Origin of the sequence: Roseiconus nitratireducens, from assembly GCF_008629675.1 — a bacterium.
In the GTDB taxonomy this organism is placed as follows: Bacteria; Planctomycetota; Planctomycetia; order Pirellulales; family Pirellulaceae; genus Stieleria; species Stieleria nitratireducens.
Genome location: NZ_VWOX01000022.1, coordinates 57,672 through 99,257, shown reverse-complemented (window position 1 = coordinate 99,257; position 41,586 = coordinate 57,672). Strand labels below are relative to the sequence as shown.

Sequence of the window (41,586 nt, the reverse complement as noted above, 5' to 3'; positions counted from 1 at the left end):
GCCCGACTGGACATAAACACTCGTGTCGCCGCTGCTGATCGCTTCCAGTTCCGACGTCATGTAGCCGCTCAACAGATTGATCCGCGAGTCGTTAATCTGGATGTCCCCGGGCTCGTCGCTCCGGGTCAGCAGATTCACGGTGGATGCGTCCACGACGATCTGCCCCTGATTGGTCCATTGGCCACCTAGGTCCAACGTCGAGTTGCCGGACAGCCCCAGATTGGCCGAATTCGTCCAGTTACCCGCTAAGCGCAGCGTCGCACCATCGATCGTGCGATCGGTTTCAATCGTGTAAGTCCCGGAGAGGTCCAGGGCGGTTCCCGAGGCAATCGATACATCACCGAGTGCTCCGGCCAGCCCGTTCAGGTCCAGGGTTCCGCGATCAAGCACCATCGAACCACGGTTGGACAGGCTACCGCCTCGCACGCGCAGCGTGTTTCCGCTGGACTGCGAAACAATCGTGCCCAGGACGGTCAACGGTCCGCCGGCACCAATGGTCGTGAAGTACGAATTGGAGGCGTTTCGAACGGTGATGTCCTGTCCGATGGTCAGGCTGCCGCCGGCGGACGGGTAGATACGAACGTCACCTTCATCGTCCGAGTTTCTGGCATTGTAAAGTTCGATGGTGCCCGTGCCGCGAAGGACCTGATTGCCGCCGGAAAAACTCAGCCCGGTGTTGTAGGTGTTACTGCTGCTGGTTGTGGTGCGTTCAATCCGCATGAAGCCGTTTAACGTCAACCCATTTTGAATCGTGACCAGTCCGCCCGTCTGAACCAAGGCATCGCCCTGGATGGTCACGCCGTCCAGCGTTCCATCATTGCCGGTGGCAAGCAGGCTTCGCCCGGCGGATCCAGGAAGGATCATCGCACCGCGAATCGTTCCACCGGCCAGTTGGACTTCCCCGCCGAATTCGATGGTCGTTGCGACATCCAGCACGCCTCCGTTGACTTTCAAAATCCCCGCACCGGAGAGCTTGTTGAGTTTGGCGCTGCCGCTGAAGTCCACGGTCGCGCCAGCACCGGTTGCCAAGTAGACATCATCTCCCTCTCGAGGCAGTTCGCCGGTGTCCCAGTTATCAGGATCGTTCCAATCCCCACCGTTCTGATTGATGAACACGGAATCCGCATCGAGAACCGTAAAGTCCAAGACAGCGTTGTCTCCGGTTCCCAACGGATTGCCCGCCGCATCGGTCACCGCGTCTTCTTGGATGAACAGTTGGTAGTCGCCGGGCACCAGCCGAGCAAAGGTCAGTTGCACCTCGCGGCTGTACTTGCGGACCTGGACATCGATGATCGGAAACACATTGCCGGTGGGCGAACTGACGATGTCGATCGGTTCGGCATCCGGTCCCACCAGACGAAAGTTGTCCGCGACCAGCGTGGACTCATCCATGGTCTCGTCGAAACCCAACCGCAGCGTCCGGAATCGCTTGCTTCGCAGCCCGCCTGGCTCCGGGTTGGAGACAACAAACACCGGCGCGGTGGTGTCGGGCACCACCTGGACCATCCCCGTGCTTTCGCCCTCGGCGGTTCCGCCGGCCAGCGGGGCCGGGACCGGATCGGTCGGCTGCAACACGAGCGTCTCGCTCAGACCGATGTTTCCTCCCGTATCGGTCGCGCGAACCTGCACTTCGATCGGCCCGTCAAAGTCTTCCAAGCGGGGTGCCCGGATCGAAAAATCCTCGAACGGGAACGAGACGTCGTTCCGAACGACTTCGCCGTTGACCAGCAATTCGACGCTGCGAACCTGACCGCGGCGGGCAAGCCGAAGTGCTTCGTTGTCCGGATCGATGGTTCCGTCGTCGACGTCAAACACGTCGACTTCAATCGGCAGGAACTTGCCTTCCTCGATTTGGATGCCCGGAGTGTCCGGATCGATGTCCAGCGATCCCGCGATCGAGACCGTGGGCGCGACACCGCCGCTGTCAAATGATTTGAAGTTCGCGACAATGATCCCGGCGTTCCCGGTTGCCGTGTAGGCGACCCCGGATGCGATCTCCACGGCCCTCGGGGTCTCGGGCAGAATGAACCGCGTCAGCAGCGCGTCGGGATCCAAGTATTTGATGTCCGGATCGGAAGCATCAATTTGAAAAGGCGCTGTCGTGTCGAACACGTCCAACACATTGGGAATCGGACCAATCGCGCCGCCGATTGAGATTCCCAGACCGGCGCCGTTGGACGCGATGTCAATCCCGCTACCGGTGATGGGAGTGTCGTAGGTAAAGCCCTGTGCCAGCAGCACCGGTGCCGTTGGATCGGAAACGTCGACCGTCATGTATCCACCGCGGCTCACTCCCGCCCCGGCAATCGTCGAGGCGTAGACGAATCCCCCGCCCGCGAAGATTTCGTTCGGCAGACTTGGAAGCTGCAGCGTCGCCAACGGTTGCAAGGTGAAATCGCTGGCGTCGACGACATGAAGCACGCGGGCACTGTCGGCGAAGTACAGCGTGGATCCTGCACGATCCATTGCAACCAATTCGGCGCTGGTAATCGCCAGGGTCTTATCCAGCAGATCGCCCGTCTTCAAGTCGTAGGCGAGAGCCTTTCCGGCGACCATCGTGTAGGCAACGCCTTCGATGACTTCGACTTCGCGGACATTGATATCCACTTTCTCGATCAGTTCCGGCATCATCGGGTCAGAAACGTCGACCAATTGAAGCCCGCCGGCACCGGTCGCCACCGCGGCGATCATCAGGTTGGAATCCACCGAAACATCAACGGCGTTCCCCAAATCGATTTGCCCCAGCACGATCGGGTTGTCGAATTGGGTCGCGTTCAGAATCGCCAGCCCCGCCCCGGTCGCCACGTAAGCGGTCTGGCCTTCGGGACTGAGAATCGATCCCTCGATCACCAACTCGTTCGCGGTTCCGCGAAGCGGAAGCGTGGAAACAACCCCGGTCGGGAAGGGACGATTGTCAAACGGATTCAGCCCCTGTTGCAATTCCGCCAGATCGCGAATGCCGTCGCTGTCGGTATCGGCGCGGTTGAACGCCGTCCCGACGATGCTCTCGATTTCGTCATTCAACCCGTCACCGTCGGTATCGATGACCGGGTCTTTGGAGATCACGGAGATCGGAGCGGTGATTTGCGCCCCGTTGCCCGGGGTTTGAAATTCGACACTTCCGTGTTGGCCGGTGACCAGGCCGTACACGGACAACCGGTAGTTGGCATTGGCCGAAATAATCTGACGATCGAAAATTCGATCCACCACATCGGTGACGCCCCGAATGACAAATCCGTTGTCCAGGTTTTCCAACTTGTAGTAGTGCCGGCCCGTTTGCACCGACAGTTCATCGGTCGCGCTACGACCGAACAGTCCGCCACGCTGTCCGACCACCACGTTGCCGCGCAAGATCACGCCGGGTTGGATCACGTGCCAACCGGGGGCCAGGATGCCAACGCCCGGATCGGATTCGACCGCCATCCCGTCCTCGCGGACCGTCCCGCTGCCCACCGCGACCCATTCACCGGCGTCGTGGTCATAAGAGAACAGCAGCGTCTTTTCCCCCGGTGCCAGGCCTTCGGTGTTGGGGAACGTGATCGGAGCCGGAACATCGAAGTTCTCCGCACCGGGGGCCTGAATCGACACGACCAGGTTCGCATCCAATCCGGGCGGCAAGGGTTCGGGCAATCGATCCGGCGGTACCGGGACGACGAAGCCCGTGGGCACCGGATTGCCTTCGCGATCGACCGCCGACCCCGGCGGAAGGTCCAACGAAAACAGTTCCAACATCTCCGGGTCCAGATCCGGGAACACGTCCTCGGCCAACTGCATCGTTTGGGGCTGAAACTTGAGCGACGTGGTCTCTACTGTCGAAAGCGCCTGCGGGGCATCGGCCGGAACGACGGGCAGAAAGATGTTGAACCCTTCGCCGTTCTTCGACAGCGGTATCGCCTGGCCGGGCACGGTTTTCAACGGCTTGGCAACGTACGTGTAGGCACCGTCTTCGGGGGCGTTGGTCGCTTGGGAACCATCGATGCGCACGAAGACTTCGGGCGCGGGCAAATTGTCCAGGTAGAAGAAGCCGGTGGCATCGGTGGTCGCCCGCAAATTGGGTGCCCCCTCGACCGTCAACGTTGCCCCGGCGACGGGAACCACGGTCGGCGAGGTGGACTGCGACGGCGACTTAGAGAGGTCGTGATCGATGAATTGTCCCCAGGCAACGAACAAAGACGTCAACCCGGCCGCGTTGGTGACCTCGGTCATTTGTGGGAACAACGCGTTGGAAACTTCACGCGGACCGGGGCGGTCGGCGTCCGCCAATTCGGAGATCCCATCTTCGTAATTGACGGTGAAGTTTTGCTGCAACGGTGCGCCGGCCCGTCCCAGACCGGGATTCAACGGATTGTTGCCCACGCCATCGATCCGGCGGTCTTCATCCGGCGATTCGCTGGCCGAAGATCCCGCCGGCATCGGCCCCATGGGCAGTGTGCCGTTGGACAGGACGTTGGCGGGCAGACTGGAGATGTCTGTATTTCGCACGACCAGGGCCGACAGCGTCGTGGCGCGAATGTCACTTAGCTCCTGATCGGTGAACCGCTGGTTTTCATACCAGAAACGATCTCCATCGCGAGCCCGACGGAATTGATCGGTGATGATCGCCGCAAACAGTTCACCAACCGTTCCGCCACTGACGTGGTCCTCCGCCAAACCTCCGACGAACAGGTCCACCTGATCGACCGAACCGTAGATGGTCTCCAGTGCTGCCGCGACCGTGACATCGGACGTGAGTTGTTCGAAACTCGAGATCGGGTCGAAACCGAAATCGACCCGCGCCTGGTTGTAGCCCGGCAGGCCCAGATCACGTCCCCGTTGAATGTTGATCGAAACCAGATCCAGCCCGCCGGCCCCGGGAGGGCCGAACAAGAAATTTCGCAGTGCATCGATTTCTTGCGTATCAACTTCGTTGGCTTGCTGGCCGATCAGCCCCAGAATGTAAGGCTCGATGCCGTCATCAAGCAGCGTCTGGGAGTTGAAGAAGCCGTTGACCAGAGGCAAAGCTCCGCCCGGCAAACTGCTGCCGTCCTCGTTCAGTCGCAGAATCTCGTCCGTCGACATCGAGTGTCCCAGACGGAAAGCGGCTCCGGAAAAGGCTGCGGAAATACTGGGGTCGACGTTCGAATCGTACCCTTCGTAGTTGCCCAGCGGATCGTCGCCCAACAATGCCGGCAAGAACTCGTTGTAGGTGATGTGCTGGATCACGCCCCCGACCCAGCGCCGCGCCGCCTGGTAGAGTTCCTCGCCTCGCAGATTCGGATTCGACACACGAAGTTGATCGGCGTAGCGATTGTGCTCGCGAACGAGCAACGTGTGCAACGAAGCGAGTCCGGGGTTTTCCGTGGCGCGAATGTCGCCGGCGGCGAACATCGTGCTGTCGTCGAACGGCCCCTGGTTGTCGACCTCCAGCGGCCCGTCGGGAAAGTTGGTCGGGTCGTTCAGTGGCAACAGGTCGCCCGAACCCACCTTCAGTTTTCCCGAACCGTCCATTGCCCGCAGCTGCGTCGCGCGTGCTTCGTCGGATCCGTACACCATGCTCGCGTCCAAGAAGCTGGTGATCAGGTTGACGTGCTGCCGAGGGTTATCCTGGCGATCACCGGTCGACCCGACGAACCGGGCCCGCGTGAACGGGATCGTCGCGGTGCCAGTGCCCATCGGGTCGAAATAGGGATCGCCCGTCGGAACCGCAATGGGCAGGACTTCGGCATCGACGGTGCGGTGGGCGTCAAGCACGTATCCGCTGACAGACGTCCCTTCAATCCCGGTCAGCGGCGAAGTCGTGAAATCCGCGTGGCCCACACCGCCCGGAACGCCGTCACCGTCGGCATCGACGGGCTGGCCGGCGCGCGTCATCAATTTGTCACCATCGACAACAATGCGAACCTCCGTTGATGCCGGCAGTGGTACGTCGGGAAAGAACGTCATGTACCGGGCGGTGCTGCTGACGCGCGCGGTGCCGGTCAAACGTTCTCCGTTGGCAATCAAGTAGAACGAATCCTGCGTGACGGTCGTCGGGTCGATCTCGGACTCGAATCGCACCGTGATTTCACGTCGCACGTTCACCATCGGTTCGCCGCTGTACGGGGCGAACTCCGTGATCATCACCGGCTCCGTCACTGTGAAGGTCGACGTATTGGGCAACACCAAGCGATTGCCCGCCTGATCGGTGATACCAGCGGAGACCTTCAACAGAAAGCGATTGCTGGGCAGAACCTCGCTCAGACGGATGCGGACTTTCGACGCGCTTATCCGCTCCGTGGACGCGATCGCGACGGACTGGCCGGCATCCGGACCGGAGTTGATGATCAGGCTGTAGGCATTGTCCAGCGAAGCGGCTTCGCTGACCGGTTCGCTGAAATCAACATCGAAATAGCTTCCCGTCCTGCCGTCTTGCCAAGACAGGTTGGCCGTGAACGCGGGACCGGTGGCGTCAAAGGTGAATTGGATCGCTGTCAGCGTCGAGACGTTCCCCTGGGCATCGGTCGCTTGCAGATAAAGCGTCTGTGCCTTCTGGTTCAGACTTCCTCCCGCCAACGTCGCCAACTGCGGCCGCGTCAGGGTGAAGTTGCCACTGGCGGGATCGAACGAGATCTTCTTGAAACTCCCAATGGCGGATGCGTCAAAACCGCCGCGAAGGATGACCCCCGCACGGTCGTCCGAAACCGTCCCGACGATGGTCGCATCGGACGTCACGCCGTCGGTCGGATCCGCGCCCGTGTCATTTGCCAGCCGCGCCGTGACCTGAGGCGGCACATCATCGACGGGAGACCGGCGGATGAACGGATAAGAACTCGTGGTCCGATTGCCTGCCGCGTCGATCGCCGTGACCGCCAACAGGTTCAAACCGCTGACCAGAACGACATTTTCAAATGCAAAGGTCCCGTCACTGGCCGCCGTCGTCACCGCGCCCGAGGTCCCCAGTTGCACGGAAGAACCGGAGTCGGCTTGTCCGACCAGACGCACCGTTCCCTGAGTGGTGATGCGGTCGCCCACTGGTTCACTGTCGGATCCGACATCCAAGTCCAACGTCGCCGCCGAGGGTGCGGAAGTGTCGACCTGGACCGTCAGCGGCGTCGACACTTCGCTGCGGTTGCCCGCCGCGTCCTCGGCTACCACGGTGATCTCGTGCGCCCCATCACTCAGAACGCCGGTTCCCAACACAACCGATCCCCCGAACGGGACCTGGACTTGAGGAACTCCGTCCACCAATAGTTGCAAGCCGTTTCCGGAATCGGTCGCCACAACAATTCGAGGCGCGTTGTTGGCGGTCAAATCGTCGTCGTCGCGAACTCCGGTGTCACTGATCGCCAGAAGATCCGGCATCGCCGGACGCGAGGGAGATTGCGTGTCCAACGTAAACAGGACCGTGAATGTCGACGAAACATTCCCATGCTCGTCTTCGGCGACCAGATTCAACTGGTGCTCGCCGTCATCCAACGCTCCCCCATACACCTGCTCCAGCGTTGGCACATCCAATATCAAGTTGCCATCCACATCGACCAACGTTGCTGCATCCAGCGCGACATAGTTTTGCTGATCCGCCTCGCCGAATGCCGCACGCAGAGCCACGATGGGACTGGCATCGGTGATCACACCGGCGATGCGTGGATCCGAGGTGATTCGGTCCTGATTGGTTTGGCCGCCCGGCGCCGTGTCGCGAAGCAATCCCGCGGTGATGACGGGCGGCATCGATTCCAGCACCGACTCCGATTCCGGCGTCAACGTCGTCGCCAGCGTCGGGCCGGCCTCGAATTGCCGCGCCAGTTCATTGACCACCTGCAGTGCGTCCCGGGGAGAAATGCTTCCATCGCCGCTGACGTCGTAGAACATGCCGTTCCAGTCTTCGGGATCCATCGGCGCAACGGTCCCGATATCGGTCTGACGTCCCAAGCGGTTGATCACTCCCAGCGCATCGATCGGAGTCACCCACCCGCTGTCGTTGACGTCGTATGGCAGCGTCGGGCTTTGGAAAGCAAGCGATCCGGAAGGCATCGGCCCGGCCTCTCCTTCCGCAACGGATGACGCCACCACGCCGGTCACTCGAGTCGAATACTCGTAAGGAGCAAACGTCATGTTGCGTAGCGTGAACAGTCGTGGGGTCGACAATTCACCGGGTCCAATTCCCGTCTCCGGAACGTCAATGTCAAAATAGGGTTCGCCGGCATCGCTGTACCCGTCCGGGTTGAATGCCATGATGTGAGGCGAAAGGTCGTACCAGTAAACGCGCATCGGACCGCGCAGCGTCGCGTCGGAGATATTCACCACGGAACCGACGAAAGAAATCGTGCGAAACCGCGGATTGACTTGGGGCAAGCTGTACTTCAGCGCCACGAGATCGCTGATGTCCGATGGGCCGGCAAGTTCCAGATTGAATACGCCGGTCGACTGCGCATTCGCATTTCCTGCTCCATCAAGCACTTCGCCGGCAACCAACGTGACGGTCACTTCCCCGCCACTGAGATTGCCGCTGTATCCGTAACGCACCAAACCGGGCGTCGTCGCGTCCGGCGTCGCCGTGTTGACCGTGACACCGCTGATCGTGATGTCCGAAGCGCCGAACGAAGTCTCGTCCAGAGACTCGTCATCCGACCACTGGATTTCCACGTAACCCGGATCGGCATTGATCGTTGATCCCGGAGTCGGCGAGACCAAGGCGCCCGTCGGAGCCGTCAGGTCCAAAATGTCAAACGTGAAGCTCTGCGACGCCGAAACGTTGGTGTTGCCCGCCAGGTCCGCCACTTCACCGGCAACCAAAGTCACCGTCACCGCACCTTCACCCAGCGAGCCGCTGTACGCGTACCGCACCAAACCGGGCGTCGTCGCGTCCGGCGTCGCCGTGCTAACCGTGACGCCGCTGATCGTGATGTCCGAAACGCCGAACGAAGTCGCATCCAGGGACTCATTATCCGACCACTGGATTTCCACGTAACCCGGATCGGTATTGATCGTTGATCCCGGAGTCGGCGAGACCAGAGCACCCGTCGGAGCCGTCAGGTCCGGAATGTCAAACGTGAAGCTCTCCGACGCCGCAACGTTGGTGTTGCCACCAAGGTCCGCCACTTCACCGGCAACCAAAGTCACCGTGACCGCGCCTTCCGCCAGGTCACCGCTGTACGCGTACCGCACCAAACCGGGTGTCGTCGCGTCCGGTGTCGCCGTGCTGACCGTGACCCCGCTGATTGTGATGTCCGAAGCGCCGAACGAAGTCTCGTCCAGAGACTCATTATCCGACCACTGGATTTCCACGTAACCCGGATCGGCATGGATCGTTGATCCCGGAGTCGGCGAGACCAGAGCACCCGTCGGAGCCGTCAGGTCCGGAATGTCAAACGTGAAGCTCTCCGACGCCGCAACGTTGGTGTTGCCACCAAGGTCCGCCACTTCACCGGCAACCAAAGTCACCGTGACCGCGCCTTCCGCCAGGTCACCGCTGTACGCGTACCGCACCAAACCGGGTGTCGTCGCGTCCGGTGTCGCCGTGCTGACCGTGACCCCGCTGATTGTGATGTCCGAAGCGCCGAACGAAGTCTCATCCAGAGACTCATTATCCGACCACTGGATTTCCACGTAACCGGGATCGGCATTGATCGTCGATCCCGGAACCGGCGAGACCAGGACGCCGGTCGGCGGAATCGCATCGGTTTCCAAAGTCGCCGTCGCCATCACCATCAGTTCAGCCATCGCGCCGCCGTCGTCGCGAACGCGAACCGTCACCGGGAACTCACCCGGCTGAGAAAAAGCGAACTTGGAGGAGATCAATGAACGTCCGTTTTCTTCCGTGATGCTGGCGTCGACGAAACCGTCACCCCAGTCGACCTGGGCGGTATGAACATCCGAGAGCCCTTGGTCAGAGAATCGGGCCAAGAGTTCAAACTCTTGATTGACGCCTCCTCGCGGTCCGACGGCGGTCAAAAATCGCGGCGTGGCATTCTCCACCTGAACCATGATTGTCGTTGCGGCCTGACCGCCGTCGTCGTCCACGGCGGTGACGGTCACCGTAAACAGGCCGTCATCCAGGTAGGTGTGTTGTCCAAAAATCGATGCGATCGTTGGCTTCCCATCGCCTCCCGGAGACGGCGCGACGGTCGCCGGCTGGACGGGTGTCCCATCACCCCAGTCGATCGTCGCCGTGAAGGTTTCGTCCGTCAGAGCGTCTTGATTGCGGAATCCGGGATCGGACAACGTCGCCAAATGAAAGCGAACTTCATTGCCTTCGACAAGCGACACGTCGTCGACGCCGCTCAACGTTGGAGCGACGTTGCCGATGTTTGCGGTTGACGATTCGGTCGTGACTTTGCCCGTCGCGTCCGTGACTCGCATTTGAACGGTGTACAGGCCGTTGTCGGCATACACGTGTCGGGCAAGGATCTCGCCCACGCCCAGTTGTTCATTGACCAACGCGACTTCCGAGGCACCGTCTCCCCAATCGATCACCACCGTGTGGGGATCGGTGTTGATCGGGTCCTCAAACCCGGCCGAAAGCGTGATCGCGTCACCCTCGTCCCCGCTCACATCGGGCAAATCGATTTCAACGGGCAGCCCTTCAACGCGAACCGTCACGGTCGCCTGAGCGTTGCTGTCGGGCGTCCCGTCATTGATCGTGTAGGAAAAGGTTTCCGTTCCCGCGAATCCGCTGGCCGGCGAGTACACCAAACGCTTGTCGTCTTCGATACGGAGTGTCCCCCCTTGAGATCCCGGGGTGACTGCGATGACGGTAAGGTTTTCCCCGACGTCGGGTGCGATCGAGTCATTCTTGAGCACGTCCAACACGATGGATTCGTCCCGGGCCGACAACGCGAAGGTGTCGTCGTTGGCGGTGGGAGGATCATTGACCGATGTGACGGTCACCGTCGCTTCGGCCGACTGTCGGGTTCCGCTGACCGTATCGACCACGGTGTAGCTGAACACCTCCTCGCCGAAGAAATCTTTGGCCGGGGTATAGTCCACGCTCTGCCCCGCAACGATCGCCAGCCGACCGCCAGCCGATCCCGCACTGACCGACACGATCTCGCCCGCCACCAGTTCATCGTTGGCCAGAACGTCGAAGTTGGTCACCGGGCTATCTTCCGCGACGGTGAACTGGTCATCGTTCGCTTGAACCTGCTCCGCTTGAGGAATCCCCACCGTCAAGATGCGGACGGTCGTGCCGGCATCACCATCATTGTTGACCAGCCGAAAACGGAGCGTCGCGACGGTGTCCGCTGGAATCTGGGAGACGTCGACCGTGACCGCAGCGGCGCCCGCTCCGGCCGGAGTCACCTGCACGTTGATGCCGCTTGACGCTGCCTGGCCGTCGGTCACGTTCAGCAACGAACTTCGCCCCGAGCCGTGGGGCGATACCAGGGAAAAGCCTTCGGCATCAAGCAGTTCTACTTCGAAGGCGTCATTGATCGCTCCTTCCGAAGTGGTGTCAAAATTCAAGTCCTCGTACTCGAAGGTCAGGGTTTCCGCACCAGCCGGAACGACAAAGGTTCGACTCAATGAAACGCTGAACGAGTCGCCTTCACTCAAAACGGCGGCCCCGTTGTCGACCGAGACGCTACCGGCCGCGGTCTCGCTTCCGCCGGTCTGCGCAACGGTCCAATTCTCCAGGTTCGCGGGGAATGGTTCGGCAACGGTGGTTGCCGTGGCGGCAGCGGGTGCAGGCTGCGGTGCATCGGCGTTTGCCTGATTGTTCGCGGTGCCGGTTCCCTCGTCTGCGTTTGTCGAGCTATCGGCGGAAGGCGGATCGGTCGTCGGACCCGTCGTCGATTCCCCTTCCGCACCACCGGCCGAAAGACCACCGCCACCACCCCCTCCGGCGCCGCCAGCACCGCGCGACGACGAGCTGATTCCCATTGCGGCGCCGTCTTGCGATGTCGCCTGAACCGTCAGCTTTGCCCCGGAACCTCCGGCCGGTTCCCCGCCCCCGATCACACTGGAAAAGGTCCCGAGGGTCGGCTGCTGGCCCGGCGTCGATTCGGCGCTCGAGTCCTGCGCCGGTAGCGTGCCCGTCGTCCCAACCAACCCGCCGCTTGAAAGGGCTGCATTGAGTGTGGGCGACAGCGCTTCGCCGCCCAAACCCAATCCAACCGCAAGCGGCTGGGCCTGCCATGGGCGGGCTTCCCCATCGAGCGGCTGCAACGACCTCCCTTGGTCCTGGTTTGTCGCACGGCTGGCAACTTCAGCTTCGCCGGTGCGTCGGGGGATTGCCGTCGTCGAGTCGGGGCTTTGGTCGCCCGTGACAGATCGCTGTGCCAACGAGTTGGAAAGTGCCGCGGCAGCCAGGGCGGCGCTCAAACCCTCAGCGGGTAGAGGCATCATCGACCCGGGGGCCGACCGAACCTCGAGCGTCTCGGCCATCCGCAACCGTTTGCGAATCTTGTCCAACTGCTTCTGGCGGATCGCTCTCGGATTCCTGCGTTGAATCCGCCCCGTCAAAGAGCCAAACGCACGCTGCCTGCGTGTTGCAACCATGGGTTCATTCCCAGTCAATCAGGTGTCGATCCCGGCGTCTTGGTCCGGATGTACCGATGAATCTCGCCCCGAAGGGGGCCAAGCATAGCACCCCCCAGGGGCGCATTCAATCATTTTTGGGGGTCCGACACCGTTCCCCAGGAAAGTGATTCTGTGTTCACATAATTCGGCCCTGAAACGTTGCATCCCCGTCGGGAACCAACTAACTTGCCCCCCGGGGCGGTGGCATCCATGCGTTCTGACGGGAATCAGAGATCGATGAAAAGCTCAGCCGAAATGAGAAGATTCACGGCCGTTTTGCTGGCAGCGTTGCTGACCGCAACACTCGCTCGGCCGGCCCAGGCGGGCGTGATGGGGATCATGAATGGAGATTTCGAGGCCGGAAGCGGTAATGTCTTTACGGGCTGGGACACATTCAGCCTCCCGCCATTCATCCAGTTCCTGCCCCCGGCTGCAGGGGTCGACACGAACCGCTTTGTGTTGTTCAACGATCAGTCGCCACTCGAGACAACGCAACTTGAGCAAACGATCGAGTTGACAAACCGATCGCAATCGCTGTCGTTCGATTTCCAGTTTCAGTCCTCGGGGCAAACGGGATTCTTCGATGCGCCGGATAGCTTCCAGGCCGGCCTCTATGACCTTGGGGGCAACCCACTTTTGACGAGTCCGCTTTTGCCGAATGTGGATCTTCCTACCTTTCTTTCGATAGACGACAACGGCAATTCGGCCTCCAATCCGGGCGTCCAGTTTTTCGACACCAATGTTCCGGGACTGAGAAGCGGTTGGACGCGAGTCACCGTGGACGTCAGCGCAATTGCGCCCCAAATGGCCATTCTTGAATTCAGCCTGTTCGCCGGAAACGACAGCTTAGTCGACTCATCGGCAAGCCTCGACAATGTCGTGCTGACGTCTCGAGCAGAAGTGATTCCGGAACCCAGTTCGATGACGATCTTCGCGTTGGCGATTCCCCTGCTCGCCGTGGGCCGACGCCGACGAACGCGAGCCAGCGTCTGACGCTGGAAGCGGCAGTCGACTCAGCATCGCCTCTTTGGGCTCGGGTAGGGCATGCTGTGCATGCCGGCGCACCGATCGATCACGATGCATGCGTTGGACGGGCGACTCTCTCAGCGTCGCCGCTTCGCGGCTGTGGTGTTTTGGTCAGCCGTTTCCGTCGGCTTGCGCCGACGGCAGGGGGCTGTCATCGCTTCGCGACTCGGGATCGTGCAGTTTTGTTCGCCCTCCTTTCCAAGGAGGGTCGAGCGCCGGCGAGGGAAGGATCGCCCCGTTTCTACCTGATCCATCATTCTGCAGCTGGGAAAGCGGAGAAAGCTTGCCTTTTCCGCACTCGAAAAACCGCACGACCCGCAAGCGGGAGCGTGGAGGTTGTTTTTGAGTGCTCGCACTAAGCGGCTTCGCGTTCTTGTTGGCCCGCAGACTCCAGGCGATTCTCTTCCAGGACGTTTTCCATCACGTTGGTGTAGCTGCGGATGTGAAGGTCTCGTTGCGGGAACGCGATCTCGATGCCTTCTTTGCGGAATGCCTTGTCGATCGTCGTGTGCAATTGGTGAATCACTTCCAGACGGTTATCCAATGTCGGCAAGAAGGTTCGCAGCACCAGGTTCAGCGAATTGTCGCCAAACCCTTCGAAAGTTGCCAGCGACGGCGGATCCTTCAGAATCGCGGGATGGTCGTTTGCCGCAGCCAACAACAACTCCCGGGCTCGTTCGGTGTCCGATCCGTAGGCCACTCCGATGTTGATCGTGATCCGGTTGATCTTGTCGGACAAGGTCCAGTTGAGCAGCCGGCCGGTGATGAACTCTTTGTTGGGAACGACGTACTCCTTGCGATCCCAGTTGGTGATCGACGTGGCGCGGATCCGGATGCGTGAAACCACTCCCGTCACGTCATCCACGGTCACAATGTCGCCGACGCGAATTGGGCGTTCCAGCAGGATGATCAGTCCGGCAACGAAGTTTGCAAACATCTCCTGCAACCCAAACGCCAGCCCGAAAGTCAACGCCGTTGCCAACCACTGGATCTGCGACCATTGCAATCCGATCGTCGAACAGGTGGCGATGATGCCGACCAGAACAATTGCATAACTGACCAGCGTCGTGATCGCGTAGCGCACCGAGGCATCCACCGGCAACTGCTGCAGCACCGACATCTCCAGCAAGCCTGGTCCGTTGCGGAACAGCACGAACGTCACGCAGGCGATCAGGACCGCCAGGGCCAGATCGGAATAGGTGACCACCGAAGGTGCGGGATCGTTGCTGGTCGCCGCCGGGCTCTCGGCCGGTTCGCCGGGAGTCGGCACCAACATCGGACTCGGCATGGCCGCTGTCTCCTCGCTGCTCGCCACGGCGGCTTGAGTCTCCCAGACCGGATACTTGTCCAACATCGCCAGTGCGGGCAGGACTTGGACCCAGATCAGCCAGAAGCCGACCATCGATGTCGCCAACAGCCCCGAGGTCACCAACCGCCGCGATTGAATGCTGTGCGTGGTGATGTCCGATTGCGAGTCTTCGGTCACGATTCCGGCCACCGGATGGCTGGACTCCTCCTCACCGGCCGCCCCGGCCGCAGCCGCCCGTTTGCGTGCCTGTTCCATGCTCAGGTAGCGGCGACGCAGCAGCAACATGCGCAACAGCAGCGACCGCGTGAGCACCAGAACACCGATGAAGACCAGCGTCGCATAGAAACGCCAAAACAGGATTTGCGCCGTGTAGTAGTATCCGGCAACGGCCAGGCAAGCCAGGGCCAGCGGAACGAACGCGGCAATCCAGGGCCAGAGCGGCTTGAGCCGATCGATCCAGCCGCCCTTGAGCAGCTGATACGATTCCGAAAAGGGTCCCGCCGGTCGCATCAATCGGAATCCCCAAACGGCGATCACGCACATTCCCAACAGGAAACTGGTGCGTTCCAGCGAGTCGTGGCCGTAGGTCGCTTGATGAGACGAAAGGACACCCGTCAGGAATGCAAACGGCAGGGCCAACATGGAATAGCCGTGGATTTGGCGGCGCATGCCGTGCATCGCTTTTGCCGACCAGCGGAAGTGGCAGACGCCCAAGCCGGTGGGACGGCAAACTTGTCGCCAGTACTCCAGCGTGACCCACAGCACGGCAAGGCACAGCAGCCCCTGCCCGATGGCTTCGCAAAAACCAGACTCGTCCGGCAGATGTTTCAGCCGCCAGCCGACAAAGCCCAGCAGGCCGGGCGCGGCGATCGATACCAGACCGGTCAGCAGCATCGTTCGCAGGGTCGGAGCCACGCTGCGGCAGTTGGCCTTCTGCGCCGTTTCCCCCAGCCGTGCGATTCGTCTCCGCAACGACGCCCCGCGAACCAGCACGATTGCCAACGGGATCAAGACAAGAAGGTAGAACGCGAAATGACGGCGGCAGTCGGCCAGCATCAACCGCGTCATTTCCGACCACCGAGTCGGATCGACCAGGCGTGTTTCGGCGGCGGTCAGGTCAAAGTCTTCCAACAACGCCCGGCCGCTGCGGATCCACAACACCCGTTCGTCGATGTAGTTGGCGTAGTTGCCGGCCAGTGCAATGACTTGACGATCCGTGGTGTCCAACTCCACCAGCGTGTCGAAGTACTGGCCACTGTTGCGGATCAGCGCGTCCAGGTATCCACTCTTGTGCGTCAACAGTTCTCGGGTCGCCGATTCCAACAGTTCCGAATCGTTGTTCCCTTGAAGGGCTGACTCGTGACTGATCTTCTCCACGAGGGCATCGATATCGCCCAACTCCTGGCGTTCGTCTTCATACTCGAACAGCAGGTACTGCATGTCGCTGATCACCGCCTGACGCTGCGCGACGGCGGTTTCTCGCTGGCTGACATCGGGTAGGGTGGTCCGCTGCTTTCGCAGGAGAGCACCGACCGAACTGGTCAGCCCGACCAGTTCCACCTTCTGGCGTGTCCCGTTGAACTGGCGATTGAGCTCGTCGTGCATTTCCGTGGCAAGCTTCAAATCTTTCTCGGTTTCGGCCAGCTTCTGTGAAATCTCCTTGGCCTTTTCCGCCAGCTCCTGGTTGCGATCGGCATAGCGTTGCAGCGCGGGATCTGCCGCAATCGCCTCTCGCCGCGCACGTCGAACCGACAATTCGGCAGCCGCCTGCCGCGCCGCCTTGATTCGCTCCTGCAACTGTTCAACGCTCTTTTCGGTCAACACGGTCTGACGCGCGGCCAGGTCCGCCTGCAAACGAATCAGCTCCGAAGCGTCTTCGGCATCGTACTTCGCCAGTTCGGCTTCCAACATGATCAGCTCTTTGTCCAACGCAATCCGATAGGCCTTCAGTTGCAGGCCGCGGGCGCTTGAGAGCAGTGGCGATTCGATGGCCGCGGCCGCGGTCAGCTGCGTTTCGATCGCGGCGCGTTTTTCCTGAATCGACACCAGCCGCTCACGGATTTCTTTCCGCCGCTGGGAACGTGTCTGCGGTTTGTCCTCGGCAACCTTGCGCGCTTTCTTCTGCGTGGTCAGCTGCAGTTCCAGTTTGGGAAGCAGTTGCTCCAGTTCCGGAAGTGTCAACGCGGAGTCCAGCGTCGGCTGCTGTGCGCCCAACTCCTGAAGCTTGGCCTTGACCTGTTCCAATCGGTCGTTGACCGACCCCGCCTCTTCGACGAACACGCGGTGACGCTTCTCCGCTTCCTGGGCCGCCTGCAGTTCTTTGACGGTCGAACGATACGCGTCGGTCGTCGCCGTCTTGTCTTCCTCGGTGACGTTGGGCGTCTGCTCCAATTCCCGAAGCAACTGTTCGATCCGCTCGACCGTCAACGACGGTTCCACCGCCGCCGTTTCCTCACCGCTGGGCAGCGGTTCGGATTGTCCGAACAGCGGGCTGGGAAGCAACACCAATGCGGCGACCAGGCTAAGCATCCGCAGCGGCCGGGTTTGATACGATTCTCGATTCAAAGTTCACCATCCTGGAGAAAATTGCGTCGCGTTGAAGCAGCCTCGACAGCCGGGGCGCCGGACTCCTTTTCCGACACCGGTGGATCTCATTTGCGGACGACGGATCATCGCGTCACGCGCAACATGCCACAGGGTGGACGCTAAGAAAATGAACCCGAAACCGCAACGCGAAATGGCTCATTCTGTCACGCTTGCCCCCGCGAGCATCTTGAGGCATTGTTAGCGACGCCAATGCAGTCATTCGTGTTTGAAAGTCGGTGTTGAGTGGCACGGGTGTCGACACAAGTCCATTCACCTTCCCGCGAGGAGGTTGTGCAGCTTTGCTTCACCCTCCCTCCGGGAGGGTGATTTTCAGAAAAGCATGTTGATAACTGGCTACGAAAACATCGAGCCCCCTTCATCGTGACCGGGTTGGCAATGAGACTAAGCACTGCCAGAAACCCGCTCCGGGTTGGCGAAGGCGGTCGAATGCTTCAGCTTCGGCGAAGCCAACGCCCCTTGCTAGCAATCGTTTGCCGTCCGTTCTTCTGTTCCCGTTTGCCATGCGAAACGCAGTACACCACCCGTCCGGTCCGCCAAACGGTTTGCTGGCATCACGAATGACGTTCGCCCTGGCGTCGATCGTGTGCCTGCTCGCATGGTCCAACGCCTCGGGCCAAGTCCCTGGCGGTCCGAACGTGACCTCGGCAACCGACTCGATCACCAAGCAGATCGAAGATGGAAAGCACCAGCTGGAATCGAACTCCGGTCTCGACGATGACAGCAAGGCCCGGCTGCAAGGTTTGTTTGAGAAAGCCGACGAAGCCGTCCAGGATGCCAATGCGAAGCGGAAGCAATCCGAAGGCTACCAACAACAAATCCAGACCGTTTCGGACGATCTGAAGGCGATCGAGACCGCGCTAGCCGACTTGAAACAGCCGCCGTCCGTTTCCGAAACGGCGTCGATCGAACAGATCACGCAACAACTGGCTCAGTCGACCAGCGAGTTGACCGCTGCGGAAAAGCGGGCCGCGGATTTGGCGGCCGAACCGGTCCGTCGTGAACGACGGCTGAGCGAAATTCCTGCCGAGCTGACCGACAACGAAGCGAAGCTGCAGCAAACACGAGAACAGCTAGGACAGCCGGCACCCGGCAACGAAACGCCCCTGGAGACCCGAGCCAGAAACACGCTGCTCAATGCGCGAGCGGCGCAGCTTCAACAGACGCTCGACAGCCTGCGCAATGAGCAGGCAACCTACCTGGCCACGGCCAGCCTGCTGCCGCGTCAGAAGACCCTGGCGGACGCGGAAGTGAAGGCCCTGCGGGGCAAAATCGATTTGCTGCGGCGGGAACTCTCCGAACGCCAATTGAGGCAGGCACGTGACGAAACGGACCAACTTCGACGGGCGGCGGCCGAGGCGCCAGACTTCTTGCAAAGTCTGACAACGTCAAATATTCAGCTTTCCGAACTTCATCAATCGATGATCCAGGACGCCGAAGAGGCTCAACGGACGTTGTCCGAGGTGAAGTCCCGTTTCGATGACCTCACTTCGGAACTGGAAACGGCATCCAAACGTGTCGATGCGGTGGGCCTGACCGAAGCACTGGGGCTGCTGTTTCGCGAGCGACAACAGGTCTACAACCAGCTGCGGGTCGAATTCCAGCCCCGTCCGGACTTGCAAGAACAGGTCCAGCAGTACCAGATCAAAGCGTTTCGTCTGGAAGATGAAGCTCGAAAGATCGACGAGATCTTGGCATCCAACGATCAAGTCGATCTTGACCGATCCTTGTCCGATATCGATTGGGGCAACGTGTCAAACGAGGAAGCACGGCTGCTCTTGCTGAAGTCGCGACGTGAACTGATCGAGCAGACCTTGAGGACGCAGAATCTGCTGGTCCAAACCATGATTTCCAGCGACACCCAGCGTCGGGAATTGCTGCAATCGATCGACGAGTATGACAGCTTCGTCAATCGCCACCTGTTTTGGACCCGCAGCGCGCCGCCGTTTTCGATCGGTGAGTTGGTCTACGTACCGGACGCGATCGCCTATTTGACGAGCGCAAGCAGTTGGCAACGACTGTTCGGGCACGTCCTGAGATCCCTTCAAACCTTCCCCATCCGCTGCGTCTTGCTGGCGGCGGCGTTGCTCGCTTTGTTGATGTTTCGCGGTCGGCTTCGGCGCGTGACGATTCGCGAGGGTCAACAAGCCCACCGATTCGACGCGACATTTCATTCGACCATCGTGGCCCTGGTGGCAACCGTGCTGGCGGCGGCCGTCTGGCCGGTACTGTTTTGGTCGGCCGCCTACGTGCTGGAGGCTCGCCCGTCGGCAGATTCACTCATTCGGGGACTCGGCAACGGACTCGAGCTGGTCGTGCCATTCATCGTGGCCATCGAATGGCTGAAAGAGATGTGCCGCAATGACGGCTTGGCAGAGTCGCATTTTGGTTGGGGCGAAGATGTCCGCAAGCTCTTGCGTCGCCACCTCCGCTGGTATCTGCCGATCGGAGCGTGTTGCTACGTGCTGATGCCCACTTTCCGTGCTTGCGCCGATACGGCGGTGGCGACGCTGGGCAGCCGCGTTTTCTGCGTGACACTTTTTCTGGCGACCGCGCTCTTCCATCATCGGCTCTTCCGCCAAGCGAGTCCGATCTACACGCAACTGGTGCGCAGCAATCCGGATTCGATGATCTACCGCAGCCGAAAGTGGCTGTGGTGGATCCTGGCCGCCAGCCCGCTGTTGCCGGCAATGATGGCGTTGTCCGGCTATCTGGACACGACATTCCGTCTTTCGCGATCCATGCAATCATCGCTGCTATTGGCGGTGGTCATCGTGCTGGTTTTTGGATTGATCTCGCGCTGGCTGACGCTCCGGCGACGCGATGTCGCCCGCCGCAAAGCCCACGAAGCCCGACAACGTCGGATCGCCGAATTGGAGCACGGCCCCGAGGAGACATTGGCTTCGGAAACGGGCATCGTCATCGAAGAAGAGGAGCCGACCGATCTGCCGACGCTGGATCATCATACCCGGCAAACCGCGTTCATCCTGGTCGGCATCGCGGCTTTGATTTGCTTGGCATTTATCTGGAGCGATGTGCTGCCGGCATTCGAGTATTTCGCCGGGAAAACGCTCTGGCCGGTGGGAACCGGAGAATCCATCGAGTATGTGACGTTGCTGGATATTTTGTCCAGCCTGGCCCTCGTGTTCGTGCTCGGAATCGCCATCCGCAATCTGCCGAGCACGCTGGAATACCTGGTCCTCAGCCGGACTTCGATGGACAACGGCGCACGCTATGCCATCACCACGCTTTTGCGATACGCCTTGGTCGTGGTGGGCGCGCTGGTTGTGCTCAATCTGCTCAGTGTGCCCTACCAGCAACTGGGCTGGTTGCTGGCCGCCATTTCCGTCGGACTCGGTTTCGGTCTGCAAGAGATCGTCGCGAACTTTGTTTCCGGAATCATCTTGTTGCTCGAACGTCCGGTGCGAGTCGGTGATATTGTGACCGTCGGCGACACGACGGGGATTGTCTCGCGCATTCAAATGCGCGCGACCACGGTGACCAACTGGGATCGCAAAGAGCTGATCATCCCCAACAAGGACTTGATTACCGGAACCATTTTGAACTGGTCTTTGACCAACATGATCAACCGTCTAACGATCGAGGTCGGTGTGGCCTACGGCAGCGACCCCGATCAGGTTCGTGACATCCTGCGGCGCACGGTCATGGCAAACCCCGAAGTCCTGGACGACCCCGCGCCGCTGATCAGTTTCGAGACGTTCGGGGACAGCTCCTTGAACTTCGCCGTCCGTCTGTACCTTCAAAAGCTTGACAACCGGATCGAGGTCACGCATCAGATCAACACGGCAATCGCCAAAGCGTTTGAAAAGGCCGGAATCGAGATTCCCTTCCCGCAGCGGGACCTGCACTTCAAGCTGGAAGAATTCCCCGCGATCGAAAAGGATCGGGCATTGGAATGAGGCCCCGATCCGCCCCCAAGTCACACCGGCGGATCCGTGCGAGTGACGCAGAATGCGTAAAGCGAACTGGCCAACATGCCTGCCAATGAGAACCCTGCAATCGTGGCGAACACCTGTTGATGGCCCGGTGGTCCCGGCGATCGATCCAGCAAAAACCCCATCAGCGGGCCCATGAAAACGTCGGGCAGGTATCCGATCGCCGAAACCAAACCGACCACCGTCCCCGTGTACCGCAGCGGGATGCGGCCCTCCCGCATGATCGCGAAGTAAAGCCCGCGCATGGCAAAGATGGCTGCGCTGGTCGCAACCAGGACCAGATAGAAAACCGTCCATTCCCCGCCCAGTTGCCCGCTGGCGATCAACGCACTGCCGACGGCAACGCACAGAAAACACAGGGTCGTCAATCGCGTGACCCGCCAGCGGTCAGCCACAATCCCTGCCGCCACGGCGGCCGGAGGGCGTATCCACATCGAAAGGTTCGATGTGTAGGCTGCGTCCACCTCGTCCATTCCCAACACCTCCCGCGCGTACAACGAAACGTCGTCCAAGCCTTTGTACGCCACGTACGCGCAAACGACGATCAGCGCCTGCAGCCAAACAACGGGGCGTGCAAGGACGTGCAGGGCATCGGTCGTCCGAAACATTTGCTCCGGCCCGCGACTCCCCGATTCCCGGTCGGGAATCGTGAACCAGACCAGACAGGCCACCAGGGCGGTGATCGCAACAAACAGCAGGATCACCTGTCGAAAGGCCGCCAGCCGTTCTGCGTCCGTGACGCCGTCGAGATCCGCCGGCATCAACGCGGCGAAGAGGGACACCGAGACGGTCGCCAACAGCGCCGCGACCAACCCCCGGCCACCGTCAAGCAAACCAAACGCGGTGCCTTCCCATGCCTCACCACCCCACTGTCGCGTCGCGCGAATCAGTGCCGACCAGAACAGCAGAATCGTACTGAGCCCCCAAAACGCGTACAGCCAACGAAGCGTTCCGGCCGGCGGAATTGCCGTCAGCACCAGACCGCCAGCGGCTGTCGCAAGCAAGGCCGTCGCCATCAATCGCCGCGCCGAGAAAAGATCGGCCAAGGGCCCGCTGGGCAGATACGCGATCATGGCCACAACACCGTAAGCCGAAAACGCCAAGCCCAACTGCAGGTTGGTGATTCCGAACACGCCCAAGAATGTCGGGCGAAAGATCCGTGGCAAAACGAACGGCAGGAAAAAGACGGCTTCGCCGGCGATGATCAAAGTCGCCAAGCTTAGCCAATGGCGGGCGGTGCGTTGACTCTCAGCAATTGGACTGACAACTTGATCGAGAGTGACGGAAGTGAGAACCGATCGCGAGCCCTAGCAATTGCCACGAGTTGGATCGACCACGGCTGCCAAGCCCGCTGCCGCGGCAGCCTGAGCAATGCTTCGCTGTCGTCATCCTAGCGCGGCGGCCAATCCGGCAGGTCAAATTTCTTCACGGTGTTGGCGGTGTGTTCCTGATAGTGGCGCTGCATCTGCACCAGCAACGCCTGAAGCGACGGCCAACGACTTCCCGGAGCTTTCTGCTGCACCTCGATTCCCTCCAGCAGGTACGCGAACCGACGGCAAAAGTTGCTGACCCGCTGCATCTGGCGAGCTTCTTCCGCCCCGTCCCACTTCGGATGGGCCGCCACGTAGTCGGGCGGCATCTGCTTGGGATTCAGATCCATCACCGGGACGGACGGATCAACCTGATGATAGATCTGTGAAAAGAACAACAGTTGCCGCCCCATCATGTGCTCGGCATTCCAACGCGGCGTGTGGGTACCGTTGGCGGGACGGAAATTCAGCTGCGCGGCAGTTAACGGCGCAAAAACCTGTTGCGACTGCTCACACGCTTGATCCATCGCGGCAAACAGTTCTGCCAATCTCTCCGGCATCTTCCAGGGATTCTCACCCAAAATCACCACCACCGGTTGTTCTCGCGAGCGCTCAAAATCCGAAACCGCAATCGTGTTGTGATCCTGGTTGACGATCAAGTCGGTTCGGAGCGTCCGCGCCGCGGACATCGCCAAGGTGGAAAGGTTTGATGGGATCACGACCATGGTGGGCCGCGTGGCGGCGAGCAACGAAGAAATCGACTCATCCGTTGGTTCCCGCCGCCCGTCCGTCATCAGCACGGCCACATCCACCTTGGCAAGCCGTCCCGATTCCGACCTCGAATCTTCCCGGCCGGTTTCCGGGACCGCGAACAGCACGTTCACACCATCGACACCCACCAACAAACGGTTGCTGACCGAGGAGATCGACTGAACGGTCAATCGATGCGGATCGTCCACGTCACCCTCCCCCGCGGCAACCCATCGAGGGTGTTCCTGGTTGGCAGCTCTGGTGAGCACATGATCCAACGTCTGCCGCACGGAAACCGTTTGATCCGTGACGGGGAAATGGTCGTCGGCCGCCTGTTCTGTGGCTTGCTGTTCTGTGCCAAGATGTTCTTTGGCGGTCTGACCATCAGCCGAATGGCGGTCCGATGTCACCAACAGCGAAAGTCCCCATTGCGTTTCCACACTGAAACGACCTTCCGGCCAACAGCGGATCGCCAGGGGGTCTCCCGGTTCGGCAAGCACTGCCGATGACAGAAGCGTCAGCAACGCCGCCTGCAGAGCGAATGAACGTGCGATGAGCATCACATCCCCGTGAGTGAAGGGCCTTGACCAAGTCGGCAACGGACCGCCGAAAACCCGACGCGTCCCCGCTCCACAGTCTATCGACTGAATCGTTTGAACGGTGAAAAACGATTCGCTCCTCGATCGCCCCTCGATCGCCCTTTGAAAGGGCCCACGGGAAAGCCCGCGGCTGGCCAAAACGTTTTGGGCCCCCGGCGCGTATCGCCGGGCGGTCAATCGCGTGCAGCCGGCTTCGCTTTCTTGCTCTTTTTCTTACCGGGCTTCGGTAGCACCTTGGCCGACCGGGCCCATTCCCGCCAGCGCTTTTGCAACTCGGCGGCCCGTTCCGGGTGGTCCTGGGCAAGATCATGTTGCTCGGTTCGATCGCCTTCCATGTCGAACAATTCCCACGTGCCGCCCATTCCTTGTCGTACCAGTTTGTGGTCCCCATCGCGAATGGCGGCGTTTCCTTCGTGTTCCCAGAAAAGCGTCCGATTGGGGAAAGTCCCTTCACCGGTCAACAACGGCTTCAAGCTCTGGCCCTGCATGGGAGTGATCATTCGTTGATCGATCTGGTCCGGATACTCGGCTTGCGCCAGATCCACACAAGTCGCCATCAGATCGATGACGTGCGTGGAAGTCCGGATCCAACCGTCTTTTCCGGTTTTCGGCTGGATCGCGGCGGGCCAATGGGCGATCAACGGTGTGGCAATCCCGCCTTCGTGGTTGTAGTGCTTGTATTTACGAAAGGGCGTGTTGTTCAAGTGCGCCCAGCATCGCCCGATGAACACGTTGGAGTGGGGATCACCCGGCGACTGACCGTCATAACGCCCGCTGACCCCCGCTTCCGCATTGCCGCCGTTGTCCGAAAGGAACAAGATCAGCGTGTCCTCCAGTTCTCCGCGGTTGCGAAGTGCGGAGACCAGTTTGCCGATGTTGTTGTCGATCTCCTCGATCATCGCCGCATAGATCGCCATCATGTCATCGTAACGACGCTGTTCGGATTGCGAGAGCGAATCCCAGGCGGGGATCTGTTCCGGGCGAGGTTCTAGTTGCCAGCGTGGGTCGATCAACCCGGAGTCGATCTGGCGTTGATATCGTTCGCGCCGAAGTGCGTCCCATCCGGCGAGATAACGACCGCGATACTTTGCGATCGTCTCTTCCGGTGCCATGCAAGGAAAGTGCGGCGCGACGTGCGCGAGGTACCAGAAAAACGGTTGGTCACGCTGACGTGCTTCGTCAATGAATCGGATGCCCTGCTCCGTCCACAGATCCGTTCCATACCAGGGCGGATCAAACTGCGGATCATCTCGAGCGACTTGCTGGCCGTTTTTAAATAGTTTCGTTCCGCCCTTTGAACCGGTCTGGTCGGAGAAATGCAAGCCTCCCGCCGGAAGATTCAGGCTGCGGTCGAACCCACGGCTCCACGGCGTCACGCCGTGTTCAAACCCGACGTGCCACTTTCCGGTCATCGCGGTGAAATAGCCGGCTTGGCGGAGGACTTCCGCGATGGTGACACAATGATCGTTCAATTGTCCACGGTATCCGGGCACACCCTGATCGGCCGTCATGTGCCCGATGCCCGCTTGATGCGAATACAATCCGGTCAGTAGGGAAGCCCGCGTGGGACAGCAACGTCCCGTGTTGTAGAACTGGGAAAATCGGACACCGCCGGCGGCGAGCGCGTCCAAATGGGGCGTGGGGATCTCACTGCCGTAGGGGCCGATATCCGAAAAGCCCATGTCGTCGACCATGATCAGAATGATGTTGGGACGCGAGGCGGCCCATGACCGGTCTCCGCCCAGCATCGCCCCTGCGACCATCACCCCCAGTAAGATTCTGCCCAGCATTCGCGTCGCCATGATTGTGATTGATTCGGTTCGAGAAGTGGCATGCCTGATCCAGCCATGCCGGCAGTGTAACCGAACCTTTGCTTGACAACTGCTTGGGCGGCCTCAGGCAAGCCGATGATCAGCGAAGCATTTTCTCCACACCATCCTCCATCGGCAGGCTGGATTCCCGATAGGCACGCAACAGGGTCGTCGGATCGACAATCCGCCAGGCCGGCAAACTGGAGGCGACGGCGGTCATGAACGTCCCTCCGCGGAGCGCCCACATCACGTACCCGATCGAGAACAGTCCGGCCGCGGTCTGCGCGGTGCCCACCAGGTAGCTGGACGGGTGGTCCGGTGAATTTCCGCGCCATTCGTCCCACAGGTGCCAAGCGATGGCTTCTTCCAGGTCGCGTTTGAGCAATCGCTCCAGCATCCGAACTTCGGGTGCCTCTTCGACGGAGGAGAAATCCATGGTGGACACGGTTCCGTACAAACTGTGGAACATGGTTTCCCCCATCGATTGGACCAGCGGCTGATTGCCGCGTCCCGCAAAAGCGCCGTCGGCCGCACCTCCGCCGCCGGGCAGCGTATTCGCAGTCGCTCCACTGCCGTCGGAACGTCCGCCGGAGGACTTCGAACGCTCGGAATTATCCTCACGCCCGCGTTCCAACTGGGACCGCTCGTTTTGGTCGGAAAGGGATTCGGTTGCCAACTGGGACTCGGAGGTTGATTCCATCGCGTTGCCGCCGGAACCGCTCGTCCCACCGCCGGGGAACAGAGTGCCGCCGCTGGACGGTTCAAGCGAACTACCTGAAGGCAACAATCCGCCACCGGTTCCGCCCTCGACGCCCGCATCGATGCCACTTCCAGAACTTCCGCCGCTACTTCCCCCGGCAGACGCACCGCCACCCGAACCTCCTCCGCCAACAACGGTGCTGCCGCTCGTACCACCGCTCGAACCGCCCGCGGTGCTTCCGGTGCCGCCTGCACCTGCCGAACCTCCCGTGGTCCCAGCCCCGCCGCCAGTACCGGCACCGGTGCTTCCGCCAGTGCCGCCGGACCCTGCAGAACCGCCGGTTGCTCCCGTTCCGCCTCCGTACGGCAACCCGATCGGATCCACGTTGATCACAACTTCGGCGACCTCGCTCACCAGGATTCCGTCGGTCACCTGATAGGAGAACGAGTCGCTCCCGTAATACCCGTTATCGGGCGTGTAGGTCAGCGTGCCTCCCGGCCCCAACGTCAACGTTCCATTGCTGGGCGGCGTGACGATGATCGTCGTGACTGCATCACCATCCACGTCCGTCCCGTTTGCCAGGATCCCGTCGGTCGCCAGATCGACACTGCCGCCGGCATTGACGGTGACCGTTTCATCGGTCGGTGTCGGAACTTCATTGACGTCCGCAACCGCAATTGTAAAGGACGCCGTCTCCGACTCTCCGCTGGTACTCGTTGCGCGAACGGTGATCTGATGGCTGGCGGAGGATTCAAAATCAATAGGGCCGTTGACCGTCACCACGCCGGTCGTCGCATCGATCGCGAACAAGCCTCCGCTGGAGTCATCCAACGAATACGTCACCACGTTATCGCCGTCGCTGTCGGTCGCCAACGCCGTGATCCCCACGGTCGTTCCGACGGGTGAATTCTCCATCACCCCGTCGGCGGCGGAATCCGTATCCGTGATCACCGACAACACGCCGGGCGGTTGATCGGCAACCGCGATCGTGAAGGACGCCGTCTCCGACTCTCCGCTGGTGCTGGTTGCGCGAACCGTGATCTGATGGCTGGCGGAAGATTCAAAATCAATAGGGCCGTTGACCGTCACCACGCCGGTCGTCGCATCGATCGCGAATAAGCCTCCGCTGGAGTCATCCAGCGAATACGTCACCACATTGTCACCGTCGCTGTCGGTCGCCAGCGCCGTGATCCCCACGGTCGTTCCGACGGGTGAATTCTCCATCACCCCGTCGGCGGCGGAATCCGTATCCGTGATCGCCGACAACACGCCGGGCGGTTGATCGGCAACCGCGATCGTGAAGGACGCCGTCTGGGACTGTCCGCTGGTGCTGGTTGCGCGAACCGTGATCTGATGGCTGGCGGAAGATTCATAGTCAATGGGGCCATTGACCGTCACGACGCCGGTCGTCGCGTCGATCGCGAACAAGCCACCGCTGGAGTCATCCAGCGAATACGTCACCACGTTGTCGCCGTCACTGTCGGTCGCCAGCGCCGTGATCCCGACCGTCGTTCCGACGGGTGAATTCTCCATCACCCCGTCGGCGGCAGAATCCGTATCCGTGATCGCCGACAACACGCCGGGCGGTTGATCGGCATCCACGACGGGAACTCCCACGCAAAACTCGGACGTATTCCCCGCCGAATCCGTCACCGTCAACGTGACAATCTCACCGGGCGCCAACACGACCGATGAAAGTGATCCAACCACCGAAAGGCTGCCGCCGGCGACGCCGCTGATGGACCCAAGGTATCGTTCCCCCTCAGCCGAACCACTTGAGGAATCGCCGACGTAAAAATCGACCGTGTAATTGCCGGCGGCCAACGTCGTCGTATCCAGTTCATAGGTAAAGGTTCCGTCATCGGAAATGGTCGCCTGGTTCAACACCGCCCAGTTTTGAATCTGGTTGCCGCCGCTATCAATGTCACCCGGATCGTTGGCGGTGTCACCGGTTTCGCCCAAGTCGATTCCACTGCCAGCATTGTCGTGGATCGAATTGCCTCGAATCGTGTTGCCAACACCGGCGGACGGATCAATCCGCACACCGGCTGCTGACGAGACAGCTTGCCCGCTGTAAGCAATCAGGTTGCCCTGCCCTGGCGCGACTCCACCGATCAGCGTTTCCCGAGCTCCCGCAGTCAAAAAAATGCCATGACCACCCACACCCCAGTCGGCATTTCCGCCGGCGTCCGTTCCGATGGTATTGCCGCGGACGATCGAGAAACTTGACACTCCGCTGAGGTGGATGCCGTCGCCGCCGGCACCGGCAATCTGGTTCCCGAGGATCTGGGTATCGTCGCCCCCGTTGAAGATCGCGATTCCATGGCCACCGACGCCCAGGTTTCGGGTTCCGTCGGCGGACACTCCGATCTGGTTTCCCGAAATGACATTTCCGTCGACATCAGGTCCATTGAATTCAATGGCATTCGCCAGGGAACCGGCAATGAGGTTCCCCTCATGCACCGCGGTGCCGCCGATCACGGTGGCGGTCACTTCGCCCTCCACATAGATGCCGCGATCGTTCGTTCCCCGCAGAGAATTTCCCGACACGTCTGTGCCGATGTAGTTTCCCATAATCAATGTTCCGGACACGTTGCCCTGCAGCACGATGCCGTCCGCGTTGCCAGAGAGGACGTTGCGGCCTTCGGCCGTGCCGGATCCCACCGTGACGTTGTTGCTGGCGATGCGAATGCCGGCTGCGCCGTTGCGTTCTGCATCTCCCGCATCGCCGCCGTCGCTGGTGAATTGGCCGATCCAGTTGCCGGTGATCGCAACCCCATCGGCACCTGCCGCGACGTTGATCGCATCCCCGGAAAAGTCTCGGATGACCAACCCCTGGATGACGGAACCGCCCGCGGTCGCGGAAAGTTCCAATCCGTTTCCGTACCCGTTTCCATCGATCACGATCGGCAAAAAGCTGCCCGCGATCCAACCGGTCTGGCTGGTCCCATCGATCACGACCGCGTCTGAAATCACGGGCAGCGCCGAAGCCAGCGAGATTGTGTGCGATCCGGAACCGTCGAGATCGAACAGAATCTCTTCCAGACCCGACGTGTGATTTGACGCTTCGATCGCTTCGCGCAGGGAGATCATCCCGTCCGCGCCTCGGTCGGCAAGCAATGCGGCGACCGAAGAGGTGTCACCGTCGATCACATCGGCGGCCGTATCCACCATCAGGATCGATCGGGTCGTGAATGTCTTTGCGAATACTCCCAGGCTGTCCTCCGCTCCACGACCGCTCCAAACGACCACCGCATCCGTTCCGCTGTAAGCAACTCCCGGAAGCTGCTGGTTGCCAGCCGTAAAGTCGTTGACCAACGTCTCGGTTCCGATCGTATTTCCGTAGCGATCAAATTGCTGCGCAAAGATGCCCGAGAGCGATCCGTCCTGACCGCCCTGGCTTTCCCAACTGATGATGAAGTCACCCTCGGCGTTCATTCCGATACTCATCGCGCCCTGGTCGCCCGACGTTTCGGTGTTCACCTGGAACTCGCTGCCCAGTGCATTGCCCTGCGAGTCGAACCGTCGAGCGAACACTCCGGTCCCGTCACCGTCGGCAGCGGAATCTTCCCAGGTGACGACGAAGGAGCCATCGTCGGCCATTGCGACTTCCGGAATCCATTGGTGGCCGGCCGTGTTGCTGTTGACCAGGAACTCACCGCCCAAGGTGTTTCCGGACGCGTCAAAGCGTTGACCGTAGATTCCCCAGGACGAGGATGCGTCCTGATCGAAGCTCTCCCAGACGATGATGAAGTTTCCATCGGCGTCCATGGCGACATCGGAGAACTGTTGAACGCCTTCCAATTCAGAATTCGCCACCAGTCGTCCGCTTGTCGCATTGCCCGCCGAATCGTAACGCTGGTACATCACGTCAGCGCCGCCGCTTTTCGTGTAGTCGGTCCAGGTGATCACAATGTCGCCACTATCACTGATCGCGATGGACGACGCGTCTTGTGATCCCGACGTGCTGTCATTGATCCGCACCGCCGAGCCTTGCATGTTGCCGTCGGCGTCAAACCGCTGCATGAAAATGTCGTAGTTGCCGCCCTGGTTGCTGCTCCAGGAAACCACGAAGTTGCCATCCGAGTCCATCGCCACGTGCGGCCAATCCTGGTCGATCGCTTGAACGCTGTTGACCAGGATTTCACCGGTTCGCGCCGTGCCATCGGCGTTGTAGACCCGTGCGTAAACGTCGTACCGCGAATTCTCACCCTGCCAAACGACGACATAGTTGCCGGCATCGTCCATCGCAACGTTTCCGCCGCCATACTCCGTGGTGAGTTGGTTTCCGGCGGTGGTTTCGTTGACGATCGATTCGCTGCCTTGTTCATTCAGCGTCAACAGGTCCCACCACTGATCCCGGGCGGTTGAACCGATAGCCACCTCGGTCTGAATCTGCCCCACGCTGAATTCCAGCTCCCAGTCTCCACCAAGCTCCTGATGCCCGGTTGCGTCATCACTTGCGGCGACGTCGCAACGGCAGAGTTCCGCCAGAGCCTGGACGAGGGTCTGGCCATTCGGCGTCCCGGCCAGATCACAACCGTAGATCAACAGGTCCCCACCGGAATCGATCGCATCGGCCCAACCAGCGATCTGACCCGCGTGTGCGGTCACCGAGTCCATGTTCAAGAACTCGCCGCCCAGCCAGATGCCGTCGCTGTCACCATGGCTAAGCAGGTGCACCGCGTCCACACCGGACAGGTCACTCAACGCCCTCGAAATCTGGTCGACGCCGTCGCCGTCGGCTGAAAGTTCAAAGATGACCCATTGCGTCTGCTCCCCGGCGCTGTCACGCAGGCCCCGGATCAGGGTTTCTGAATCGGCGACATCCGAATCGACGAACACCACCTCCAAGGACCGTGTCGGGTCCACGGCGAACGCTTCGCCATCAGCGTCCCAAAGCGTCGCGGCCTCGGGTTCATCGCTCGGCTGCAATACGGACTCCCCCGCGGCGTCCAGGGAGTCAAAGTCTGCCTGAAATGGATCCGCGATCTCTCCTTGGGCACCGGGGTCCAATCCCGAATCATCCAATCCTTCGGCACTCAATAGGATCCGGTCTTCCAGCGGAAAGAAATCGAACACCCTGGGTGAAGCGTGGTTGCGCACGAAATTGGTACCGAGTCGTGGAGTCGAAGGAGGCGGCCCAGCGGGGAATCCGGTGCGTGAAGAAACCGATTGCCACCAACTGAACGTTAGCCCGCGAATCGGCCTGGAGCGGGAAGTCCGTGACAAATGAACCCGATCCCCGGACTGGGCCGGTCCGCACAGCTCGACGCCTGGAAACGGTTATGCGGACTGAACCGGATTGGCGTCGGAAACAGGGTTCGGCGGGCCCCCTGGAGAGTCCCCGGTGGACATGGCGACGTTCGCCAGAGCCTGGAATGCCAGAGCCTGGACCGCACCGCTCCGCCGCCTTCCGTCGACGGTCGCTTCGTCGAACCGCGGTCGCTGGCACTGCGATGGCTGGCACTGCGGTGGCTGGAACTGCGGTGGCTGGAACAGTGCGCCGAAATGGCCCTACCGGGCGACGTTCAACGGGAATCCTTTCCGGTGGAAAGGAATCGTCCCTCGATGCAAGCCATCAGCTGCTCCAGATGCGTCTCCGCCACCCGGTAGTAGACGCGTCGCCCTTCTCGCTCGCTGGTCAAAAAACCGCACCTCTGCAGCAACCGTAGGTGTTCCGAGGCAACGTTGTCGGGAACCTCGCAATCTTCAGCCAGCTCGCCCACGGTGAAACGACCGTGCAACAGCAGCTGCACGATCCGCAGTCGCACCGGGTGGGCCAAAGCCTTCAGACATTCGGCGGCCTGCACAAACGCATCGACGTTGCCTCGGGGCTTGCCGGCATCCGTCGTCGGTCGTTTTGTTTTTTTTGCCATATCGCTTTCAAGAGATACCTGTCCGACACATCGTCGCATCGAGAGGGTTCCAGATCAATGCGGCTCGATTCAGGGAATGAGCCACGCCGGGTGGGCCGATCAGCGATATACTGCGGAAAATCGCTCTCGCGAATCTCCGTCGACGCCCAGCCGCCGGTATTTTTGGCACGAGATCCGCGGGAGAGACATTCAATGCAATGAAGCTCGCGAGACTCTGGTGATCGGAACGCATGAAACATCCCACCGACCATCCGATCAGATCAATCTCTGACGTGCGGCAGCAAACCATCTGCCAAATGGTGCTGGCCAGTGCTGCCGGGATCTACATGGTTTACTGGTTGCGACCGGTCCTGGTTCCCTTCGTGGTCGCCTGTTTCATCGTCAGCGGCGTCGGTCCGATTTTGAACCTGCTGGAGTCCCGGTTCGGGATTTCCCGGCTGATCGCCGCATTCCTGACGTTTCTGTTCGGCGTCGTGCTGATGGGTATCTTCGGCTTCACCATCTGGGCCTCGATGGTCGATTTGTCGGCCAATGCGGGTGACTACCGTCAGCGCGTCCGCGAATTGATTGTTGAAGCGGAAGATCGATTGCCGTTTGACCTGCTGACGGACGATTCCCCCATCACCTCACGGTTGCGTCCCTCACGCCCGTCGGATTCGCCCGAGGTGATCGAGGACAAGATCGAATCCAAGATCGAGCAAGCGACTCAGTTCATCGACGCCTTCGTTCGCGACGGGATCGCCATCCTGTCGCAGGCACTGCTCGGCCTGGTCTCCACCAGCGTCGTCGTGCTGATTTATGTGTTCTTCCTGCTGCTAGGAAAGCCGACGTTCACCGATACGGAAACGCTGCACGAAATCGATTCTCAGATTCGCGGCTACCTGTCCCTGAAGATCGTCATCTCAATTTTCACCGGTTTGATCTTTGGTCTGACGCTGTGGCTGTTTGGTGTCCCGATGGCGCTTTCGTTCGGTGTCCTGGCGTTTCTGCTGAACTTCATCCCGAACATCGGCCCGATCGTCGCCAGCCTGCTGCCGGTCCCATTGATCCTGTTGGACCCGTCGGCCGACATCGCCTGGATGATCGCCGTGATCCTGGCGATCTGCGCCATTCAAATGGCCAGCGGCAATCTGGTCGAGCCCAAGGTGATCGGGAACTCGTCGGACCTCCATCCCGTGACGGTCCTTCTAGCCCTGATGTTTTGGGGCATGCTCTGGGGCCTGATCGGGATGTTTCTGGCAACGCCCATCACGGCTGCGACGAAAATCGTGATGGAGCGATTCGACAAGACCAAACCCCTGGCCGACATCCTGGCCGGTCGTTGGGATGAACCTGAAGGGTGGAATGAGGCTGAAGGATGGGACGAGTCCAATCTGCCGCCGGTATCGGAAGCTTAAACGCTGGTCGCTATCGAATCTTTCGCACCGGACCGCTGACAAATCCGGGGTTTTGCTGAAGCGCCGTCGCGGTCGCCGCGCGACTGTCGCGACCGGTCACTTGAACCCATCGTGGTGAAGCCGGATTGCCCCGTGCGGGATACAACGTCACTTCCCACAGAGAAGTGATCCCGGATCGAATCAGATTCAGATTGTACTGTGCCATCGCAATTTCGTTGGACAGTTCCTGCTGCCGGTGCATCGCTGCCGCAGTCGCCTGCAATCGAAACGATTCGTCGTCACGTGACTCGTAGTCCTGGTGGGCCTCCAACCATTCATCCCAGCCGCCACGCAGCAAACGCAACTCCGACGGATCGAACAGCACAAACGGGATCACGTACTCGTTGCCATCCTGCAACTCCATCACCACGCCTTCGACCGAAAACGTTCGCGGCTGGCCTCGCTGCTTTAAAACCCACGCATCAAAACTTGCGGCATCCATGTTGGGGACATCTTCGATCTGCCCGACGGTTTGCCGGACGATGTCCTGATACACCGGGGGAAGATCGGTGAATTGTCGGTCATTGACAAACACACGGCCCCTTCGTCGTTGGATGATCATGTCACGTTTGGTGTAGTCCACGACATTGCCAACGATGGTGGTGTCACCTTTCAGCTTCCAGTTCTGTTTGTCGCCCAAGTTCGCCGAAGACGCTTTCTGCGCCTGCTCGGATTTCAGGTAGTCACGGTCGGAGTCCGAGAACACCTCGATGGGGAACATGCCCAGAGAACCATCGGGACGCCGCAGCACGACGTGTTCGTCGTTGAACGCGAACAATTCCGCTTGAATGTTGTAGACGCCGGTGGTGTCTTTCCAGGTCCTGACATCGGCGCGGGCCGCTCCGGACGCGGTGAGCAGAATCAGCAGAACGGTGAACACTTTCCTGGCCATGGTGAATGCTACTTGGATGAGAGTGTGAGAACCGGCGAGTTCCCTGGTCGAACCGACACATCGGCTCGCGCGCGAGAATCGTCGCATTCTAGCTGGCGTTCGGCGGCCGGGAGCGGGATACCGAACCATCACAATTCCGGTCGCCCCGCGACCGGCGTGAAGCCGGCGATTTGCGGCCGCGTGCAGCCCGATTCAGGCAAAACAGTCTGTTTCCGGTGTGATAAAATGCAACCATGAAAGAACAAATGTCCTTCTGCCGATTGTTGATATCTGCGCTGCTGGTTGCCGTACCGCACGCTTTTGCGACGGCTGATGCGCCGCCGACTGCCCAGCTGGACCACGCCATTGAGTATCTGGAACGCGGGGGAACCGAGTGGATCGAGCAACGGGACTGCGTTTCCTGCCACCAGGTTCCGGCGATGCTCTGGAGCCTTTCGGTCGCGGAAGAATCCGGATTGGAACTTGACACCGAAAGTCTGCGCCGCTGGTCCCAATGGTCCACCGACCCCGTCCATTTCGTCGCTGACGCCGGACCTGATTTCGATCCGCAAAAGACGATGCAGGGAAACATCGACACCATGTCTGCATTGTTGCTGGCGATCCCGCGGGAGAAGGACACTGACACGGAATCGAAAGACGACCAGTCCGGCAACCGCCGAACATGGCGTCGCAAATTCACCAAGGCATTGATTGCCGAACAGCGTCCCGATGGGTCATGGAATCCGTGCGGACAACTGCCGCTGCAAAAACGTCCCAAAGACGAAACGTCGCGGGTAACGACGTTATGGGTGACGCTCGCACTTGTGCGACATCAAGCCACGGATTTCGACCAGGAAGCCGCCATGCGGTTTATCGACTCTGGCGACCCGGCGAGATCCACCGAGTGGTATGCCGCGCGGCTGCTGCTTGCTTCTCAACAGCAAAGCGATAAGGTCACGGAGTACCGACGTCTGTTACTGGACAAGCAGAAACCGGACGGAGGATGGGGCTGGATCGTTGACCAAGACAGCGACGCGTTGGCAACCGGGTTGGCGCTTTACGCGCTGTCCGTCTCCCACACCGAGTCCAACGAGCGCGTGGCATCCGCGGTTGATCGCGGGCGCGAGTTTCTGATTCGAACCCAAACCCAGGATGGCAGCTGGAAAGTTCCCGGGACGAAGTCGGCATCCGCCAAACGGGCGACCGAAACGTCCAATTATTGGGGAACCGCATGGGCCATCATCGGGCTCCTTTCGGCCCAGAGGTAAGCCACCGAATGCGTCAAGGGCATGAAGAGGTCTGGCAGTAAACCTCTCCCAGCTCGCGATTGGACCAGCTCGCGATTGGACGTCGACCACCGCCCTTCGTCAGGTATGCCCGATGTCACGCATGCCCGAGCAACGTGCGGATACGGTCGTCCAATTCCTTCTGAGATGCGGCGAACGATGCCAGCCCCGCGTGCGTCATCAGGCTATCGATGGCCAGATCGCCCGACTGAATTCTGGCTGCCCAACGGTCGTGATTCGGAACCTTTCCGTCGCTGGCAATCTGATCTCGCTCCGCCTCGCTGAATGCTGGAAACAAGTCGCCGACCTCATGCTCGTAGGCCGATGAAACCAGTTCTTCCGCCGATCCGGGAGGATTCAAAATCATCTTCTGAACATAGTTCCGCTCCTGTTTGGTCACGTCCCACAGCTTCTCCAGACGCACCGATTCGGGATCGATTTTCGGATCCAGCGGCGTTGCATACAAATCATTCAGACGAGACTGCCATGGCTGGTCCAACACTTCTTGTGCCTGCTCTGCAATCTTCGGTGGCATGGTGATTACATCGACGCCGGCCAACTGCGGTAACTGCGACGCGTCGCGTAAACTGGCCGCAATCTGACGCGTCTTGGTCATCGGCAGGCCACGCGTGAACGTGTTGACCTCGTGCTGACTTGCGATCGTCGCCCGTTCGCCAACCAAATCTCCGGCACCCAATTCGTTGTCGCTGACATAGCTGTTCAGTCGACCCAGAAACACGTTCACATACGAAGGATTCGCCAATGCGGTCGCGACGTAGTTTTCACGGGCGCTGAACCCCAAAGTGCAATTGACCTCAATTCCCTCGGCACGCAACTTTCGAATCGCGATCAAACCTTCGGGCGTGAAGGGTATCTTGACCACGAAGAACTCGGGGCAGATGGCGTGGCAACGTCGTGCATACGCCAAACTCGCCTCGGTGTCGAATGCCACATCCGTGTGCAATTCCACACTGACGCGACAACGGAACCGTTGGACCAGACGCAACGCATGCCGAACATTCAGCACGAATGCCAACTCGCGTACGCGGACTTCATCCCCCAACGACGGCAGCACTTTGTCCGCTTGAGGCACATAGTCGGTATAAGTGTCCTTTTGCACCTCCTTGTTCAACAAGCTGTTGTTGGTCGTCAGGGCGGAGAAATTACTGCACCACAGTGGATCAATCGAATCCAAGTCCCCGCTGTCCAGCCAGAGTTCCGTTTCCAGCCCATTCACCTTGCTCCAAAACGGGTTGTCTTCAACCTGCTTCGGCGGCGAATCCAATTCGATCCCGGACTGGACAAATTCCAGGATGTCGGTGGATGCTTTCGAGTCTGGTGCGATCCATTCGAGTTTGGAGTCAGTTTCAATCATCGGGGATCCTCATTAGGTTTCGGCGTTGTTCGGTTGACGGGGCTTCCGAAGCGTGCCCGCTTCGCGAGGGTTGCGGTGCGTCATCAAGCTCGGGTTCGCTGCTGTGCCTCAATAACCGTCGGCATAAAAACCATCAGCAACCATCAGCAACCATCAGCACAGCGGTGCCGGTCAGACGGTCTGGCACCCGCGAAAAACGATCCGAAAGCCCATCAACAGGGGCTGCAACCGACGTTCCGGAATTCAGCTGCCGGAAACGAAACGTGCTGTCTGCACCCGGCACAGCATTCGACGGATGTCGCCACCCGATGAATGTCGCCTCGCTCACCAGAGCGTGGGACAGGCAGCCTCGACACCGGTTGGGGACGGTCGCTCCGTCCATTTCGCGATTGTTTGTTCGCGATGAACGAGCATTTCGCGGCGAAGGGGCGGTCCAGCTAAACGGCCAACGGTTCGCCCGAAGCCTTCCAGGCCGCCGCGCCGCCAGAATAGACGGCGACATTGAAGCCATCCCGCTGCAGGTCGTCACACGCGTCCAGCGCCGCTTGGCATCCTTCGCCCGCTCCGTAGACGACCACGCGACGTTGCTTGCTGCCCGTCAGTTGCAAGACGTGCTCGCTGAAGTCGGAAAGCGAGGCCGGCAAATTCACGGACTCCGGTATATGAGTCGCTTCAAATTGCGGTTCGTCAAGCACGTTGACCAAGACGAAGTCTTCTTGCCGCAACCACAGGTCCTTCAATTCTTCGGTGGTGAGCGTGTCCACAGCGACTGAACCTCCTTCAATGGACGATGCGGGAACATCCTTGATTCTATCGCAGATCGCACCGGTGATGACCAAAGAAATTTTTTCCGGCAATCGAGATCACGATCGGTTGGTTCGACTGTCCGGTGGGTGACACGACGTCGAGAGTCCGTCATGCCCTGAAGATCCGATCGGGTCTCGATGCTGCCCCGCTGTTCGACAATCAACCGAGTTGCTGTCTCATCCGTCGAGTCCCCATGGGGGGATCTTTCTGTCCCGCTCGGCGCCGCGATATCGCGACTCGATTGTGCACGTCCGCACATCGCTGATCGCTCTCCTCCCGCACGGAAGTGGCCAAACACCACCGGATCGGTCACGGCTACACTGTGATCCCTGCGGTCCCATTCCGCAGTCACACCGGTCGGAGTTTCCCCAGGAGTTTCACCAGCATGAATGCAGTTCGTCTTTTGATTCGCCGCCTGATGGTTTGCGACGCTTTCGCAGCGGTGGGGATACCCGGCCGATCAATGCTGGCATGCGTCCTCTTCTTGTACTCGGGCGTGTTGTCCCCAGGCATGGCGATCGCGCAACCGGCAACAACCGCAAACTCAAAAGCGTTCGAATCTTCACGCCCCAACGTGCTGATGATCCTGGCCGATGACCTGGGCTACGGCGACCTGGGGTGCTTCGGTCGCCAGGACATTCGCACACCGAACCTGGACCGCCTGGCCAGCGAAGGGGTGCGATTCACCGACCATTACGCCAACGGAGCCGAATGCACTCCGACGCGTGCGGCCTTCCTGACCGGTCGCTACCAGCAGCGAATCGGCGGGCTGGAATGCGCGATCGGAACCGGCAACGTCGGACGCTACGACGACGCGATTCGGTTACGGCAAACCAACGATTTGGGACTGCCGGTGGATGAACCAACGCTGATGAGCATGTTGCACGATGCCGGTTACCAGACCTGGCTGTGCGGGAAGTGGCATCTGGGATACGAGCCAAAGTTCGCTCCGCACCTGCACGGCTTCGACCACACGTTCTACTGCATCGGTGGCGGGATGGATTACTTTCATTTCCTGGACACGGTTGCCGGGTACAACCTGTTCCGCGAAGGACAACCCGTTTCGGCCGATGGCTATTTCACCGATCTGATGACCGACGATGCGATCAAGCTGATTCAGAATCGCAATGATTCCCCTTTCTTTCTTTACCTGGCTTACACCTGCCCGCACGCCCCTTTCCAGGGCCCCGATGATCGTCAGGTCGATCCGCTGCCGTTGGATTCGCCCCTGTGGAATCAGGGCGACGCTCCGCCGGATGTCTACGTGAAGATGATCGAGCACATGGACCGCCGCATCGGCGATGTGCTGAAAACCTTGGAACAACAGACTCTCGCTTCCAACACGTTGGTGATCTTTGCCGGTGACAACGGAGGAACCCGCAGTGCCCGCAACGCGCCGCTGTCCGGTTTCAAGGGCTCCACCTTTGAAGGCGGAATCCGCGTTCCGGGAATGATCCGCTGGACCGGGAAAATCCCGGCCGGGCTGACGTGCGAAACGCCATGCTTGACGCTGGACTTTACCAAATCGATCATCCAACTGGCCGGTGCCAAGCCGTCGCCCGAAAAGCCGTTGGAAGGAATTGACATCGTCCAGCATGTTCTGGACGGCTGTCCGCCGATCGATCGAACTTTGTATTGGCGGAAACAACGCGGGACGCAGGTCTGGAAAGCCGTCCGCGAGGGAACGCTGAAGTACGTTGCGGAGGACCGCCCGGAGAATCAGCAGGAATCCCTGTTTGATCTTTCCGCCGACATTGCCGAGCAACAGGATCTGAAGTCCGAGCGGCCGGAAGACTTTCAGCGGTTGCGAGGCAAGTACCTGTCATGGGAGCAGGAAGTTCGTCGCAACCGCCGGGGCCGCCCCGATCCGTTGGGCGCCACTTCAAGGTAGAACTGTTCGCGCGAAATCGGGACACGCCGGGGCGAATCGCGATCCATCCACCGTCTGGCGACGGTGGCTACAGGGCGATCCATCCACCGTCTGGCGACGGTGGCTACAGGGTGGGCCATCATTCACCGTCTGGCGACGGGGAGGGCGTGTGGCGACGACTGGCTGCGTGGCCGGCACTTCCGAACGGCGAACGCCGCCGGATCAGTACCTCTCCAGCCACAGCACCTGGTAGGGCTGCAACTCGATTTCCGTCGCCGCCGGGAACAGATCGCCGGTCAGCACGTCTTTGAAAATCTGGCTGATGCCGGCCGTGCGCAGGTGATTGCCGTCGATCGCCTGCACCTGTTCGGAGAAATTGGCGACGATCAACAACCGGCTTCCCGAATTGCTGCGCGTGAAGCACAACAGGTGAGGGTTCTTGGGCGGGAACAGTTTCATTTCCTGCCCGGAGAGGGCATGAATGGACTTCCGCACGCTGATCATTTTCTGTTGGGACCGAAAGATCCGACGGCGAATGGACCGTTCGTGCAATCGCTCTTCTTCGTCCAACGATTCGCGGAGGTCTTCCAGGAATTCCCAGCGCATCTTGGGACGGTGCACCCACCGCGTATCCCCGGCCTTGGCAGGATCACGAACGAAATCGTAATCGTTCAGCATGCCCCACTCTTCACCCAGGTACAGCAGCGGGATGCCGCCGATCGAAAGGGCCACGCTTTGCAGCAGCAACATCCGGCGGATGGCGAGTTCAATTTCGTAGTCGTCGTCCAATTGGATGCCACGTTCCAGGCCAGCCAGGGACGCCAGCGTGCCGGCGATCCGCATGTCTCCGGTTTCCAGATTTTCCTGGAACGGGATTCCACGGGCGAACGAGCCTTCGAACTGACCGGTGTAGAAACGGTTCAGAAAACTGCGGTGGTCGTACGCGTTGATTCCGACGCGGGCGGCATCCTCATCGTCAAACGTCCATCCGATGTCGTCGTGGCAGCGAAGGTAATTCACCCAGGCTGTCTGCGGAGGCAACTCATGATATCGGCTCAGCGACTGATTCAGCAGGGTCGTCTTGCGGGTCGCCAGCGACTCCCACAACAACGCCATCAGCGTGGGGTTGTACGAGATCTGGCATTCACGCGACGACACGTATTCCAGCACGTCCTTTGGGTGCACGATCGCTTCCGATTTGAAAATCAAACCGGGAGCACCGATCCGCGCCAGCCGATTGAAGGCTTGGATGATCTCGTGGGCCTGCGGAAGGTTCTCGCAGGAGGTCCCCATCTGCTTCCAGATGAACGCGACCGCGTCCAGCCGCAAGATATCCACGCCCATGTTGGCGATGAAGAACATCTCCTCGGCCATGGCGCGAAAGACGGCCGGGTTGCAGTAGTTCAGGTCCCATTGAAAGCTGTTGAATGTGGTCCAGACCCACGCCTGCATGCCATCATGCCAGGTGAAGCTTCCCCGCCGGACCGTTGGAAAGATCTCACGCAACGTTCGCTGGTACTGAT

16 protein-coding genes (1 of these 16 cut by a window edge) are annotated in these 41,586 nt (G+C 60.3%); 5 read left to right on the top strand and 11 right to left on the bottom strand.

From position 1 onward, the window contains the following. Positions 1–12,453, bottom strand: a 12,453-nt coding sequence (locus tag FYK55_RS25580) for a peroxidase family protein (protein ID WP_201743809.1), incomplete at its 3' end; no start/stop codon positions are given. 276 nt (positions 12,454–12,729) lie between these two features. On the opposite strand from FYK55_RS25580, the gene FYK55_RS25575 reads away from it, so the two are divergent. Next, entirely contained in the window at positions 12,730–13,467 is a 738-nt protein-coding gene (locus FYK55_RS25575; RefSeq protein WP_150079473.1) for a PEP-CTERM sorting domain-containing protein, read from the top strand. Between the two features lie 388 nt (positions 13,468–13,855). On the opposite strand, the gene FYK55_RS25570 is transcribed toward FYK55_RS25575, so the two are convergent. Then, positions 13,856–17,374: a mechanosensitive ion channel domain-containing protein gene (locus tag FYK55_RS25570; protein ID WP_150079472.1), complete on the bottom strand. Its 3,519-nt coding sequence runs from the start codon at positions 17,372–17,374 to the stop codon at positions 13,856–13,858. Positions 17,375–17,916: 542 nt separating this feature from the next. Here FYK55_RS25570 and FYK55_RS25565 point away from each other — a divergent pair. Continuing rightward, on the top strand, positions 17,917–21,333 hold the full coding sequence (locus tag FYK55_RS25565) for a mechanosensitive ion channel domain-containing protein (protein ID WP_150079471.1): 3,417 nt from the start codon (positions 17,917–17,919) through the stop codon (positions 21,331–21,333). 20 nt (positions 21,334–21,353) lie between these two features. Here the strand turns inward: FYK55_RS25565 and FYK55_RS25560 are convergent, their stop codons facing one another. The 5 genes from FYK55_RS25560 to FYK55_RS25540 form a co-directional block, all read right to left on the bottom strand. Then, positions 21,354–22,586, bottom strand: a complete 1,233-nt coding sequence (locus FYK55_RS25560; RefSeq protein WP_235908977.1) for an MFS transporter — start codon at positions 22,584–22,586, stop codon at positions 21,354–21,356. Between the two features lie 173 nt (positions 22,587–22,759). Beyond that, positions 22,760–23,989, bottom strand: a complete 1,230-nt coding sequence (locus FYK55_RS25555) for a DinB family protein (RefSeq protein WP_150079470.1) — start codon at positions 23,987–23,989, stop codon at positions 22,760–22,762. 212 nt (positions 23,990–24,201) lie between these two features. Further along, positions 24,202–25,791 carry an arylsulfatase gene (locus FYK55_RS25550; protein WP_315854087.1) on the bottom strand — a complete coding sequence of 530 codons (1,590 nt, stop codon included), beginning with the start codon at positions 25,789–25,791 and terminating at the stop codon, positions 24,202–24,204. Between the two features lie 148 nt (positions 25,792–25,939). Further along, the gene (locus tag FYK55_RS25545; protein ID WP_150079468.1) at positions 25,940–31,621 is read right to left on the bottom strand and encodes a DUF4347 domain-containing protein; all 5,682 of its coding nucleotides are present in this window, start codon (positions 31,619–31,621) and stop codon (positions 25,940–25,942) included. A 449-nt stretch (positions 31,622–32,070) separates the two neighbouring features. Next, positions 32,071–32,418, bottom strand: coding sequence for an ArsR/SmtB family transcription factor (locus FYK55_RS25540; protein WP_150079467.1), 348 nt, complete (start codon positions 32,416–32,418; stop codon positions 32,071–32,073). Positions 32,419–32,648: 230 nt separating this feature from the next. Here FYK55_RS25540 and FYK55_RS25535 point away from each other — a divergent pair, with 230 nt between their 5' ends. Continuing rightward, on the top strand, positions 32,649–33,815 hold the full coding sequence (locus tag FYK55_RS25535) for an AI-2E family transporter (protein ID WP_201743808.1): 1,167 nt from the start codon (positions 32,649–32,651) through the stop codon (positions 33,813–33,815). Positions 33,816–33,825: 10 nt separating this feature from the next. Here the strand turns inward: FYK55_RS25535 and FYK55_RS25530 are convergent, their stop codons facing one another. Then, positions 33,826–34,746 (bottom strand): SHD1 domain-containing protein, encoded by a 921-nt coding sequence (locus FYK55_RS25530; protein ID WP_161604748.1) that lies wholly within the window; start codon positions 34,744–34,746, stop codon positions 33,826–33,828. Positions 34,747–34,979: 233 nt separating this feature from the next. On the opposite strand from FYK55_RS25530, the gene FYK55_RS25525 reads away from it, so the two are divergent. Beyond that, positions 34,980–35,993 (top strand): prenyltransferase/squalene oxidase repeat-containing protein, encoded by a 1,014-nt coding sequence (locus FYK55_RS25525; RefSeq protein ID WP_150079465.1) that lies wholly within the window; start codon positions 34,980–34,982, stop codon positions 35,991–35,993. Between the two features lie 115 nt (positions 35,994–36,108). Here the strand turns inward: FYK55_RS25525 and FYK55_RS25520 are convergent, their stop codons facing one another. Next, positions 36,109–37,386 carry a transaldolase family protein gene (locus FYK55_RS25520; protein WP_150079464.1) on the bottom strand — a complete coding sequence of 426 codons (1,278 nt, stop codon included), beginning with the start codon at positions 37,384–37,386 and terminating at the stop codon, positions 36,109–36,111. Between the two features lie 437 nt (positions 37,387–37,823). Then, a complete protein-coding gene (locus FYK55_RS25515) occupies positions 37,824–38,150 on the bottom strand; it encodes a rhodanese-like domain-containing protein (protein ID WP_161604747.1) in 327 nt (108 codons plus the stop codon). 428 nt (positions 38,151–38,578) lie between these two features. On the opposite strand from FYK55_RS25515, the gene FYK55_RS25510 reads away from it, so the two are divergent. After that, complete coding sequence (locus FYK55_RS25510; protein WP_235908976.1) at positions 38,579–40,084, top strand: sulfatase-like hydrolase/transferase; 1,506 nt, start codon at positions 38,579–38,581, stop codon at positions 40,082–40,084. Between the two features lie 201 nt (positions 40,085–40,285). Here FYK55_RS25510 and FYK55_RS25505 read toward each other — a convergent pair whose 3' ends face one another. Next, positions 40,286–41,586, bottom strand: the 3' portion of a protein-coding gene (locus FYK55_RS25505; protein ID WP_150079462.1) for an alpha-amylase family glycosyl hydrolase. Its footprint extends 712 nt past the window's final position; only the last 1,301 of its 2,013 coding nucleotides appear in the window; the start codon falls outside the window, past its right edge; its stop codon occupies positions 40,286–40,288.

Excerpts from the sequence above, each read along its gene's own strand:
- FYK55_RS25530 (WP_161604748.1), bottom strand. The coding sequence starts at position 34,746 with ATGGCCAGGAAAGTGTTCACCGTTCTGCTGATTCTGCTCACCGCGTCC.
- FYK55_RS25540 (WP_150079467.1), bottom strand. The coding sequence starts at position 32,418 with ATGGCAAAAAAAACAAAACGACCGACGACGGATGCCGGCAAGCCCCGA.
- FYK55_RS25520 (WP_150079464.1), bottom strand. The coding sequence starts at position 37,386 with ATGATTGAAACTGACTCCAAACTCGAATGGATCGCACCAGACTCGAAA.
- FYK55_RS25555 (WP_150079470.1), bottom strand. The coding sequence starts at position 23,989 with ATGCTCATCGCACGTTCATTCGCTCTGCAGGCGGCGTTGCTGACGCTT.
- FYK55_RS25525 (WP_150079465.1), top strand. The coding sequence starts at position 34,980 with ATGAAAGAACAAATGTCCTTCTGCCGATTGTTGATATCTGCGCTGCTG.
- FYK55_RS25565 (WP_150079471.1), top strand. The coding sequence starts at position 17,917 with ATGCGAAACGCAGTACACCACCCGTCCGGTCCGCCAAACGGTTTGCTG.
- FYK55_RS25575 (WP_150079473.1), top strand. The coding sequence starts at position 12,730 with ATGAGAAGATTCACGGCCGTTTTGCTGGCAGCGTTGCTGACCGCAACA.
- FYK55_RS25550 (WP_315854087.1), bottom strand. The coding sequence starts at position 25,791 with ATGGTCGCAGGGGCGATGCTGGGCGGAGACCGGTCATGGGCCGCCTCG.
- FYK55_RS25510 (WP_235908976.1), top strand. The coding sequence starts at position 38,579 with ATGAATGCAGTTCGTCTTTTGATTCGCCGCCTGATGGTTTGCGACGCT.
- FYK55_RS25535 (WP_201743808.1), top strand. The coding sequence starts at position 32,649 with ATGAAACATCCCACCGACCATCCGATCAGATCAATCTCTGACGTGCGG.